Origin of the sequence: Lentisalinibacter salinarum (assembly GCF_040706555.1) — a bacterium.
In the GTDB taxonomy this organism is placed as follows: Bacteria; Pseudomonadota; Gammaproteobacteria; order Steroidobacterales; family Woeseiaceae; genus Lentisalinibacter; species Lentisalinibacter salinarum.
The window spans coordinates 56,991-114,661 of the sequence record NZ_JAPDRH010000001.1; the positions used below are offsets into that span (position 1 = coordinate 56,991).

The 57,671-nt window shown below is 66.6% G+C and carries 43 protein-coding genes (1 of these 43 only partly in view); 19 read left to right on the forward strand and 24 right to left on the reverse strand.

All coding sequences use genetic code 11. The annotated features are described in order from the left end of the window. Nucleotides 1-149 precede the first annotated feature (149 nt). Nucleotides 150-1,460, forward strand: a complete 1,311-nt coding sequence (locus ACJMKZ_RS00250) for an alkaline phosphatase family protein (RefSeq protein WP_405231081.1) — start codon at nt 150-152, stop codon at nt 1,458-1,460. Here the strand turns inward: ACJMKZ_RS00250 and ACJMKZ_RS00255 are convergent, their stop codons facing one another. Continuing rightward, nucleotides 1,461-2,768, reverse strand: a complete 1,308-nt coding sequence (locus ACJMKZ_RS00255; RefSeq protein WP_405231083.1) for a hypothetical protein — start codon at nt 2,766-2,768, stop codon at nt 1,461-1,463. Between the two features lie 165 nt (nt 2,769-2,933). Here ACJMKZ_RS00255 and ACJMKZ_RS00260 point away from each other — a divergent pair, with 165 nt between their 5' ends. Both ACJMKZ_RS00260 and ACJMKZ_RS00265 read left to right on the forward strand, forming a co-directional pair. Further along, the gene (locus ACJMKZ_RS00260; RefSeq protein WP_405231085.1) at nt 2,934-3,740 is read left to right on the forward strand and encodes a hypothetical protein; all 807 of its coding nucleotides are present in this window, start codon (nt 2,934-2,936) and stop codon (nt 3,738-3,740) included. 192 nt (nt 3,741-3,932) lie between these two features. Continuing rightward, nucleotides 3,933-6,206 carry a cyclic nucleotide-binding domain-containing protein gene (locus ACJMKZ_RS00265; protein ID WP_405231087.1) on the forward strand — a complete coding sequence of 758 codons (2,274 nt, stop codon included), beginning with the start codon at nt 3,933-3,935 and terminating at the stop codon, nt 6,204-6,206. Between the two features lie 89 nt (nt 6,207-6,295). Here the strand turns inward: ACJMKZ_RS00265 and ACJMKZ_RS00270 are convergent, their stop codons facing one another. The 4 genes from ACJMKZ_RS00270 to ACJMKZ_RS00285 are packed head-to-tail and all read right to left on the reverse strand — an operon-like array spanning nt 6,296 to nt 11,027. After that, entirely contained in the window at nt 6,296-7,537 is a 1,242-nt protein-coding gene (locus ACJMKZ_RS00270) for an NAD(P)/FAD-dependent oxidoreductase (protein WP_405231089.1), read from the reverse strand. Continuing rightward, nucleotides 7,525-8,487, reverse strand: coding sequence for an ATP-binding protein (locus ACJMKZ_RS00275; protein WP_405231091.1), 963 nt, complete (start codon nt 8,485-8,487; stop codon nt 7,525-7,527). The genes ACJMKZ_RS00270 and ACJMKZ_RS00275 overlap by 13 nt, the downstream gene beginning before the upstream one ends. A 10-nt stretch (nt 8,488-8,497) precedes the next feature. After that, nucleotides 8,498-10,411 (reverse strand): anaerobic carbon-monoxide dehydrogenase catalytic subunit, encoded by a 1,914-nt coding sequence (cooS, locus tag ACJMKZ_RS00280; protein WP_405231092.1) that lies wholly within the window; start codon nt 10,409-10,411, stop codon nt 8,498-8,500. Next, nucleotides 10,398-11,027, reverse strand: a complete 630-nt coding sequence (locus ACJMKZ_RS00285; RefSeq protein WP_405231093.1) for a 4Fe-4S dicluster domain-containing protein — start codon at nt 11,025-11,027, stop codon at nt 10,398-10,400. Before ACJMKZ_RS00285 ends, cooS begins: the two co-directional genes overlap by 14 nt. Before the next feature lie 198 nt (nt 11,028-11,225). Between ACJMKZ_RS00285 and nqrA the strand changes: the two genes are divergently transcribed. The 7 genes from nqrA to ACJMKZ_RS00320 are packed head-to-tail and all read left to right on the forward strand — an operon-like array spanning nt 11,226 to nt 17,414. Then, the gene (gene nqrA / locus ACJMKZ_RS00290; protein ID WP_405231095.1) at nt 11,226-12,572 is read left to right on the forward strand and encodes an NADH:ubiquinone reductase (Na(+)-transporting) subunit A; all 1,347 of its coding nucleotides are present in this window, start codon (nt 11,226-11,228) and stop codon (nt 12,570-12,572) included. Further along, entirely contained in the window at nt 12,572-13,717 is a 1,146-nt protein-coding gene (locus tag ACJMKZ_RS00295) for an RnfABCDGE type electron transport complex subunit D (RefSeq protein WP_405231097.1), read from the forward strand. Before nqrA ends, ACJMKZ_RS00295 begins: the two co-directional genes overlap by 1 nt. Then, nucleotides 13,714-14,505, forward strand: a complete 792-nt coding sequence (locus ACJMKZ_RS00300; RefSeq protein WP_405231099.1) for a Na(+)-translocating NADH-quinone reductase subunit C — start codon at nt 13,714-13,716, stop codon at nt 14,503-14,505. Before ACJMKZ_RS00295 ends, ACJMKZ_RS00300 begins: the two co-directional genes overlap by 4 nt. Continuing rightward, nucleotides 14,502-15,158 carry an NADH:ubiquinone reductase (Na(+)-transporting) subunit D gene (locus tag ACJMKZ_RS00305; protein ID WP_405231101.1) on the forward strand — a complete coding sequence of 219 codons (657 nt, stop codon included), beginning with the start codon at nt 14,502-14,504 and terminating at the stop codon, nt 15,156-15,158. Before ACJMKZ_RS00300 ends, ACJMKZ_RS00305 begins: the two co-directional genes overlap by 4 nt. Beyond that, nucleotides 15,158-15,766 (forward strand): NADH:ubiquinone reductase (Na(+)-transporting) subunit E, encoded by a 609-nt coding sequence (gene nqrE / locus ACJMKZ_RS00310; protein ID WP_405231102.1) that lies wholly within the window; start codon nt 15,158-15,160, stop codon nt 15,764-15,766. The genes ACJMKZ_RS00305 and nqrE overlap by 1 nt, the downstream gene beginning before the upstream one ends. After that, nucleotides 15,766-16,995, forward strand: a complete 1,230-nt coding sequence (nqrF, locus tag ACJMKZ_RS00315; protein WP_405231104.1) for an NADH:ubiquinone reductase (Na(+)-transporting) subunit F — start codon at nt 15,766-15,768, stop codon at nt 16,993-16,995. Before nqrE ends, nqrF begins: the two co-directional genes overlap by 1 nt. A 14-nt stretch (nt 16,996-17,009) precedes the next feature. Beyond that, nucleotides 17,010-17,414 (forward strand): CBS domain-containing protein, encoded by a 405-nt coding sequence (locus ACJMKZ_RS00320; RefSeq protein ID WP_405226340.1) that lies wholly within the window; start codon nt 17,010-17,012, stop codon nt 17,412-17,414. 19 nt (nt 17,415-17,433) lie between these two features. On the opposite strand, the gene ACJMKZ_RS00325 is transcribed toward ACJMKZ_RS00320, so the two are convergent. Continuing rightward, nucleotides 17,434-17,982 carry a glutathione peroxidase gene (locus ACJMKZ_RS00325; protein ID WP_405231106.1) on the reverse strand — a complete coding sequence of 183 codons (549 nt, stop codon included), beginning with the start codon at nt 17,980-17,982 and terminating at the stop codon, nt 17,434-17,436. Between the two features lie 181 nt (nt 17,983-18,163). Here ACJMKZ_RS00325 and ACJMKZ_RS00330 point away from each other — a divergent pair, with 181 nt between their 5' ends. The 4 genes from ACJMKZ_RS00330 (at nt 18,164) to ACJMKZ_RS00345 (ending at nt 23,408) form a co-directional block, all read left to right on the forward strand. Further along, entirely contained in the window at nt 18,164-20,188 is a 2,025-nt protein-coding gene (locus ACJMKZ_RS00330; RefSeq protein WP_405231107.1) for a phospholipase D-like domain-containing protein, read from the forward strand. A 19-nt stretch (nt 20,189-20,207) separates the two neighbouring features. Then, entirely contained in the window at nt 20,208-22,430 is a 2,223-nt protein-coding gene (locus tag ACJMKZ_RS00335) for a phospholipase D-like domain-containing protein (protein WP_405231109.1), read from the forward strand. Beyond that, nucleotides 22,430-23,134: an endonuclease/exonuclease/phosphatase family protein gene (locus ACJMKZ_RS00340; RefSeq protein WP_405231110.1), complete on the forward strand. Its 705-nt coding sequence runs from the start codon at nt 22,430-22,432 to the stop codon at nt 23,132-23,134. The genes ACJMKZ_RS00335 and ACJMKZ_RS00340 overlap by 1 nt, the downstream gene beginning before the upstream one ends. Nucleotides 23,135-23,213: 79 nt before the next feature. Next, the gene (locus tag ACJMKZ_RS00345) at nt 23,214-23,408 is read left to right on the forward strand and encodes a twin transmembrane helix small protein (RefSeq protein WP_405231112.1); all 195 of its coding nucleotides are present in this window, start codon (nt 23,214-23,216) and stop codon (nt 23,406-23,408) included. 15 nt (nt 23,409-23,423) lie between these two features. On the opposite strand, the gene ACJMKZ_RS00350 is transcribed toward ACJMKZ_RS00345, so the two are convergent. Further along, a complete protein-coding gene (locus tag ACJMKZ_RS00350) occupies nt 23,424-23,861 on the reverse strand; it encodes a CBS domain-containing protein (protein WP_405231113.1) in 438 nt (145 codons plus the stop codon). Between the two features lie 228 nt (nt 23,862-24,089). Here ACJMKZ_RS00350 and ACJMKZ_RS00355 point away from each other — a divergent pair, with 228 nt between their 5' ends. Continuing rightward, complete coding sequence (locus tag ACJMKZ_RS00355) at nt 24,090-26,765, forward strand: bifunctional acetate--CoA ligase family protein/GNAT family N-acetyltransferase (RefSeq protein WP_405231115.1); 2,676 nt, start codon at nt 24,090-24,092, stop codon at nt 26,763-26,765. Between the two features lie 91 nt (nt 26,766-26,856). Here the strand turns inward: ACJMKZ_RS00355 and ACJMKZ_RS00360 are convergent, their stop codons facing one another. The 13 genes from ACJMKZ_RS00360 to ACJMKZ_RS00420 form a co-directional block, all read right to left on the reverse strand. Next, a complete protein-coding gene (locus ACJMKZ_RS00360) occupies nt 26,857-29,022 on the reverse strand; it encodes a LamG-like jellyroll fold domain-containing protein (RefSeq protein ID WP_405231117.1) in 2,166 nt (721 codons plus the stop codon). Nucleotides 29,023-29,073: 51 nt separating this feature from the next. Next, a complete protein-coding gene (locus ACJMKZ_RS00365) occupies nt 29,074-32,241 on the reverse strand; it encodes a serine hydrolase (protein ID WP_405231118.1) in 3,168 nt (1,055 codons plus the stop codon). A gap of 42 nt (nt 32,242-32,283) precedes the next feature. Further along, nucleotides 32,284-33,921, reverse strand: a complete 1,638-nt coding sequence (locus ACJMKZ_RS00370; protein ID WP_405231120.1) for a zinc metalloprotease — start codon at nt 33,919-33,921, stop codon at nt 32,284-32,286. A 183-nt stretch (nt 33,922-34,104) separates the two neighbouring features. Beyond that, nucleotides 34,105-34,851, reverse strand: a complete 747-nt coding sequence (locus ACJMKZ_RS00375; protein ID WP_405231122.1) for a hypothetical protein — start codon at nt 34,849-34,851, stop codon at nt 34,105-34,107. A gap of 125 nt (nt 34,852-34,976) precedes the next feature. Then, on the reverse strand, nt 34,977-36,632 hold the full coding sequence (locus ACJMKZ_RS00380) for a hypothetical protein (protein ID WP_405231123.1): 1,656 nt from the start codon (nt 36,630-36,632) through the stop codon (nt 34,977-34,979). Nucleotides 36,633-36,681: 49 nt separating this feature from the next. Next, complete coding sequence (locus ACJMKZ_RS00385) at nt 36,682-38,811, reverse strand: LamG-like jellyroll fold domain-containing protein (RefSeq protein WP_405231125.1); 2,130 nt, start codon at nt 38,809-38,811, stop codon at nt 36,682-36,684. 132 nt (nt 38,812-38,943) lie between these two features. Continuing rightward, nucleotides 38,944-39,456, reverse strand: coding sequence for a hypothetical protein (locus ACJMKZ_RS00390; protein WP_405231127.1), 513 nt, complete (start codon nt 39,454-39,456; stop codon nt 38,944-38,946). Between the two features lie 213 nt (nt 39,457-39,669). Continuing rightward, complete coding sequence (locus ACJMKZ_RS00395) at nt 39,670-41,451, reverse strand: LamG-like jellyroll fold domain-containing protein (protein ID WP_405231738.1); 1,782 nt, start codon at nt 41,449-41,451, stop codon at nt 39,670-39,672. A gap of 435 nt (nt 41,452-41,886) precedes the next feature. Further along, complete coding sequence (gene bchE / locus ACJMKZ_RS00400) at nt 41,887-43,662, reverse strand: magnesium-protoporphyrin IX monomethyl ester anaerobic oxidative cyclase (RefSeq protein ID WP_405231129.1); 1,776 nt, start codon at nt 43,660-43,662, stop codon at nt 41,887-41,889. Further along, nucleotides 43,647-44,312: a bacteriochlorophyll 4-vinyl reductase gene (gene bchJ / locus ACJMKZ_RS00405; RefSeq protein WP_405231131.1), complete on the reverse strand. Its 666-nt coding sequence runs from the start codon at nt 44,310-44,312 to the stop codon at nt 43,647-43,649. Before bchJ ends, bchE begins: the two co-directional genes overlap by 16 nt. Before the next feature lie 173 nt (nt 44,313-44,485). Further along, nucleotides 44,486-45,352: a transposase gene (locus tag ACJMKZ_RS00410; protein WP_405231133.1), complete on the reverse strand. Its 867-nt coding sequence runs from the start codon at nt 45,350-45,352 to the stop codon at nt 44,486-44,488. 126 nt (nt 45,353-45,478) lie between these two features. Then, complete coding sequence (locus tag ACJMKZ_RS00415) at nt 45,479-46,984, reverse strand: BCCT family transporter (protein ID WP_405231135.1); 1,506 nt, start codon at nt 46,982-46,984, stop codon at nt 45,479-45,481. A 75-nt stretch (nt 46,985-47,059) separates the two neighbouring features. Further along, nucleotides 47,060-47,755, reverse strand: a complete 696-nt coding sequence (locus tag ACJMKZ_RS00420) for a hypothetical protein (RefSeq protein ID WP_405231137.1) — start codon at nt 47,753-47,755, stop codon at nt 47,060-47,062. A gap of 152 nt (nt 47,756-47,907) precedes the next feature. Here ACJMKZ_RS00420 and ACJMKZ_RS00425 point away from each other — a divergent pair, with 152 nt between their 5' ends. Next, nucleotides 47,908-49,485 carry a long-chain-fatty-acid--CoA ligase gene (locus tag ACJMKZ_RS00425; RefSeq protein ID WP_405231139.1) on the forward strand — a complete coding sequence of 526 codons (1,578 nt, stop codon included), beginning with the start codon at nt 47,908-47,910 and terminating at the stop codon, nt 49,483-49,485. Between the two features lie 122 nt (nt 49,486-49,607). Next, complete coding sequence (locus ACJMKZ_RS00430) at nt 49,608-50,258, forward strand: class I SAM-dependent methyltransferase (protein WP_405231140.1); 651 nt, start codon at nt 49,608-49,610, stop codon at nt 50,256-50,258. A gap of 96 nt (nt 50,259-50,354) precedes the next feature. Here the strand turns inward: ACJMKZ_RS00430 and ACJMKZ_RS00435 are convergent, their stop codons facing one another. The 3 genes from ACJMKZ_RS00435 to ACJMKZ_RS00445 all read right to left on the reverse strand — a co-directional run bounded on the left by ACJMKZ_RS00435 (nt 50,355) and on the right by ACJMKZ_RS00445 (nt 54,619). Then, nucleotides 50,355-51,098, reverse strand: a complete 744-nt coding sequence (locus ACJMKZ_RS00435) for a superoxide dismutase family protein (protein ID WP_405231142.1) — start codon at nt 51,096-51,098, stop codon at nt 50,355-50,357. 331 nt (nt 51,099-51,429) lie between these two features. Further along, on the reverse strand, nt 51,430-52,506 hold the full coding sequence (locus tag ACJMKZ_RS00440; RefSeq protein ID WP_405231144.1) for an SMP-30/gluconolactonase/LRE family protein: 1,077 nt from the start codon (nt 52,504-52,506) through the stop codon (nt 51,430-51,432). A 112-nt stretch (nt 52,507-52,618) separates the two neighbouring features. Continuing rightward, nucleotides 52,619-54,619 carry a tetratricopeptide repeat protein gene (locus ACJMKZ_RS00445; RefSeq protein ID WP_405231146.1) on the reverse strand — a complete coding sequence of 667 codons (2,001 nt, stop codon included), beginning with the start codon at nt 54,617-54,619 and terminating at the stop codon, nt 52,619-52,621. A 141-nt stretch (nt 54,620-54,760) separates the two neighbouring features. On the opposite strand from ACJMKZ_RS00445, the gene ACJMKZ_RS00450 reads away from it, so the two are divergent. Continuing rightward, the gene (locus ACJMKZ_RS00450; RefSeq protein ID WP_405231148.1) at nt 54,761-55,051 is read left to right on the forward strand and encodes a DUF5640 domain-containing protein; all 291 of its coding nucleotides are present in this window, start codon (nt 54,761-54,763) and stop codon (nt 55,049-55,051) included. A 22-nt stretch (nt 55,052-55,073) separates the two neighbouring features. Then, on the forward strand, nt 55,074-55,709 hold the full coding sequence (locus tag ACJMKZ_RS00455) for a hypothetical protein (protein ID WP_405231149.1): 636 nt from the start codon (nt 55,074-55,076) through the stop codon (nt 55,707-55,709). A 73-nt stretch (nt 55,710-55,782) separates the two neighbouring features. Here the strand turns inward: ACJMKZ_RS00455 and ACJMKZ_RS00460 are convergent, their stop codons facing one another. After that, a protein-coding gene (locus tag ACJMKZ_RS00460) for a hypothetical protein (protein WP_405231151.1) crosses the window boundary here: on the reverse strand, nt 55,783-57,671 show its 3' portion. The gene runs 1 nt beyond the window's last position; 1,889 of the gene's 1,890 nt are visible here — the last part of the coding sequence; only part of the start codon is in view: it crosses the right edge, with 2 bases visible at nt 57,670-57,671; the stop codon is at nt 55,783-55,785.

A 57,671-nucleotide genomic window follows, 5' to 3' on the forward strand; every position in this document is an offset into this window, starting at 1 on the left:
CGGCACCCGGCGCCCGCAGGCGAGTCCTGCGGGCGCCTTTTCTTATCCGCGCCGGTCTGGCATAACCTGATTCGCCGCCAGGGAATACATCTGCCGCCGGCACTCCCGGCCGTCCTGGCAGGCTTCCACCCGCGCCCGAGGTTACCGACTTGAGATTCGCCCGAACCTGCTACGGAGCCGCCCTCCTGGTGATCGTCGCACTCTCGCTGGCCGAGGCCGGGAGCTTCAACGCGCCGGAGCATGCCGACAAACCCTACGTGGTACTCGTCTCCATCGACGGCTTCGGCCACGACTTCCGGGACAGGACCGAAACCCCGGCGCTGGACGAGCTGGCCGCCACCGGCATCAGTGCCACGTCGCTGGTGCCCGTCTACCCGACGCTCACCTTCCCCAATCACTACTCGATCGCCACCGGGCTCTATCCCGCCGACCACGGCCTCGTTGCCAATCACTTCCCGCCGGCCGATGGCGGCAACTGGTTCCGCATGTACGACCGGGAGGCCGTGCAGGACGGCAGCTGGTACGGCGGCGACCCGCTCTGGGTGGTGGCGGAGCAGAACGACATGCTGACCGCCGCCTTCTTCTTCGTGGGCACGGAGGCCGACATCCAGGGCATCCGGCCCGCCTACTGGTACCCCTACGACGGCTCCGTCCCCGGCGAGACCCGGGTGGACCAGGTACTCGACTGGCTGGCCCTGCCGGCGCCCGGCCGGCCCCATCTCGTCACCCTCTATTTCGACGACGTGGACCTGGCGGCGCATCGCACCGGACCGGACTCGGCGGAGAGCCGCGCGGCAATACGGCGGGTGGACGGCCATCTTCGCCGATTGCTCGACGGCATCGAGAGGCTCCCCATCGCCGAGCGGGTCCATGTAATCGTGGTCTCCGATCACGGCCAGCAGGCTACCGATACCCAAGCGCCGCCTTACGTGTTCTCGGAGCACATCGACCTGGAAGGCCTGACCTTCCACGGCGGCGGCAGCTACCTGAACATCTGGCTGGACACTCCGGATCCGGCCCGGGCCGCTGCGATTCGAGACCGCGTGAACGCGAGCTGGAGCCACGGCCGGGCCTGGCTCAGGGCGGAATCCCCGGGCCACTGGCGCGTAGCAGACGACGACACCCGCTTCGCCGACATCGTGCTGATGGCCGAGCCCGGCCGGACAGTGGTGTCCCGCCCCGAGCGGATCGCGAAGATCAAGGCCGGCAACCATGGCTGGGACCCGTCCGTGCCGGCCATGCATGGCATCTTCATGGCTCGCGGACGAGGTCTGCCGGGGGGCATCGTGATCGGCGAGCGTCACGTGACCGACGTCTACCCGTTCGTGCTCTCCATCCTCCGCCTGCCCGACGTCCGCGGCGAGCTGCCCGTCGTCCGGGACCCGCGGCTTCTGGTCCAGCGCTGGCGGGAGGAAGCAGCCGGCGATACGCACCCGCCGCCGACTCGCCCCGGGGGCTGATCAGAAGCCGAGCTCGTCCTCGAGAGCGTCGGCCTCTTCCTTGAAGGCCTTTTTCTCTTCCTCGGTCTTCTCCATGTCCTGCAGCGATTGCTCCATCTCTGCGGCCATGCCCTTCATTTCCTCCTGGGCCTTATCCATCGCGGCTTCGCGCTTCGCCTGATAAGCCTCCAGCGCCGGCTGCAGGGCCGCGCGTCTCTGGTAGGCGAGGTCGGCGAGCCCCCGGTCGTCGGCGATCGCATAGTAGTCCTGCGCGTCGTCGTAGGCTTCGGCGCGTGCCGTCAGCGGGACGCCGGTGTCATCCCCGATCGCCATCATCTCGTCGGCCCGCGCCTTCGCACGTTCGAGAACCGGCACGGCTACAGCCCGCCGCATGCGCACTTCGCCGTCCACACGGACGCTGACGGCCAGGGTCTCGTGCCACTCCTTGGACTCCCGGAGGAGCTTCTGCGAATCCCGCGCCCGCCACAGCCGGATCTGTACCTCCGGAGCCGGCGTTTCCTCCGCCTCCACGCCGGTGACGGCGGCCGCCATCGCCTCCCAGTCGCCGGAAGCGCCCTGTTTCTCCATCTCCGTCATCGGCCGTTCGTAGAGTGCCTGCTCCTCGGCAAGCAGTCTTTCGGCCTCCTGCTGCATGCGGCCCACGATGATCGGTATGACCTCGTCCTCGAATCGCTGCTGCAGCGCGAGTTCCTCGGGCAGCGGTTCATAGCGGTCCCACAGCGGCTCGTGGCCGATGGCGACGCCGGAGCCCGCCCGGCCGACGCCGTATTCGATCTCGCCGTCGTCGTTCGCCGAAATACTGCCGAGCATTCGCAGGAGTATCGTACGGTCAGCGGGGGCCGACCGGGCGAGTCGGCCGACGGCGTCCGGATCGGGGGCTCCCATGTACCAGGTCAGGGCATCCCTGGACTCCCGCCGCCAGGGTTCACTCACCTCCCGGGTCCCCGGCTGGCTGTAGACGACGCCCGCCTCCTCGGCCTGGCGCCCGAGTTCGGTGCGGATGCTCTTACGCAGCTGGAAGATGCGGCCGTAGAGTGCATCGCCGAGCGCTCGTGCGGAGACGTTGGCAAGGCCCCGGCCATGGAAGCGGGTTGGCGCATCGGCCGCCGCTTCTGTCGCTTTCCAGGCGGTTTCGAGGTCGCCCGTGGCCAGGGCCGATTCTGCCGCGTCGAGCCGCTCGGCCGCCCACGCGCGGGTGTCGGCCGAGACGATATCCTCGGGTGCCTGTGCTGACACCGGCGCCGCGGTGACGGCGGCCAGGAGCAGCATGGCGATTGGTGCGATGCGGTGTCGCAGCGTATGGATCATGGCGCTTGTTCCCCCTGTCATCCGGTCAGGCACCGGATGCCGTTGTGCTCCGGGGAAATACTAAAGGGCCCGGCCGGCCGTTGAAAGGCGCAGGAGCGTATTTGACGGACCTTCCGGCGCAGGCGTAAGTTCTAAGGTCGGCAATCAGCCTCCACGGGGGAGAAAATGAAAAAGACATTACTGGTTCTCGCCGCCTCGCTCTCCACGCTGCTCGGGGCCGAAGCCGCTCTCGCTTTCGGTGGCATGATCGCCGTCGGCATGAACGAGGCCGCTCAAGTCGGTGCGGTGGAGACGCCGTTCCGCGCGGAGGCGCGTCTCGAGACCGAAGAGCAGAATATCGACACGACCATCTACTACAAACCGGGCCATATCCGCGACGAGATGAAGGTCGGGGGACAGGACATGGTCGTGCTGCAGGACCTGGAAGCACAGAAGACCTACATGCTCATGCCGCAGGGCATGTACATGGAAATGGACATGGGTCAGTCCAGCGATCAGATAAAGGAGTACCGCCTCATCGAGCGGGAAGTGGTGGGGCAGGAGAAGGTCAACGGTTTCGATACGACGAAATACAAGGTGATCTACGAGGGACCGGACGGGAAGTACGGGGGTTTTACCTGGTTCACCGCCGACAATATCGCGGTGAAAAGCTTCGCGGTATCCGAGACCAACGGCGAGCGCAGCCGTTTCCGCTATGAGGTGAAGAAGCTGGAGCGGGGGGATCAGCCGGACTCGCTGTTCGAGATCCCGGCCGGTTATCGCAAGTTCAACATGGGCGGCATGGGCTCCATGATGCAGGGCATGCCCGGCATGGGTGGGGAGCAGCAGCCCGGCAGCGAGCAGCCCGGCCTTCCCGAGGAACTGGCCGACTCCGCGAAAGAGGGCGCCGAGGAAGCCGCTAAGCAGGAGACCGAGCGCAGCGCCAAGGAAAAGGTGACGAAAGGACTGCGCAAGCTATTCGGCGGCGATTGATGATTGAGGTGCCGGACCGAACTTTTCCAACTTATTGAGTTTTGAAATCCCGGTGACGCCGCTCTGGCGCACCGGGATTTTTTGCTTCCGGACAATCCGCCCTGCTGCATGGCGGAACGGCAAGTCGAAAAACTTGCAAAAGTTCGGTCCGGCACCGGAGGCACCGGAGGGCTGAGGGTTTGGGGGGCACACATGCAGCATCGCTTGCTATTACTTCGTGAGAAGGGAGGACCACTCGCTGCCCTGAGCGAGCGGGAGATAGCCGATCTGGCGGATGGCGCGGAGGAGTTGCGGTGCTCGGCCGGAGAACTCCTCATGCGAGCCGGGGAGCAGGGCAACGAAGCCTGTCTGGTGCTGGAGGGTCGGCTTGCGGCCACCCAGTCTGCTGAGGACGGCGCTATCCGCGTCCTGAACGAGATCGGGCCGGGCGAATTCGCCGGCGAAACCGAGCTGGTCGTCGGTGGCACGCGGCTCGCCGACGTCCGCGCGCTGGACGACTCGTGGGTCGCGGTCCTGTCCCGCTCGCGTTTCGAGGCTCTGCTGGACAGCAGTCCCGACACCTGGGAGCGCGTGACGCGTATCGTCGAGGGACGGCTCCGCCGCCTGCAGCTCGCCCGTCACCTTAATCGGCTATTCGGACCCTTCGAGCCTTCGGAAGGCAGCATCCCGGAAGCACTTCAGGAATCGATCGAGTTCCTGACGCTCGGCAGCGGCGACGATCTCTTCTGCGAGGGAGAGTCCGCCGATTGCGCCTATATCGTGCTGAGTGGCCTGCTGCGCGTTACGGTCGCACAGCCGGACGGCGGCGAACAGGTGATCAACATGGTCCACACCGGCGAGACCGTCGGCGAGATGGCGCTGCTGTCGGGCGAGCCCCGTTCCGCCACCGTCTACGCGGTCCGAAGCAGCGTCCTGGCGCGAATACCGCGAGAGGACTTCGATCGGCTCATCGAAGTCTATCCGGGCGCGATGAAGAGTCTCACGCAGATCATCATCGAGCGATTGAAGCGACGCAGCGCCGTCGGAGTTCGCCGCGAGACCCTGGGCACGAGCCTCGCGCTCCTCCCCGCCGGGCCGTCCGTCACGGTGCAGGAGATGGCGAGAACGCTGGCGCACTGCATGTCTCGATACGGGGATGCCATCCCGATGGATGCGGCGACGGTGGACCGCGAGCTCGGCCAGTCGGGTATCAGTCGCGTTGCCGACTCGGCGCCTTCCTATCCGCGTCTGGCGGAATGGCTGCAGGAGCTCGGCGATCGCCACCGGTATGTGCTGTACATCGCAGACCCGGAGTGGTCGCCCTGGACCGAGCGTTGTGTCCACCAGGCCGATCACGTCGTGATCGTTGCCGATGGCACGGCCGATCCGCGTCCGGGCGAGATCGACGCCCGACTGACCGATCACTGGCGCGCAGGCCGTGAACCGCGCCGCAGCCTGTTACTTCTGCATCCGCCGGATCTCGACCGGCCCCGGGGCACCGCTGCGTGGCTCCAGGGTCGTCAGCTCGATGCGGTGTATCACCTGCGTCAAGGCCACGACGGTGATATCGGCCGGCTCGCGCGCACATTCGCTGGGCAGGCGATCGGACTCGTGCTGGGAGGCGGTGGTGCCCGCGGGTTCGCACACCTCGGCGTCATCCGGGCGCTGGAAGAGCTCGGTATCCCCATCGACATGATCGGCGGAACGAGCATCGGCGCCCCGGTTTCCGTTCCTGCCGCCTGGGGCTGCAGCGCGGCCGAGGGTGTGAAGCTGGTTCGTGAGAGCTTTTCGTCGTTGCTGGATTACACGCTGCCCGTTGCATCGCTGTTGGCGGGGCGCCGTATCACGCGCAGCATTGAGGAGTGGATGGGCGATTGGGATATCGAGGACCTGTGGTTGCCCTTCTACTGCGTCTCGACGAATCTGACGACCGCGCGCAGCGTCGTCCATCGTCGCGGCAATCTTGCGCGCGCTGTTCGTGCGAGCGTATCGATTCCCGGCGTGTTGCCGCCCGTGCGCGAAGCGGGAGACCTGCTGGTGGACGGCGGTGTGCTCAACAATGTGCCGGTCGACGTGATGCGGGACCTGAACCCGACGGGACCGGTGATCGCCATCGATGTCGCACCGCCGAGGGGGCCCACCGGGAAGAACGAATTCGGTCTCGCCGTGTCGGGCCTGCAGCAGGCCGTGGCACGGTTGCTGCCCTGGCAGCGCTCGCGCCGCGCGCCGGGAATCGCCGCCGTCATCATGAATGCGATGGTCGTGGGCTCCGGCCGGGCACGTCGGGCCATGCTGGAGGACGGGCTGGCCGACTTCTATCGGAACATCCACGTCCGGGGTGTGGGCATGCTCGACTTCGAGGAAGTCGAAAGAGTGGCGCGGATCGGCTATGAGGAGTCCATCGCCCCGCTTCGAAGCTGGCTCGAATCCGGTGCCGGACCGAACTTTTCCAACTTTTCCAACTTTTCTACGAGCAAGGGCAAGTAGGCCGAATCCGTGACGTGTCCTTCCTCAGGCTGGGCGACCGACGCCAATAACTCGAAAAAGTTGCAAAAGTTCGGTCCGGCACCTCTTCCTCAGGCGGCGGTTTGGAGGAAGGGGTCGGCCAGGTGGCGGTCGATGAACGCCGGGTCGGCCAGCCCCTCTCCGTAGGCGCCGACGTCGATGCGGCGCAGCATGAGGGAACGATAGACGCCGGCGCCCCGGATATCTCCTGCCAGCCTGAAGCCCACGATGCGGCCGTCGCGCAGCACGATCCGGCGCAGCGAGTCGGCCTTGGATCGCACGGCCTCCGCGTCGCCCGTCAGCTCGCCCACCGCCATCACGGGCACGCCCAGGTGCCGCAGGCTGTTCATGGTCTCGGCGCCCTCGTACAGGGTCTCGAAACCCATGAGCTGTTCGGCCACCACCCGGGCCTGATTGATCGCGTTCGGGAAGATCGCGTGCACGAAGCGCTCGCCGGTCATCCGGTCCCGCGTCTCCGCGCAGTCCCCGGCGGCCCAGACGTTGGCCACGCCGGTGTGGAGGCGATCGTCCACCCGCACGCCCCAGCCCACGTCGAAGCCGCCGCCGGCGACGAAATCGATGTTCGGCTTCACGCCCGTGGCCGCGATGCAGGCATCCGCCGTGATCACGTCGCCGCTTTCCAGCACCACCGCCCGCGCGCGGCTGTTGCCGGCGAAGGCGCTCGCCGTGGTATCGATGAGGACGCGGACGCCGCGCGCGACCAGCGCCCGGCGCACGATGTCCGCCGTCTCCTCGTCCAGCATCCGCGGCATCACCCCCTCGGCCTGCTCCACCAGCGTTACGTCCAGTCCGAGGTCGGCCAGTACCAGCGCCACTTCCACGCCGATGAATCCGGCGCCGACGATGACCGCCTTCTGCATCTCGCCACGGCGGGCGTGTTCGACCAGCTCCCGCGCCGCCGACAGCGACTTGAAGTTGTAGACGCCCGGCATCGTCGCTCCCTCGACGGGAGCATGCAGTCGGCTGCCGGTGGCGATCACGAGCCGGTCGTAAGCCAGCGGTTCGCCCTCGGCCAGGCTCACGCGATGAGCCTCCGCATCGATCCCGGTCACGATGCTGCCCGGATGGTATTCGACCTCCAGCCGCTCGCAGATATCGTTTCCCTTCCAGTACAGCCGCGACTCGTCGCCGGTCAGGAAGTGGTCCGCCATGGCGGGCGGTGAATAGGGCGGGAAGGGTTCCGCAGAGACCATCGCTATCTCCGGCGCGGAGCCGGCGACCTCCTGGACGTCACGGATGTTCTCCGCCACGGAAATGCCGGCCGGTCCGGCACCCAGTATCAGGATGCGCATGTTGCCAGTCCTCGTCTCGTACTCGTCTCGTCATCGACCAGCGCCTGCAGCAGGCCATCCACGGCCTCGGCGAGCGCGGGGTCGGTTGCCTCGTCCAGCGCCGGAGCCACCAGGGGTTCGGAGCGACGCAATGTCTCGTCCCACGGCAGCCGATGGCTGCTCGCGAAGTCGAATCCACCCGCCCCGTCGATCCTCTCCAGGGCGCGTCGGTACTCGTCGTCGTCACGTACACCATTGATCACCAGGTGGATCGCGCCGATGTCCAGTTCGCGGGCGAGCCGGGCCGCGTGCAGGGCGGCCTGCACGCCGTTGAAAGTAGGGTCGGCCACCACCACCGCGTGGCGGAAGCCCCGCGCCAGCGCGCGGCCGAAGTGCTCGAAGCCCGCCTGGGTGTCCATCAGTATGGCCTCGCCCTCGCGGAGTCCGATCGCGTTCACGACGGCGGCCAGCAGCGCATTCTCAGGACACAGGCAGCCAGCCGCGGGCTGCACGGTGTTACCCATCACCAGCAGCCGTATCCCCTCGGGCGTCACGGTGCCGTACCGGTCCACCACGTCGTCCACCTTCGGGTTCAGGCGGAAGAACAGGCCCCAGCCGTCGCCGGGACGCGCACCGGTGGTCTCCTCCACGTAGTCCGCGTTCTCCGACAGCGGCGTCAGCGCCTGCGCCTCCTCCGCGGGCAGGCCCAGCGCCCAGGGCAGGTTCACCTGGGGGTCGGCGTCGAGCGAGAGCACCCGCATGCCACGGCGCGCGATGCGCAGGGCGAGCAGGGCGGTGAGGCTGGTCTTGCCCACGCCGCCCTTGCCCGTCACCACGACACGGAAGTCCTCGGCCCTGGCGTTCGCCGGCAGGTGCAAGTGGCCGTGCTCCTGGCCGTGATGACCGTCGTGCCCGTGGCCATGGGATTGGCCGTCCGGGTGGCCGTACTGGTGTCCGCATGTTTCGCACACGGTCGTCTCCTCAAGCCGCGGCGCCGATCTCGACATCCTCGAGGTGCGGCAGGCCGAGGCCGGCCCGCTTGTGCTCGATATGCCGGCGGATCAGCAGCGCCGCCGCTTCGGGGTCGGCCTCGACGGCGAACTTCGCCCCGACCACGTCCTCCAGGCCGTCGGCCAGCAGGTTCACCACGTTGGGGCTGCCGAAGATCGCCGGCTGCACGCCGAGCACCGTGTATATGCCGCTGGCCACGACGTAGGCGCCGATGGACACGGCCTTCTCGGAGTACCACTCAGGCGCCGCGCCGGCGAGTGGCAGCTGCGCGATGTCAACGCCCAGGTAGTTGCCGAGTGCCGCGGCCAGCGCGAGCACCCGCGTGTTGTCCACGCAGGAGCCCATGTGCAGCACCGGTGGGATCCCGAGCGCCTGGCAGACGGCTTTGAGACCCGGACCGGCCATCTCGGCCGCCTCCGGCATCATCTGTCCCGCCTTGCCGTTGGCGACGGCGGAGCAGCCGGTGACGAGCACCAGGATGTCGTTCTCGATCAGCCGTTTCGCCAGCGTCACGTGACCGTGATCCTGTTTGATCTTCGGATTGTTGCAGCCCACCACCGCGGCGGCGCCGCGAATGCGGCCATCCTTGATGGCCTCGATCAGGGGCTCCGGCGTTCCGCCGAGCGCGCCCAGGATCGCTTCCACCGAGAAGCCGGCCATCATTTCCACGGTGCCCTCGGGGATGCGCACCCGCTCCGGATTGCGGTTGCCGTAGGCTTCGATGCCGCGTCCGATGATCTCCTTCGCGATCTCCAGACCGCGCTTCGGATCGAATGAGATGTGGGTGGCGCCCGTGAACTTGGCCTTGTCCGCCGTGGAGATGACCTCCGTGTGGAAGCACTTCGCCACGTCGGTGACCGACGGCATGATGCACTGGTAGTCCACCACCATCGCGTCCAGCGCGCCGGTGAGCAGCACCAGTTCCTGCATCAGGTGGTTGCCGGCCATCGGGATGCCCTTGCGCATCTGCAGTTCGTTACCGGTGCAGCACAGGCCGACCAGGTTGATGCCCTCGGCGCCTTTCTCCTTCGCCAGCGCGACCAGCTCCGGATCGTCGGCCGCCTGCAGGATCACATCGGAGAGCACCGGGTTGTGGCCGTGCAGGGCGATGTTCACGCACTCCTCCCTGAGCGTCCCGAGGTTGATGCGCGAGGGCGTCGGCTTCGGTGTGCCGAACATCACGTCGGAGAGTTCGGTCGCGATCATCGAGCCGCCCCAGCCGTCGGACAGGCTGGTGCGCAGGCCGTGCAGGAGCGTGTTCACGTAGTCGTTGTCCACGCCCATGTGGGTCCGGTGCAGCATCTCCACGTTCTCGCGGTCGATGCCGCGGGGAGCGATGCCCAGCTTCTTCCACAACTCGCTGCGGGCCTCGGGCACCCGGTCGGCGAAGCTGAGGTGTCCCTTCGCGGTGCCGTACTCCTCCATCATGGCAGCGGCCAGATCCCGAGCCACCTCTTCGAGCGGACGCCCGTCCGCCTCGATGCCCCATTCCCCGGCCAGGGCGCGGAGCTTGGTCTCGTCACGCAGCTCGTAGCCGGAACTCTCGCCTTTCGCCAGCTCGGCGAACACCTCGAGGATGTCGCGGCCATGATCCGAATGGGCCGATGCCCCGGCGGCGATGGTGCGGCCCAGGTTGCGGGCCACGATGATGTCGGCATCCGCGCCACAGACGCCTTTCTGCGGACCGTCGCCGAACGGATCCACCCGGCAGGGGCCCATGGAGCAGTTGCGGCAGCTCACGCCCATGGCGCAGTAGCCGCACTGAGGTTCCTGGGCGGCGAGCCGGTCCCATACTGTCTCGATGCCTTCTTGCCGCGCCCTGGCGATCATGGCGAGCGCGTCGTTGTTGATGCTGAATTGCTTCACATTGTCATGAGCGGCCATGACCCACCTCCCGGTTTACGTGTGCCGCCTCCCGTCCCCAGGCACGCCAGCCGGTTACGCCGGCGGGTGCGGGCAGGGTCCCGGCGGAAGCGGCGGCAGAGAGCATCGCGCTCGCCTGCGTGGCGCGGCCCGCCGCGATCAGATCGTTCAGTTCGCCGTAGACCAGTGCGCCGACCTTGCAGGCTTCGACGCAGGCCGGCTGCCTGCCCTCCCTCACCCGGTCTATGCAGCCGTCGCACTTGGTGGCGACCAGCCGCGCCGGTGCCCCGTTACCGTGCACGTGGAAGTCCACGGCATCGAAGGGGCAGACCATGGCGCACATGGCGCAGGTGATGCAGCGCTCCGGATCGACAAGCACCACTCCCTCGGCCTCGTCGCGGCCCATGGCGCCGGTGGGGCAGACGCCCACGCACGGCGCCGGATCGCAGTGCCGGCAGCGCGACGGGAAGGAAGTGTTGAATGCAGGTCCGGGCAGTACGTGAATGCGGGTATGCGGCCCGGGTCGTTCGCCGATCGCCGTGGCGGGGTCGTGGCTTCTGGAATGCGCCACGGCACATGCGAACTCACATTGCCGACAACCGATACACCGCTCGGGGTTGATGAAGACCGTCTTCATGCGACGCCTCCCCCGGGTATCCCGGATTGTCTGTATGGTCGGGCCTGAAGGCCCTCCTACACGTCATCTGGGATCGTCGCCGCATCAGGCGGCTGTGACAATTCTGGGATGTACCTAAGATTCGGCGTGGAGGCGCGATAGTGGAAGCTGCGTATCGACCGCCGGGGAGTCGGCCATAGAATTCGTTTAATGTCAGGCGTGCCAAGAGAAGTAAGAATCCGGCGGGGTTACGATCTGCCGATCGCCGGCGCCGCCGGCGATCGGCTCGAGCGCGGCCCTGCGGTGCGGCGTGTCGCGGTGCTCGGTACGGATTTCCCCGGTGTGCGGCCGTCGCTGGCGGTGTCGGAAGGAGACACGGTCGCGATCGGCGAACCGGTGTTCGCGGATCGCAAGCGCGAGGCCATCCGGTTCTGTTCCCCTGGCAACGGTCGGGTGACCGCGATCCGGCGGGGTCGCCGCCGTGTCCTGCTGGCGGTGGTGATCGAACTGGAAGACTCCGTGACCACCCGCTACGTGGATGTGCCCGGCGGCGCCATCGAGGCAATGCGCCCGCAGGCCATCCGCGAGACGCTCCTGCGCTACGGACTCTGGCCCGCCTTCCGGACGCGGCCCTACGGCCGTATTCCGGATCCGGACGCCGAGCCTCATGCGCTGTTCGTGACCGCCATCGATACCGAGCCGCTGTCTGCCGAGCCGGCCGTGCTGATCGAGCCGCGGGCGGAATCCTTCCGTGCCGGCCTGCGGGTCCTCGCACAGCTGCACGGCGGTCCGCTGTACGTGTGCACCTCGCCCGAGTTCTACATTGATCTGCCCGATGCCGCCGGCCTGCAGCACGTCCGCTTCCGCGGGCCGCACCCGGCCGGCCTTGCCGGCACGCACATCCACCATCTCTCGCCGGCTTCCGAAGCCCGGCCGGTCTGGCATATCGGTTGTCAGGACGTGGTCGCCATCGGCCGTCTGTTCGTCGACCGGCTGATCGACACCGGGACCACGATCGCCGTCGCCGGCTCGGCGCTGGGACGTCCGGGCCTGATCGAGACCCGCCTGGGAGCGAGCCTCGATGCACTGGTCCGTGACCGGGGGCTCGCCGCCGATGCCCGCGTGATCTCCGGCTCGCCGCTGTCGGGCCGGGAGTGGACGACCGACCAGCCGTTTCTCGGCCGCTATCACCGTCAGGTCAGCGCGCTGATGGAGGCGACCGCGCCGGCCGGGCGCAACGGCGAGGCGGGCGAGGGGTTCTCCGTGACCAGTCCGATCACGAAACTGCTCGCACGGCGCCTGCGCCGGCTCGACACCCGCCGCGTGGGACGTCCCGCCGGCATGATGCCGTTCGAGATCTACGAGCGCGTCTTCCCCTACGACCTGCCTGTGATCCCGCTGCTGCGCTCCCTGGTGGCGAGCGACGCCGAACGCGCCATAGAACTCGGCGCGCTCGAGCTCGAAGCCGAGGATCTCGCGCTGCTGAGCGCTGTCTGCCCGGCGCGATACGACTACGCCGACGCCTGGCGAGTCTTCGCGGCCGGCGAGCAGCGGGGCGGCGGATAATGGCCCGCTGGACGCCCTTGCTGCAGAGGTACGGCCCTCGTTTCGGACTGTTGCCGCCGCTTGCCGCTACCCGCGTCACGACCCGGGCGCCCTATGTGCGGGACGCGATGTCGGTGCAGGCGGCACTGCTCCTGATCGTGGTCGCCACATTGCCGGCCTGGGCCGTCGGCCTCTGGTTCACGGGCGCGCAGATAGTCTCTGCCGCCGGTCCGGACCTGGCCGCGGCCATCGGGCCGTGGCGGGCCGCATTCGTCGCCGCCGTACCGCAGGCCGCACTGCCCGCGGCAGTGGGTCTGGCGTATTTCCTGCCGTTGCTTTTCGTGGCGCTGGCCGCCGGTGTGGTCTGGGAGACCCTGTTCGCCCGGCTGCGCAGGCGGCCCGTCGACTGCGGCATATTCCACACGGCGTGGCTGCTGGTATTACTCCTGCCCGCCGGCGCATCGCCCGCAACGGTGGCGGTGGGTGCGAGCTTCGCCTTCGTGGTCGGCAAACTGCTGTTCGGCGGCACCGGCCGGTACCTGGTGAGTCCGGCGCTGCTGGGGCTGGTCTTCCTCCATTTCGCCTATCCCGGGACGCCCGAACCGACGCTCGCCTTCCCGGTGGCGGGCGCGCAAGCCGAGACCGCGCTCGACGTGGCACTCACCGGCGGTACCGAGGCCCTCGCCTCGGCCGGCCACGGTCTCATGGCGGTGGCAGCGGGCAACGACATCGGTGCCTTCGGCACGACGTCGGCGCTCGCCTGCGCACTCGGCGCCGTGCTTCTGATGCTCGGCGGTCTCGTCTCCTGGCGTATTGTCGTGGCCGCCCTCGTCGGCAGTCTCGCGATGACGCTCGCGCTGAACGCCTGGGGCGCGGACGACCCGGCCTTCGACCTGCCCTGGCGCTGGCACCTGGTCACGGGCAGCTTCGCCTTCCTGATCGCCTTCATCGCGACGGATCCGGTCGGCGCCTCGGTCACCCGTGCCGGACGCTGGATCTATGGCCTCGTGATCGGCGCGGCGGCCATCCTCTTCCGCGTGGCGAATTCGAGTCACCCGGAAGGCACGATCTACGCGGTGCTGCTGATCAGTCTCGCGGCGCCCGCGATCGATCACGCGGTGATCACCTGGCAGATGCGCCGCCACCGCAGGAGGCTCGTCTCGTGAGCCGCAGTACCATCACGCATACCACGGTATTCACGCTGAGTATCGCCATTGCCTGCTCGCTGATGGTGTCGGCGGCCGTGGCCTGGCTGCGGCCCGTCCAGGAACGCTACGCCTCCATCGACCGCGACCGCCGAGTGCTCGTGGCCGCGGGGCTGATCGAGGCGGGCGCGGACCCATCCGTGCGCGAGGTGGCCGAACGGTTCGAGGCGATTGAAGTGCGCCTTGTGGACCTCGACACCGGCCGCTACACCGACGCCGCCGAACCCCGGGAGTACGACTACCTGGCGGCCGCCGAGTCGGAGACGGAGAGCGTCGAGATACCCCGTGCAGAGAACACGGCACGGCTGGGCCGTCGCGCGCCCTACATGCCCGTGTACGTGTACCGGGACGAAGGGAGCCTCGCGCGCATCGTGCTGCCGGTCTACGGCCGCGGCATGTGGTCGACGCTGAAAGGCTACCTGGCGCTGGAGAGCGATCTGGAGACCGTCGCAGCGCTGACCTTCTACGAGCACGGCGAGACGCCGGGCATCGGCGACTTCGTGGAACAGAAGGACTGGCAGGCACGCTGGCCCGGCAAGCAGGCGTACGACGAACAGGGCCGCCCGGCGCTCGGCATCGCCCGGGAAGCTCTGCCCGAGGACGACCCGGCCCGCCGCTACCAGACCGACGCCATGAGCGGCGCCACCAAGACGGCACGGGGCGTCACCGGCCTGCTGCAGTACTGGCTGGGCGACGACGGCTACGGGCCGCTGCTCGAGCGCCTGCGGGAAGAGGGAGACGCATCATGAGTGACGGACGCACGCTCGTCGATCCCATCGTCGACAACAACCCGATCACCATGCAGATCCTGGGCATCTGCTCGGCACTGGCGGTGACGCGTACCCTGTTCCCTGCCCTGGTCATGAGTGCCGCGGTGATCGCCGTGCTCGCGTTCAGCAACGTCGCGGTCAGCCTGCTGCGCCGGCAGATGCCCCATGCGGTGCGCATCATCATCGAGGTCACCATCATCGCCAGCGGCGTCATCGTGGTGGACGAATTCCTGCGTGCCTATCTGCCCGACGTTTCGCGCATACTCTCGGTGTTCGTGGGTCTCATCATCACCAACTGCATCATCCTCGGCCGCACCGAGACCTTCGCCATGGGCCATGGGCCCTGGCAGAGCCTGCTGGACGGCGTCGGCAACGGCCTGGGCTACAGCGTGGTGCTGATCGCCGTCGCGTCGGTGCGCGAGCTGCTCGGTGCCGGCACGCTGCTCGGATATCCGCTCATTACCGTCTCCGGCGATGGCGGCTGGTACCTGCCGAACGAGCTCATGCTGCTGCCGCCGAGCGCGTTCTTCATCATCGCGGCCATCGTCTGGTGGATACGGGTCGTGCGGCCGATGCAGCGCGAGCACACGGTCATGTCGGCGCCCCCCTCCAAGTTCCAGGAGGGCGACTGATGGGTGAGCTGGCGGGCATCTTCCTGAGCGCGGTCTTCGTTGACAACCTGGCGCTGGCCTTCCTGCTCGGCATGTGCACGTTCCTCGCCGTGTCCAAGCGCGTCAGCACGGCGGTCGGGCTCGGCATCGCCGTCGTCGTGGTGCAGACCATCACCGTGCCGATCAATCACCTGATCTTCGACAACGTGCTGAAGCCCGGGGCTCTCGCCTGGCTGGGCATGCCGGAAACCGATCTCACCCACCTCAGGCTCATCAGCTTCATCGGCGTGATCGCGGCGCTCATCCAGATCCTGGAGATGACGCTGGACCGGTTCATGCCGGCACTGCATCAGGCGCTCGGCATCTTCCTCCCGCTGCTCACCGTCAACTGCGCGGTGCTGGGCGCTTCTCTGTTCATGGTGGAGCGTGAGTACGGCCTCGCGGAGAGCACGGCTTACGGTGCGGGCGCCGGCGTCGGCTGGGCCGTCGCGATCATCCTGTTCGCCGCCATCCGCGAGCGGCTGCACTACAGCGACATACCGGAGGGGCTGCAGGGGCTCGGACTCGCTTTCGTGGTCACCGGCCTGCTCTCGCTCGGATTCGCCGGACTCTCGGGGCTCGCGTTCTGATGGGTAGCGTGCTGCTCAGTGTCGTGACCTTCACCGTGCTGGTGATGACGATGATGTACATCGTCCTGCTGGCCCGGCGCTGGCTCGCGCCGGGGGGCAGCGCGGAGATCACCATCAACGGACAGCGGACCATCGAGGTGCCGGTCGGCACCCACCTGCTGACCGATCTGGGCAACAACGGGCTCTACCTGCCGGCGGCATGCGGCGGGCGCGGCACCTGCGGCCAGTGCAAGCTGAAGGTGCTCGAGGGCGGCGGCGACCTGCTGCCGACCGAGCAGAATCACATCGACCGGCACGAGGCGGAGGAGGGCTACCGGCTCGCCTGTCAGGTCAAGGTGCGCGGCGACATGAGCGTGCGCGTGCCGGATCAGCTGTTCGGCGTGAAGCGCTGGACCAGCACGGTGCGTTCCGCGCGTCACGTGGGCACGTTCCTGAAGGAGATGGTATTCGCCATGCCGGAAGGGGAGCGGCTCGACTTCGAGGCCGGCGGCTATATCGTCCTGGAGGCGCCGCCCCACGACGTCGAATTCGCCGATTTCGACATCCCCGGGCAATACCGCTCCGACTGGGAGCGCTATGGCCTGCTGCAGCTCGAATCACACGCGGATTCGACCACGACCCGTGCCTATTCACTGGCCAATCATCCGGGCGAGGACGACGTCGCCATGCTCGTGGTGCGCATCGCCGTGCCGCCTCCGAATGCGCCGGAGGGCACCCCGCCGGGCAAGGCATCGTCCTGGATCTTCAGTCTGGCGGCCGGCGACGAGGTGGTGCTGTCCGGGCCTTTCGGCGAATTCCGTGCCAACGAGTCCGACCGCGAGATGGTGCTGATCGGCGGCGGCGCGGGCATGGCGCCGATGCGCTCGATCATCTTCGATCAGCTCCTGAACCGGAAGAGCGGCCGCAGGATCCGCTTCTGGTACGGCGCGCGCAGCCTGCGGGAGCTCTGCTACCAGGAGGACTTCGATCGCCTCACGGCCGAACACGACAACTTCGACTGGCAGGTGGCGCTTTCCGATCCGCTGCCCGAGGACGACTGGGATGGTCCGGTCGGCTTCGTGCATCGGGTCGTCTACGAGCAATACCTGAACGATCACCCGGCTCCCGAGGAGCTGGAATATTATCTCTGCGGACCACCGGTTATGACCGCGGCCGTCATTCAGATGCTCGACGAGCTGGGCGTCGATCGCGAAAGCATCTTCCTGGACGACTTCGGCTCCGGCCGCTGAGGAGGGGGAATGCGATGGAGACGATGAAGGTGCAGGACTACATGACCCGGAATGTGCTCACGCTGCGCCCGGACATGGAGATTCTGCGCGCACTGGCGATTTTCGTGGACAACGACGTCGCCGGCGCCCCGGTCACCGACCGCAGCGGCCGGCTCGTCGGCATCCTCACCGAGGGTGATTTCATGAAGGTGGCGCTGCACGGCGCCTATCACGGCGAGCCCGGCGGTCGCGTCGAGGAATACATGCACAGGAACGTGGAAACCGTCCGCCCCCGCGACAGCATCATGTCACTGGCGGAGCATTTCCTGGAGTCTCCCTACCGCCGCTATCCGGTGGTGGACCGCAGCGGTCGGCTCATCGGCATCATCGCCTGGCGCGACGTTCTTCGGGCGCTGAAGAATCAGATGGGCCAGTACTGAGAGGCACCGCTAACGCGTTTCAGCCGGCCGGCTCGGCCAGCGCGGACTTCAGCGCGGCGATAACGCTCTCGTCGTAGGGCTTCGTGCGCGGGCTGAACTCGGCGATGAGCTTGCCGTCGCGGCCGATCAGGTACTTGTGGAAGTTCCACTGGGGATAGATGCCTGATTCCTCCGCCAGCGCCCGGTAGAAGGGATGGGCGTTCTCCTCGCGCACGGTGATCTTCTCGAACATCGGGAACTTGACCCCATAGGTGGAGCGGCAGAATTCCTGGATTTCCTCCTCGGTGCCCGGCTCCTGGCCCATGAAGTCGTTCGAAGGGAAGCCCAGCACCACAAGGCCCTCCTCGCCGTATTCCTCGTAGAGCCCTTCCAGGCCCTCGTACTGTGGCGTGTTGCCGCACTTCGACGCCGTGTTCACGACCAGGACGACCTTGCCCCGGTAGGCCTCGCAGAGATTCACCGATTCGTCGGCGGCGAGCCGGCGGAATTCCTGGTTCAGCAGGGAAGCGTCGCAGGCCAGCGCGGGCGCGGCGACGACGAGGAAAGCGGTGATCAGCAGTGTACGCATGGTGGGTCTCGGTCTGACTCTGCGTTCGATAAGCGTTATTCGGGCGGTGGCCTCAGATGGATGAGGGCAGGGCGAGCAGTATGGCGAGGAGCGGATTACACCGTGACGCGGCTGTGATCGGCAAGTGTGCAAGGGTCGACGGCGCTATACTGCTCCACCAGCCATCCTGGGTGGAGTCGCGGTGGGAAGGCGTCTTTTTCCGGCAGCAATGCTCCTGCTGATCGTCCCGGCGGCCGCCGTCGCGGCAACGGACGCGCCGGCTCTCATCGACTGCAGCGAACCGCTGGAAGCGCTCTCCGCCCATCTGGAGGACGGCCGTCTGTACGTGGAACTCCAGGGCAGCGACGGCCCTGTTCAGGCGGTCGCCGACCTGACCGGTCTGGACGATGCGCCGGGCGTCGGCCCCCGCCGGCGCCTGTTCGATCTGCATCCGGCATCGGCCGACACCGGCAACGGCACGCCGGCGCTCGCCGGACTGCCGATCCAGGGCATCGCCGCCTGGCGGGCGGTGCGGCACCGCTTCCTCGATGGCATCCTCCGGCCGGGCAGCCGGGATGCCGTCGCCGTGAGCTTCCCGGCCGACGACTACCTGCTGTATTTCGACGAGGAGGGTGCCTTCCAGGTCGACCCGCTGCGGGCGGCGCCGGAAGGCTATCGGCTCGCCGGCATCATGGATATGGAGGCCCTGCTCGGCCGCGGCATCGCGGCCGTGCGCGATAGCCTGGGCGCGGCGGAGCCCGTTCCGCCCCGCCTGCTGCTCAGCACGGGGGACACCGGGCCGGGCGCGCTGTCCTTCGTCTATGCGGAGCTCGATGCCGACCGCGTGGCCTTCCTGCGCTGCCCGACACCGGCGGGGGCGCGCGAGCCGCCGAACCGGTGGGTGCAAGGCGTCCGGACGGTCGCTCACCTCGTGCGCAGCCACTTCCTGGACCTCTTGCCGCGGCCGGTGTCCTCCGTGCACCGGGGTTTCTTCATGCTCACCGGCGCCGCAGTGGATACGCTGCGCCCGGACTGGCCGTTGCTGCTCAGCGGCCGGCCGGTGCCGCCGGTCGCCGACCGCGAGCCGATGGATCTCGACGCCTTCGAGACCCGGCTGGACCGCATCACCGGCCGGGAGGCCACCCGCGGCACCATCGAGTACCTGATCGACGGCGAGCCCTATTTCACGCGGCTGATCGCGTCCATCCTGGCCGCCGAGGAATCCATCAAGCTGCGCACCTACATCTTCGATAACGACGACTACGCCAAGCAGATCGCGGATCTCCTGAAACAGCGTTCGCGGGAGGGCATCGACGTGCAGGTGCTGCTCGACGGTCTCGGCACGCTGACCGCGGGCATGGAAGACCCGGACACGCTCCCCGTGGCGCACGAGCCACCGGCCTCGGTGCAGCGCTACCTGGAGGAGGATTCCGAGGTCGACGTGCGCACTATCCCGAACATCTTCCTCACCGGCGACCACGTGAAGACGGTGATCATCGACCACGAGATCGCCTTCACCGGCGGCATGAACATCGGTCGCGAATACCGCTACGAGTGGCACGACCTCATGGCCGAGCTGCGCGGTCCCGTGGTGGACACGCTGCGCTGGGAGTTCGACCGCACCTGGGTGCACGCCGGCTGGTCCGGCGACATCGGCTACGTGGTGCAGCGGGCGAAGCCGAACCGCCGCCTGGCGGGTGACCAGGGCCACCCGCTCAGGGTCATCCAGACGCGTGCCGCCCACTCCGAGATATTCGCTGCCCAGCTGGAGGCGATACGCCGGGCCCGGAGCTACATCTACATCGAGAACGCCTATTTCTCCGACGACACCATGCTGTTCGAGTTGCTGCAGGCCCGGCTGCGGGGCGTGGACGTGCGCGTGATCATCCCGCTGGAGACCGACCGCGGCCTCATCACCCGCGACAATGCGCTGGCTGCGAACGTGATGCTGGAGCACGGTATCCGGGTCTACATCTACCCGGGCATGTCGCACGTGAAGGCGGCGGTGTACGACGGCTGGGCCTGTTTCGGCTCCGCCAACTTCGACCGCCTGAGTCTGCGCATCAACAAGGAGATCAACGTCGCCACCTCGCAGCCGGAAGCCGTCGAACGGCTGCTGGCGGAACTGTTCGAGCCCGACTTCGCGCGTTCCCGCGAGCTGACGGAGCCATTCCCAGAACGCTGGCTGGACCACCTGGTGGAGCTGTTCGGCGATTATGTGTTCTGAGGCGGCGGGACCGTCGCGGGTGGCACTGCGCTATAGTGCCCGCATGACGAACGGTGATGACGACGCCGGCGAGACCGTCGGCGGGGGGCTTTTCTCTGCCGGGGAAAACGTCTGGCGTACGGCCCGTGCCGGGCGCTGCGCCTGGCTGATCGACGGCGAGGACTACTTCCGCGCGCTCCGCGAGAGCATGGAGGCGGCCGAGCGCGAGATCGTGATCGTCGGCTGGGACATCGACAGCCGGCTGGAACTGATCCGTGACGAGGACCACCCGCTGTATCCGAGTCCGCTGGCCGCGACGCTGCAGTCGCTGGCCCGGCGCAAGAACGAACTGCAGGTCTACGTCCTCTCCTGGGACTTCGCCATGGTCTACGTGCTCGAGCGCGAGCTGCTCCCCGCGGCCCAGTTCGGCTGGCAGGACTACGACCGGCTGCATTTCCGGCTGGACGGGGCGCATGCCACCGGAGCGAGCCAGCATCAGAAGTTCGTCGTGATCGACGGGCAGCTCGCCTACACCGGCGGCTTCGACCTCACCAAGAGCCGGTGGGATACGCGCGCGCATGCCGCCGACGATCCGCGCCGGGTGAACGAGGCGGGCGGCGACTATCGCCCGTTCCACGACGTGCAGGCGCTGGTGACCGGCGAGCCGGCCCGTCATCTGCGCGACCTCGCCTCCTTCCGCTGGGAGAACGCCACCGGCGAGCCGCTGCCGGCGGCGGCCGAAGCCGATACGCAGGACACCGACACCCTGTGGCCGCAGGACGTCCCCGTACGCGCACGCGACGTACCCGTGGGCCTCGCGCGCACCTGGGCGGCGAAGGACGGCAGCGACATCATCCGGGAGGTGGAACAGCTGTTCCTGGACATGATCGCCGCCGCGGAGTCCTCCATCTACATCGAGAACCAGTACTACACGTCCGACACCGTCACCCGTGCGCTGTGCGAGCGCCTGGCGGAGGACGATGGTCCCGAGGTGGTCATGGTGCTGCCGGGCGAGACCTCCGGCTGGCTGGAGCAGGCCACCATGGACGTGCTGCGCAACCAGGCGCTGCAGCGTCTGTGCGAGAACGATGCGCACAACCGTCTGCGCATCGTCTCGCCGGTCTCCGACGAGCTGGGCGACACCTGCATCAACGTGCACGGCAAGGTGATGGTGGTAGACGAGCGCTGGGCGCGCATCGGCTCCGCGAACCTCAGCCGCCGGTCGATGGGCCTCGACAGCGAATGCGACCTCGTGGTGGACGATGCCTCGGGCGAGGCGGCCGCAGCGCTGCGGGCCGACCTGCTGGCGGAGCATCTCGGTGCGGACGAGAAGGAGGTGGCCGCGAGCATCGCGGAAAACGGGCTGCTCGCCACCCTGGACCGGTTCGGCGGCGGGCCGCGACGGCTGGAGCCGCTGGAGATCGACGGCAGCGACATCGACGGCATGCTAAAGCCCATCGCGCAGATTGCCGACCTGGAGCGGCCGGTGGAGCAGGCCTGGGACGAACTGGTGGACGGCGTCACGGGCCCCGCGCCGAGGGAGCGTACCGAAGCGGGGGGTGCGGAGACCCGCACCGCGCGGCGTTACCTGGAGATGCTCACGCATCCCTCCGTCGGCTGGGGTTTCCTGGCGCTGCTCGTGCTGCTGGCCGGCGGGCTCGCCATCTGGCAGGCGCGCACGGCGGGCGACGGCTTCGACCCGCTGGCCCTGCTGGCCACCCTGCGCGAGAGCGCGGCCCATCCGCTGGCGCCGCTGGCGGTGGTGCCGGCCTTCATCGCCGGCAGTCTCGTGGTGGCGCCCGTCACCGGCATGATCGCGCTGTGTGCGCTGCTGTTCGGTCCCTGGGTGGCCTCGGCGTCCGCCATCGCGGGCACGCTTACCGCCACCGTCGTGAACCACGCCATCGGGCAGCATCTCGGCAAGGCCGTCGAAGGGCGGGTGCCGCGCGCCGTGACCGTGCGCATGAAGGCGCTGGGTCGCTCGTCCGATGCCTGGTCCCTCGCCGGCCTTCGGCTCATCCCTATCGCACCATTCACGGTCATCAACCTGCTGGCCGGCGCGTCCCGGGTGAAACTGAAAGACTTCCTGCTGGGTACGGTGATCGGCATGGGGCCGGGCACCGTGCTGATCTGCTTCAGCGTGGACCGTGCGCGTGCGGCGCTGGCCGGCGAGCCGGTGTTCGAACCCTGGGTGCTGGCGGTGATCGCGGCAGCCGGCATCGCCCTCATCGGCCTGCGCGTCCTGCAGCGGCGCAGGAAGTAATGAGCGGACGGCGGGTCCGCATCGTCAGCTACAACGTGCACGCCTGCATCGGCCGGGATCGACGGTTCATGCCGGATCGCATCGCCGCCGTGCTGGAAGAGCTGGATGCCGATTTCGTCGCTCTGCAGGAGGTCGAGGACCGGCCCTACCGTGGCATGACGGTGACCGAATACCTGGCGGACCGCCTGGGCATGCATGCCCATCGCGGCGCGACCCTGTACCGGGGCGATGCACACTACGGCAACCTGCTGCTCGCCCGGGAGGCGGCGGTGGCGCATCGGCTGCACGACATCTCGGTAGGCCCGCGGGAGCCCCGCGGCGCCATAGAGGCGGATTTCGAGGCGGGCGGGCGGACGCTGAAGATATTCGTTACCCATCTCGGTCTGCGGGCGGGGGAGCGCCGAAGGCAGATTCGGCGCCTGCTGCCCGCGCTCGATCGGGGCGAGGCAGACGTGCAGGTGCTCGCCGGCGACATCAATGAGTGGCGGCCCGGTGCCGCCGCGAGCCGGCTGCTTACCCGGAGCCTCGGGCCGGTGCCGCTACCCCGGACCTTTCCGGCCGGTGCACCGCTGTTCGCACTGGACCGTCTCTATGTGACGCCGCGCGATGTCGTGGTGCGTGTGGACGCCGTCAGGACACGCGACGCCCGGCAGGCCTCGGACCATCTGCCGCTGGTCGCCGATCTGAGGATGCCGACGGGCTGATCCGTAGTTGCCGCCATTGTGCGGCGGCTCCCCCGCTTCTAATCTGGAATGGACCATTCCGCACAGGCAGGAGGGGTCGATGACACTCGTGAACCTGATCGTGTTCGTCGCGCTACTGGCCGTAGTCGTGACGCTGGTGCTGGGGCTGCGCTCGATGGGCCGCGGCGGCGACTACGACGAGACGCACGCCGAAAAATTCATGTGGGAGCGTGTTGGGCTGCAGGCGGTCGCCGTCGTGCTGCTGGTGGCCGTGCTGCTGCTGATGAACGTCTGATCCCCGGCGGGGGAGTCAGCCCTTCTTTCCGGACTCCTTCATCCGTTCGTGGAGGCCGGTGAGGAGATCCGTGCGTGCGATCACGCCCACCACCCGGTCGCCCTCGACCACCGGTACGGTCTTCAGCCGCCGCGGCACCATCTTCTCCAGCACGTGGCTGAGCGCCTCGTCCGGCGCGACGCTCACGCAGTCCTTCGTCATGACGGCGCTGACCGGCATGGCCAGGATCTCGTCGAAGTGGGGGATGATGGAGGTCGGCCGGAGCAAGCAGGCCTCCAGCAGATCGAACTCGCTGACCAGACCCACCAGCGCGCCGTTGGCCACGACGGGGAATGCACCCAGATGAGTCTCCTCGAAACGCTCGCGCAGTTCGGCGAGCGTCAGGTCGGGGCCCACCGTAACCGGATCCGGCGTCATGACGTCGCGGGCATACAGGGAAAGGAAGGGGACCATAGGGGCTCCTCGGTTGCGGGGCAGAGTATAGCGGCCGGGTCCGCTATCCGCCCAGGCGGAAACGCCGTTATCTGACTGGGCCGGGGGTTCGTCGTCTCCCGTGCCGGATTCATGGTCCGTCCGAAATTCGGCGTCATCAATAAGCAGTTGCGCGTACGCCCGCAGGCCGGATTTCGCGGCGGGCAGCGGTTACCATTGGCGCCAATCCCATGGCTTCAGGAAGTAGCCGTGACCATCCGGAATCTCGATTATCTCTTCGCGCCGCGCTCCGTCGTGCTGATCGGCGCCAGCGGCGAGGAAGGCAAAGTCGGCCATGTCATCGCACGTAATCTTCTCGAGTCCGGTTTCGAGGGGCCGGTGCATTTCGTCAACCCGGGCCGGGATCGGGTACTGGAGCAGAAGGTCTGGCCCAGCGTTTCCGAACTGCCGGATCCACCCGATCTGGGGGTGATTGCGACGCCTCCGCAGACCGTGCCGGGGATCATCGACGAACTCGGCCGCACCGGGGCCAGGGCAGCCATCGTGGTGACTGCCGGATTCGGTGAGGGTGGCGAGGACGGGCGTGAACTCGAGCAACGCATGCTGGATGCGGCGCGGCCGCATCTCCTGCGGGTACTCGGCCCCAACTGCCTGGGCGCCATCGTGCCCGGCCACGGCTTGAACGCGAGCTTCGCCCATCTGCGGCCGGAGCCGGGAGAGATTGCGTTCGTGACCCAGTCCGGTGCCGTCGTGACCTCGGTGATCGACTGGGCCCAGGCCCGCGGCATCGGCTTCTCGCACCTGGTGTCGCTGGGCGGCGCAGCCGACATCGACTTCGGCGACATGCTGGATTACCTCGCCAACCAGAGAGACACCAGCGCCGTCCTGCTCTACGTCGAGGCCATCACCCATGCGCGCAAGTTCATGTCGGCGGCGCGGGCCGCGGCCCGCATGAAGCCGGTGATCGTCGTGAAGGCCGGGCGCTTCGAGGCGAGCGCTAAGGCCGCCGCGAGCCACACCGGCGCGCTGGCCGGCTCCGATGACGTCTACGACGCGGCGTTCCGGCGGGCCGGGCTGCTGCGGGTGGGCGAGCTGAGCGAGCTGTTCGGTGCCACGGAGATCCTGAGCCGTGTGCAGCGCGTGCCGGGCGACCGGCTGTGCATCGTGAGTAACGGGGGAGGCGTCGGCGTGATGGCGACCGACGAGCTGATCCGGCTGGGGGGTACGCTCGCGGAACTGAGCGACGAGTCGCGTGAGGCGCTGGACGAGGTACTGCCGGCGACCTGGTCCCGGGGCAATCCGGTGGACGTGATCGGCGATGCGGACGGGGAACGCTACAGCCGCGCCCTGGACGTCGTGCTGAAGGATCCGGGCGTGGACGCGACGCTGGTGCTGAACTGCCCGACCGCGGTCATCTCCGGCCGGGACGTCGCCGAGCGGGTGGCGGATACCTGGGAGCAGCACGAGCGGCCGCTGATCCTGACCAGCTTCGTCGGCGAGGTGTCGGCCGGCGAGCCGCGGGAGATCTGCTCCCAGGCGGGTATCCCGACGTTCTCCACGCCGGAGCGGGCGGTGAAGGGCTTCATGCACCTCGTCAACTACGACCGCAACCAGCGCGCGCTGATGGAGACGCCGCCGAGCGTGCCGCGGCGTTTCACCCAGGATACGGCGAAGGCCCGCGAGATCATCGACGCAGCACTCGCCGAGGGCCGCGAGTGGCTGCCGGAGGCCGAGGCGAAGGCGCTGCTCGGCGCCTACGACATACCGGTGGTGGATGCGCGGAGTGCACGTAGTCCTGAGGAAGCCGCCGCGATGGCGGCCGGGATCGACGGACCGGTGGTCCTCAAGATCCAGTCGCCGGACATCCAGCACAAGAGTGACGTGGACGGCGTGGCGCTCGATCTGGAAGGCGAGTCGGCGGTGCTGGAGGCCGCCCGCAACATGCTGCAGCGGGTGAAGTCACGCAAGCCCGACGCGCGCATCGAGGGCTTCGTCGTCGAGCCCATGATCTCGCGGCCCGATGCCTTCGAGCTGCTGGTGGGCACGACGGAGGATGAGCAGTTCGGCCCCGTCATCCTGTTCGGACACGGCGGCGTGGCGGCCGAAACCATCGATGACACCGCGATCGGGCTGCCGCCGATGAACATGCGCCTCGCCAAGGGCATGATGGAGCGTACCCGCGTGTGGCGCCTGCTGCGCGGCTACCGTAATCGCGAGTCAGCCGACCTGGAGGCCATCGGCACGGTCATCCTGCAGGTCGCACAGCTCGTCACCGATTTTGCGGAGATTGCGGAGCTGGACATCAATCCGCTGGTGGCCGACGCGGACGGGGTGATCGCGCTGGACGCGCGGGTGCGGCTGCAGCGCGAGGAGCGAAATGCGCAGGATCGCCTCGCGATACTGCCGTACCCGAAATCGCTGGAGGAGGAGCTGGAGAGCGACGGCCAGACGCTGCTGCTCCGCCCCATCATGCCGGAGGACGAGCCGTCGCTGCACCGGGTGTTCAGGACCATGAATGACGAGGAGCTGCGGCTGCGCTTCCATGCGCCCATCAAGGTGCTGACCCACATGATGGCGGCGCGCTTCACCCAGCTGGACTACGACCGCGAGATGGCGTTCGTGCTGACCGAGCCGGGCATCCCGGGCAAGACGCCCATCTACGGTGTCGCCAGGCTGTTCGCGGACCCGGACCGCGACCATGCCGACTTCGCCATCATCGTGCACCACGACATGACCGGCCGGGGACTGGGCTACCACATGATGGAGCGGCTGATCGACTACGCGCGCAGCGTCGGCATCCGTGAACTCGGCGGCGACGTGCTGAACGAGAACAGGCGCATGCTGAAGATCGCCGAGGAGCTCGGGTTCCGAATTACACCGAAGCTGGACGAGCGCGGCATGAAACGGGTGACGCTGGAGTTGTAGCGGGCCGCTGTGGCCGTCTGTAACGGGTCTGGCGATCACAACGGCGAGCAACGGTATGCCGTTTCCTGCCCTGGTGCCGCCAGACGGATTTTCAGTCCGCGATTCGCCGGCAGATAAGCTGTAAACCGGCGAGAGCGTAGTTCCCTTTGAAATCGGTATAGACATGCTGGCGTACGCCGGTCGCGACCCTGTCTCCCGGACAGGCGACGGATTCGTGCCACGCTTCGCAGTTGGCACGCTCCTCGCGGTCGTCGACTCCCAGACCGGCGAGTCGCCCGTCTGCAGTGAGAGTTTCGCCGCGTATCTCCAGGCCCTTCACGCGGTTGCGCCGACGTGTCGGGTCGGTGCGGCCGACCGGATCCGCCGTACACGCCTTCAATTCCCGTATCACGCCACTGTCGCCCCTGAGGGTCACACTCATCTCAGAACGGGAGTTGCCCCCGTCTCCGTTACAGAACTCCGTACGTTCCGTGGCCGTGTTCCGCACGCCGTAATCGTTCATCCCCGGCGCATAGCCGCTGATGATTACCTCGCAAGGTCGATCATTCTCTTCCCGCCAGGTGATGCTGTGCATCGCGTTGTCCACCAAGTCCGCCTTGATGAAGCGATCCCGTTCGAGGGCTTCACCTGACATATCTTTTCCCGAAACCTCCGTCAGCACGTATTCGCCCGCAGCAATCTCGACGTAGAGCGCTTCATCGCTGCCCGTATCGACGTCGAGCTCACCCTTCAGGCCGGCCGGCTTGCCGTGTGCCTCGATCCTCTGGGTCGGCTCCAGCGGCTGGTGTATGGTCACCATGCCGCCGGGGTTGGCCGCCTCGCCCAGGGCCAGTCGTTGACCGTTGATGTAGATCCGGGCCGCCGTTGGATCCTTCAGCGTGATCTTCTCGATATCGCCGAAGACCAGATAGCCGTCCCTCGCGCTGCCGACGTACCCGCGGGCCGCCACACGTTGTCCGCTGATTGTGTCGTCCGGATTGATGGTAACTGCGCGGCCATCGAGTTCCCCCTCGACGGGTATCAGTTCACCGGTCGTGTAGAGCGTGTATTCGGTCCGGCCTTCTTCGGCCGTCCCGTCGAATACCACGCGGTGACTCAGCCTGTTGCCGTCCAGATACACATTCATCGCGCCATAGTCGGCGACATCGATATGGACGATGTCGTCGTCGACGTTATAGGCGTCCACGCCCGAGCCGACGAGGCCGGTCGCGGTCTGCCCGGAGATCGTGTCGTTGTCGTTTATGGTTGCGTCGAAGCCGCCCACGTCGCCTTCCGCCTTCCGGATGTCGCCCCGGGCTACCAGCGTGTAGCGGCTGCGCTTGTTAGGAGCAGCCGAGCCGTCGAAGACGACGACCCGCCGGCCGTCCTCGCTTGCCGTGTCCGTCTGCAATTGATCGGCCACGCTGTCCTCCAGTTCGGAGCGTTCCCGCAGCTTGTCCGGCAGCGCTGCACCCACCGTCGGCGAGGCGTCTTCGGGGTCTATCCCTGTCAGGGGCTCCTTGACCCCGCTGTCGGCCAGACCACGGGACTCGCCTGGTCCGTCGCCCGTCGGTCCGAGTTGCAGACCTGCGAGTTCCTCCGGCGCCAGGCGGCGGGCATAGATGCGGACATCGTCCAGCCGCAGCCCCCGGGCAGAGCGCTGCAGCCCGTCGTTCAGGGCACCGATAAACGTGTCCTGTGCCGGCGGATCCGCCTCGGCCGGATCGAAGGACTGCGTCTGCGAGCGGGCACGCCAGTTGAGGCGGAGATTACCCCCGTCGAAATCCCACGTTCCCGCGAAGAAGAACCAGCGGCCGGGTCTCAAGGCGTTGTTGGCCTGGTTGCGTCCTCCGCCGGGCCGGACAATGAACGCGGTATCACCGTTCACGCGAATATTCGGTCCGTCACCGCTGCCGGTGCCGAGTAGTGCGCCGCGTGCTTCCTCGTTCTCCAGAAACACCCAGCCTGTGACGGTCACTTCGGGATACTGGTCGGGATTCAGGTCCAGCGGTGCGATTACGGCCCAGTCGCCGTTCAACTGGATGCCCTGACCGTATTTGCCGTCGACAAAGCTCGGTTGCGGGACCGTGTCCCCCTTCCCCAGGGCCTCACCGTTAAAGCCGTTGCCGCTTGCATCGGCCAGCGTGCCGTCGAAGGTGAAGTGAGCGAGGAGGTCGCCGGGTGGTTCGTGGGCTTGTGCGCTCTGGCACAGACACAACAGCGCACCCACAATTGCTGTGCCGGCTGATTTGCGGGACTGGCTTGTCGTCTTCATCATTACTCCTCCGCTGTGTTGGTCCTCGTATCCCTTCCTCACCTGGTTTGCCGTTCAAGGAAAGGCATCGCGGTAAGCCTGATTCAGTTCTTTGCGAAATTTTCCACCGCAGCGATCGCAGTCCTTCCCACCTGTACGGCCGTTAACGAACAGGACCATCGCAGCGTGTGTATGCCTGTCGGCACGAAAGAAACTCTTGAATCCGTGTTGGCTGCCGCCGTGCCAAAACCTCTGGGGAAGCCCGCCCCTGTCGATGTCTCTTGGCCTGCTAACATTCGTGCCGAGCCCGTAGGTAAATGATTCCTGGCATCGCCCCAGGACGCATTGCTCCTCTATCTCCTCGTCAGCCGGACGAGCTACGCCCTGCTCCCATTTGATCGTGGCGCGTACGGGGCACCCTCCGGCACAGGATGAGAAAGTGCTGTATTTCTTCGGAACCGGGCGAAGGACGTTTCGAATATCCCGGTAAGGAATGATTTGCGCAGAGGGGGCATTATTCGATATCGACCACTTCTTCCCGTCGTTCATTATCAGCCTGATCAAATGTGCGAACTCTCCCGGGTCGGCCAACAGACCACCGGCAGCCTTCACGCGCGTGGACTGCACTCCAGAGACACAAGGTTTTCGACTACAACCGCGAGCCAGGTTGGTCATAGAGCGAGATGCCTCTTCGAACGTGGATCTGGGCAATCCGAACGCATCGAGCACGTGTCTTTCCATGTAGTCGGCGAAAGACTCCCCGACTTCCGTTTCAAGCATCTGCTCTGCGACCGTGAAACCGCCACCCGAGTAGTCCCAGAGTATTCCCGGCGGGCGCACGGGCTTCACGCCATTGCAATCCCACGAGGCGATATGGCCGAGAATGATGGATCGGAGGCTGTCACAAGGAGCCAGTGCGGAATATAAAATGGTCCCAATCCCGTGCACATTGAGGCCGGCCGTGTGGGAGAGCAAACGTCGGTAGGTGATCTCCTTCGGATATTGCGCCGACTCTCCCTTGAAATAGCGTCGCTCCCACTTGGCAATGGTTCCGTCGGGGTGACGCCGAACGAAGTCAGCCACCGTATCGTCCAGCGATAGGTCACCGCGTCTCGCGGCACCCGCAAATCCCAGACCTGCGACCACCTTGGTCATCGACGCCGCCTGATAGAGGGTGCTGTCTGTGGTCGGCCAGTCCTTTACGACGTTCCGCTGGCCCCAATGCCTTCGGGCCACGGGCAGTCGGCCTTTAACGAATACGAGAGTCAGGCCAGCGACGTTATGGTGATCAACGGACTGGGCGACAGAGCGACCGTGATAGGAACGGAACTCACTCAGGAATCTCTCCACATATCGATCCATAATCTTTTCGGGCGTCGAATCCCTGCGTCGCAGGCCGAATGGATCGGCGCCCTTGTAGGTGACTGCCTGCCCGAATATGCGGCCATCGATGTCGGCCACATTGACCATCTCAGTCTTATCATGGGCGGTTTCGCTATCGGCCGATTGCTCCTCCTCCAGCATCAGCTCCGTGCTGATCGCAGGCGCCCACCTGTGGTCCAGATTCTCCCGACTCAACCAGTATCCGTACTGAGTGGCCCCCGAACCGGCCCTGCCTGCGTCGTGCGCTGAATAGATCGCGAGATAGCCGACTCTCTCCTTGACGTGGTCGCCGCTATTCAGAGCTTCCTCTTCGAACAGCGCTACCTCGAATTTGGATGCATCGAGTCCACGTGCTCGCGCAATTACTGCCTGCTCGCCCTTTTCTGTCTGAACCGTGAGGAACAAGTGGGGTCGACCCGGAAAGTCTTTCTTGAACTGCACTGTCTTGAAGTCACCGACTCCGGTCAGACCGAAGATTCCCGCTTCCCATATGCTGCCGTCTTCAAACTGATAGCGACCAGCCTCTATCGCCAGATAGGGAATATCCTCCTCGAGATGCTCCGTATCTGCATGGTCACGCTCCCGGTAGTTCCACTCCTGGAAGCGAATCTGAAACTCGCCGTCGCGGATACACTTCAGACGCACAATCCCGGGGTTTCGTCCTCTATGCGTAGGCACGCCCGCGATGATGACAGGGCGCGATCGCCGGTAACTCAGCGAAACGGATTGCCATGTATCGCCCGCCTCTGTGTTCCCGATCTCAAGCCTGGGGCTGTCGGAGCCGATTTCACCGGCCGGCCAGGGACAGGGCCCGGATTGCTCGAGGACATTTTCTGCGAAATCGGGATCGGCAATGGCGTTCTCGGATGAAGTGTCGAACGGTCCCGGATACGGAGAAGGGGCTGCGGTGGGTTGCTCGACACCGGGCAGATCGTCATCGATGGACCCCTGGTCGGCGATATGGTTTGCCGGATCATCCTTGTCGGCTCCGGGGTACGTCAGTTCGGGTTGCTCGGCCGAGTATGTCTCGCCAGGCTGCTGGTCACGAAGTGTGTCCAGCTCCCGCTCGTTCAAACGCCGGCCGAAGATGCGGATCTCGTCGAGCCTCACCCCCTCCGCGGGGGAAGCCAGGCGGTGATTCCTGGCACCCAGAATTACATCCTGTCCCGGCGGCTTCAGGTTGCCCGTCCCGAAAGTCTCCTCCTTCGAGCGGGCGCCCCAGGTGAGCCGCATCGTCCCGTCCGCGTAGTCCCACAGGGCTGCGAAGAAGATCCAGCGTCCGGGACGGAGCACCTTGTTGACCTGGTTTCGTCCTCCGGAATGCTCGGCGATAAGGCTGCGGCCGCTGACGCGCAGCGCCGGGCCGTCGCCGCCGTCGGTGCCGATCAGGAACCCGCGCGCGTCGTCGTTCTCGACGTAGAGCCACCCCGTAATCGTGACAACGGGATAGAGTTCGTAATGAACGTCCAGGGGCACGATCAGCGCTGCATGGCCCCCGAAGCCGACCGCGTCGCCGAAACGGCTCTCTTGCCTGAGGCTGTCGCGGTCGAGGTCGCCGTCTTCGGCCACGATCTCGGCATGGAAGCCGTTACCGCTGCGGTCTTCGAGCATCGCCGATGTGCCGGGCGGACGAGGTGCCTTGGAAGGCTCTCGCGTGTCCTCGAAAGTGAAATGGGCGAGGAGCCCCGTCGGGCGCTCGTGAGCCCGCGCGTTATCCGCGGGCGAGAGCAGGAACAAAAGCAGCATCCACGGGGCGGCAGCGAAGACGTGTCTCATTGCGGTGCTCCCGATGTCGGTGACGTCGCCGTCGTGGGACAGGCGGAGCGTGAGACGACCGTGGTCCTCGTCGCTGGCGTCCATCCTTCCCTCAGCCAGGGCTCGGACGTCAGCATAGTCGCCCTGTCACTCATCGGGCGTCACCCGCTGTCCGTCGACATATACGTCGGCGGCGCCCGGATCGTCGAGAGTGATCCCTTCGATCCGCCCGAAGACGTAGTAGCCGTCGATCGCCGAGCCGACCAGTCCCGCCGCCTCGTTCCGGCGTATGCGATCGTTGGAATTGATTGTCGCATCGAAGCCGTCGATCTTGCCGTCGACCTTGTGCAGCCCGCCGGTCGCCAGGATCCGGTAGCTCGTCCGACCGGGCTTCCGGCTGCCGTCGATGACGACGCGGTGCCTGATCGGCTGCCGGTCGATGTAGACGGTGGCGGCAGCGGGGTCTTCCAGTTCCACATAGAGGAGATCGCCGGAGACGCGGTAGGCATCGACTGCCGAACCGACAATGCCGGTCGCGCGCTTGCCGTCCACCACATAGTCGTTATCGTTGATCGTGGCAGTGAAACCGCCCACGTCCCCGGCCAGTTTCTCGAGACGATCCGAAGCGCCCAGCGCGTAGCGCGTACGTCCCGGCCCCCCGGATCCATCGATGACCACGGTGGTTCCGACGGCTCCCGCGTCGTTCCACGCAACCGCTACTGTCCTTTCACCGATGCCGTACCGGCGTGTTGCGATCCACGCGTAGATACCCTTCGCCTCAGTGCTTTCGTCGCCCCAGCTGTTGCACATGACATAGTCATCGCCACCCAGCGCCCGGCAGTCTCGGTAATCCGGAGGATTACTGCTGCCCGGATACTCGTCATCCAGGCCGATACTGTGCCCGAACTCGTGGACGATGACCTCTTCCTCGATACCCGCATACAGCGGATGCGGCCGGCCTACGGATGCCTTGTACATCGGCCGGGAATTCTTGTTGTGGTTGAGCCGCACCTCCCAGATCACATTGTTTCGTTCGTAGTCCGCGAGTTGATTCGCGGGGATGTCGTCCAGATTCGTAATCAGCATCCGTACCTGGAATCCGTCCCGCGACCAGTAAGCGGTGATGGCGTCGCGCCAGTAATCCATGTAGTGCTGAGTAATGGGCACGCCGCCAAAGCGCTCGTTCCGCTCCACCCGGCAGGCGAGCGGGGCGCCCTGAATCTCGATAAGGCCGCGGTCGATGCCGGCCACGCTCTTGTACTCAGTGGAATCGCAGATCGTGTCTCTTATGCCGAGTTCCTCGGCGAGACCAAGCGGGATATCCAGCCGGTTATGGAATTTCTTCTTCGGGAAGTGGAAGCGGGCGATCGATGTCAGGATCCACGTGCCGTTAAAGCGCTCGAGCCGGTAGCCGTAACGCATGGGCGCGAAATTGAAGTATCTGATATGCCCCTTGATGAGTCGCGGAGGCAGAGTGTCGGGGTAGGTCCGGTTCTCCGGGTTCGTTCGCTCGATGGCGGGGCTGCGCATGTCACGGTAACGATTGCAGCCGAGGACGCGGGCGTTGTAATCGTGCTCGCCCTCATAATCCCAGCGGCCGAACGCATACTCGTCCACGCGGTTTGCCTCCGCACGATGATCCTGGGTGATGTGTTTCGGCTTGCAGAGGGTTGCTTCTGCCGGGGTAGCCAGGAAGACTGCGGCCAACATGATACAGGCGGCAACCATCGTGTGAAGCCGCCATGCCGACGCGGTGCGGATCTCTCGGCGGATGAGTCCCCTCATGTCTATTCCCCCTGGAGCCCATTCATTGCGGGCCGCCTGTTCTTGTGTGTCTGTGTCCTGCGGTTCGTCGACGGCTTATGTTCAGTTTGCAGCAGGCCGGCTGAATACAATCTGAATGCGATAGCTGTGATGGCGGCGGCACTGCTGTTCGTTGGCTGGACGCTTCATCATTCGAAGCAACCTCTATCGGCAGCTGAATCCGAACGTAACCGGCGTCGAGCGAACGGATTTCCCGTCAGCGATCCTGCCCAGAACCCTCAGCGTGCGTCGACCCTCTTCCAGCCGATTGTCGATTCGATCCCGGTCGCTCGCGGCGCAGACATGGCGCAGGCTGATGCGGACCGTGCCGTCGCGAACGTCTTCCGGAGGCGCATAACCGCGGATCACGCGCTCGCCCTCCACCACGGCCGTACTGAGAGTGTCGAGCCAGGGAGACATCGCTTCGAAGAGCTCCACGTCGATGCGGAGGTACAACACTTCCTCCGTGGCCTCGATCTTGCGACAGGCGGCATCGGTCCCACGGGAGACGGTTTCCGTATCGGATCGCGCGCCTGCGAACTTGGCGCGGCCGAGCTCCTCGGGCCGGGGCGCCCGGTCGGTCATCGTGAACTCACCGATCCGGATGTCGCTGCCGATCGGTCCGGGCGTCTCTTTGCAGGTCTCCCCCGGCCAGGTCACGAGGTAGTGCCCAGGCACCGGGTCGCCCAGTGCCAATTGCCGCGCGGAGGAAACCAGTCGTTCCTTCTCCTCGATCCGGTAGTCGACTTCGTGCCATCCGACCTCAGCCCGCCGGTAGATCACGGGCGGTGCCGGGGGCTCTTCGCTCCAGGAGACCGGCGACCACAAATAGGGGCCCCGATCCATACGCGCGACCGCGATCCGGTCGGCGAGATTGACCGGAAACGTGTCCCCGGGCACGAGCAGCCGCATGCTCCGGCAGGGTTCCTCCGGGGGCGGTGGCTTCGGGCTGCAGGCGAGCGAAGAGACCGGCAAGGCCGCAAGGCAGGCGCCCAGGAGCAGCGCGGCGGGCGCTCCGGTGCTGCCCACGTGTACCTTCACAGCGGCACGTGCCTCAGCCACAGGGTCGGGGCGCCGAGCGAGTCGCTCATCACGTGCCCGGCGATCCACAGCCCGCTGCCATCGGCGACGATCTCGTCGAACTCCGCGCCGTCGGGGACGACTATGGAGACAGCACGGGCATCTTCCGTGCTGCCGTTCAGGACTACGATCATCGCATCGGCTTCCGCCCGACGGTTTCTCGTCCGGCCGAAGAGGTAGATACGGCCGTCGGCAGTCGCCGCGAAGTTCTCGAATTTCACCTCGTAGCGCTCGGCGAGGGGCTGAACGTGGAATTGCCGGCGCACGCCCTCCGTGGTCACCTCGAGAAAATGCAGTCCGTTGTCCGGACTGTCCCGGCCGCTCATCTTGCGTACCAGTGCGCCGTAACCGGCCGGGGTGGGCTTGATCACGCGCAGGTTCTGCCGCGCGCCCGCCTTTACCTCGGTGTTGCGCATGAAGGTCATTTGCTCCCGGCTCTGTCGCATCTGTTCGGCTCCGGGCAGGTCGCGGTCGGCGGACATCTCGCCGATCCACATGATGTCTCGCTCCAGTGCCGGCGAAAGGTCGATCGAGGAGGAGTCGTCACCGGTGACGGCCACCCGGAGTTCGCCGCTGACCACGCCTTCGATCTCGCGGCCGCCGATCTCACCGGGATAGGACTCGTCGAGCACCTCGCTAAGACCCCGGTCGCCCTTGCCGACGGTGTCCAAGGTCATCGCGACGCCTCCGGTGTGGGCAGGGAACCAGTGGCGGATCTGCTGTCGCGCGTTCTCCAGGTCCCGCCGACCCTTGCCGACGACACGCCCGTCCGGCGAGAACTCGAACCAGGCGGCGGTGGAGTGCGGCTTGCCGCCGCCCCGGTTGCGGTCGTACTGGGTGGTGGTAAAGAAGACGTTGCCATCGAGGGTGACGCCGCGGAACTCCGACCAGTTCCAGCGCGGCTCGTAGGGCGACGGGATCTCCACCGAGGAGAGCACGCGGCCCTCCGGTATCGACCAGCGTTGGAGCCGGTCCGGCTGCTCGGGGCTCTCCCGGCTCCTCTGGATCAGGATCTCGTCGCGTCCGGGCCGCAGGCCCATGGCCGTATGCTCGTAGGCCTGCTTGCTGTAAAGGCGGTGCTGACTAAAGGTGCCGTTCGACAGGGCCTCGACCGCGTAGACGTTCACCGTCCAGTCGCCGGAGCGTCCTTGCTCGAGCGAGGGCGAAGTGGCGTAAAGCACACGGATGCCGTCGCCGTATCGGTCGACGTCCTTGTACCAGTACTGGAACATGTCCTCGGGGCGGTCGAAGATGCGCTCGGCGCCTGCCGTGGTGATCGGCGGCTCGCCGATGGCCGCCTCCTTCTCACGCTGACGTTGCTTCTGCATCTTCGCTGCCTCGAGCTGTTCCGGCATGCCCTCGACGGACTTCAGCAGGGCGTCCGAATGCTCAAGCATCTGCCGGACCCGCTCCTCCTGACCGGATTCGCAGAGGTATGGCGCGGATTGCCTGATGCCCTCGAGAATGTTGACCTGCATCTCGTTGAGGTCCGGGTTCTCGAGCATGCGATCGATTTCCGCCAGTTCGGCTTCGCAGGCGGCGAGGGCGGCACTGGCCCCGGCACCCGCCGAGATCAACAGAATGGTTAGTAGACGGCTCAGAATTCCTGGCATCGTGTGTCCTCGAGAGGTGTCCGCCGCATGCCGGATGGCTGCTCTACGCTTATTGGTCAGTGATGCGGCGGCAGATGAGCTGCAGACCACCGACGAGATAGTTTCCGTTGCTCTGGAGTTTGACGTGAAGGATCAGTCCGGTTGCCACCCTCTCGTCCGGGCATGTGACGGTATCCCAGTCGCCGGAGCAATTCGGTCGGGTGGCTTTCGCTTGCCAGGTGTCCCTGCTCAGCGTCATGGTGTCCGTGTCGATCAAGCGTCCGGAAAGGCCTATGCCCTTGATCCGATCTTGGGGCAGACCGATTCCAATGCTGGGTGGTTCATTGCGACAAGCTGACAATGTCTGTGCGACCCCGTGACGAGCGGCGAGGCTGACAACCTTTTTCGAGCCCGGGTTGCCCGCGCTTCCGTTACACACCTCTTCCGAAGCAGTGGCGGTACGGGGAGCCCCGATGTCAGTGAGGCCCCGGCCGTAGCCGAGAATCCGGAAATCGCAGGGTCGGTCGCTCTCCTCGTACCAGGTGATCGTATGCATCGCCGAATACACGAGATCGAGGGTGAGTCGGGACGTGCCCCTGGCATTGGAAATTTCTGACAGCGTGGGCTCTTCATCGGCAATCGGCAGATAGAGGCCGTTGGCGGAGCCGGACCCCGTCTGCGGTTCGAGTGACTGTCCGATCGTCAGCAGGCCGTCATCGGTCTCGTCGGCGGCGAGCGGTTTGCCGTCGAGGTAGACTGTCACCGCGTCGGGGTTGTCGATGGCGATGTCGATGACGGAGCCGAAGACGTAATAGGCGTCGACGGCCGATCCCACGATTCCGGAAGCGTTTCTGCCCTCGATGACGTCGTTGTCGTTGATGGTCGCGTCGAAACCGTCGACGGAGCCCGATGCCTTTCGGATCATCCCGGAGGTGGCCAGCGTGTAATTCGTCCGGCCGTCCCCTGCGCTCCCGTCGAACACGACCCGGTGCTTCAGTTCGACGCCGTCGACATAGACGGTTGCCGCCTCGTAGTCCTCCAGGGAGATATTCGCTACATCGCCGTAGACGTAGTAGGCATCGGCCGCCTCGCCGACCACGCCGTTGGCCGTGTTGCCCTGAATGACGTCGTTGTCGTTGATTGTCGCATCGATGCCGAGGATTCTGCCCTCGGCCTTCTCGATCTCTCCTGCCACCGTGAGGGTGTAGCGGGTCCGGCCCGCCTTGCCTGCGCCGTCGATTACCACCACGTGATCCGGCTCCGAAGACGGCGTGTAGTCCTCGGCGCCGAATTCCTCGATCTCGCCCGCGCCTTCGTCGCCGATCGTGGCCAATGGCTGCTCGCCCGCGGTCTCGAGGTCCGTGACGAGTTCATCGCTGGCGCCGAAGTCGTCACGATCCAGGGTCGCGCCCGGAGGGGGCTCCTCCTGCGCGATTTGCGGCGTCGGCTCCGAAGATGGCCTGGACTGCTCGTCGCCGGCGCCGGCGAGACGCACGTCGCCGGATTCGTCGGTCCGGAGGCGGGCGAGTTCCGCTTCGTCCAGGCTGCGGCCGTAGATCCTGACGTCGTCGATGCGCGTGGCGTTGCCGGCGAGATTCATGCGATAGTTCTGCGCACCGATAACGACGTCCTGGCCCGGCGCATCAAGATCGTTGACGGCGAAGCTCGTGCTGGACGAGCGCGAGCCCCGGGTCACCCGCATCGTCCCGTCGCGGTAATTCCAGGTGCCTGCGAAAAAGGTCCACCGTCCGGGCCGTAGCGCACTGTGTGCCACCTCGCGTCCACCTCCCGGGCGGACCGCAATGAGACTGTCGCCGTTCAGGCGCATCTCGGGCCCGTCGCCGCCGCCGGTGCCGAACAGCGCGCCGCGGGCGTCGTCGTTCTCCACGAAGACCCACCCCGTGATCGTCACCTCCGGATAACGCTCGAAGTCCAGATCCAGCGGGATCAGGACCGCCGTATCACCGTCGAGCTGCACCGCGCGTCCGAATTTTCCCTCCACGTAGCGCGGCGGGCGGCGCTCGCCAACCCCGGCCAGACCCTCGCCCTCGAATCCGTTGCCACTCGCATCGGCGAGGGATCCGTCCATCGGCAGATGGGCAAGCAGATCGGACGGCGGTTCGTGACCATGGACGCCGATCGACAGAGTGAAAAGAGCAACGGCGGCCAGCCATTGCGGCTGTACGAGGCGATTTCGCATGGAGCCCCCTACTAAGCTCGTATATGTCCCCTACTCTGGAGGGTCCCGTCTCCGCCGGCGCCTCGCTTCCGGGTGATTACCTAAATTTCGGCAATCCTTACCTAATTTCCAGGGCGCAGGCGCCGAAATAGATCACTCGGTCAGTTTCTCCGCCTCCACCGGCTCGCCGTCTACATAGATCGTGGCGGCCGACGGGTCGCCGAGTGCGATGACGCGGATCTCGCCGTAGACGTAGTACGTGTCGATGCCGGAGCGTATCCGCCCGGTGGCGATCTCGCCGTCGATGCTCGCCTCATCGTTGATGGTGGCCGGATGGCCCTCGATGTCGCCCTCGGCCTTCTGGATCTCGCCGGTGACGACCAGGCGGTAGGGAACCGCATCGTCCGATGCCGACCCGTCGATGACGACGACCTTGCGTACCGCTCCGATATCGACGCCGAGTTCGTCGCGGTTGAGATCTTCCACGCCGAAACCGTCCGCCGTGTTCTCGGGGATCGCCTCGCTCAGCGGCGGCTTCTCGGTTGGCTCAGCGGTCTCGGTCTTGTCGGAGCCGCTGGTCTCGCCGTGCTCCGTCGCATGGACCGGAGCTGACAGCAGGGATATGCCAATCAGCAGGAAAACGGCCGTGGCTGGCATGTATCGCATGGATGATGTTCCTCTGCCGCCCGGCACCTTGCGCACCGGTCGGGCTGTTGCTTCAGGAACGCTTCACCTTAGCGCAGGGAGGGAGCGCGATGCCAGCAGCCGCCGGCGCGCCTGGTCTCTTCGCCTGCTGATAGCGGGTGCCTACCCGTTGACGGCTGCTCTCTGCGAGCGTCAGTTCTCCTTTCGTGAGCGCCCGGGATCGTCGAACCCGATCTAGTAGTTCAACTCCAGCGTATAGCCCATGCGTCTTCCGGTATTCGCCGGTCCACCCTTCGTCTGCATGAACACGGTGATGAAGTGTCCCTCTACGTCATCCACCGTGTTGAGGCTGATATCCGGACTGTCGCTATCGAAGGTTATCTCATCGACGAACTTGAACTCGTTCATCGAATTCACCTTGCAGATGCGTGCGACCACACGCGCCTGTCCGTCCTCTCTGCGGATGCCGACAGTCGCGCGGTTCGTCTGCAGCACCGTGGGCGTAAACCAGCGACGGTCCCCGGGTGCCAGCACGGTGCCGGAGTTCTGGCCGGGCCGGATGGCTCGCGGTCCGAGTGAGGCCGGACCGTCGTTTGTAAGCCAGTTGTTGTACCAGCTGATCACGTCCTCAACGAGGCTGACTGGTGCCTGCGATGCCGAGATGCAGGCGTTGGTAACCCGGCTGAACAGGAACCCTGCCGCGCATTCCAGCCCCCTGAGCTTGTCGCTATCGAGCAGTCCCTCACCGTCTGCCTCGAACGCCTGGCCGATCCGTTGCCTGAACTGCTCGGGCGTGTCGCACGGTGTGGCATTGAGGAAAGTCCGCGAGCCGATCTCGTTGGCGAGGCTCTCCGCGGCGTCGTCCAGCAGCGCGCAGCTTCTGCCGAGTATGAATATGTTCTCGCGGTTCTTCTTCAGCAATGGATTGAATATGGTGGCGAAGCCGCCGCAGGCCGTAACGTCCCCGGAGGGCGCTACGTCGAAAGCGAGTGGTTTGAGGAACTGCTCGACAGTCGGACCGGTAATAGCACTTCCGACAGCGCCTTCCGTCGCGGACGCAGAAGCGCTTGCCGCCTCGCGTCCGTCCTCCAGGCTGCGTTCGAGTTCCGTCCTTCCGCTGCGTATCGCGTCACCGGAGGTCATGTCGGGCTGTTCGCTCGCGCTCTGCTGGATCTCGCTGGCGCTCGGCAGGCTGCCGGTGAGCATATCACTGCCGGAGTCTGCCGATGCGTCCCCGTCCGTAGTCGTCCCGGCCCGTCTGGCCTCCAGCAGGTCGTCCCCTGGCTGCGCCGTCGGCGCGCCTTCGGTGGTACCGATAGCGGCGCTACCGGTCTGCCCGGCCGCAGATACGCTCGTTTCCTGCTCGCCCGGCGCGTCTGATGTCGTTCGCCCCGGTTTCTTACGGACGAGATCGGAACCGGTATCCGTCGAGCCCAGCCACAGGCCCTCCAGCTCCTCCGGCGTCAGGGCGTGATCGTAGACCCGCACATCGTCGATGCGGATGTCCTCGACCTGGGAGAGCAGGCTGTCGTCCCAGGCCCCGATCCAGATATCGAGAGCGCCTTCCTCTACCCGGTCCTTGAGTTCGCCTTCCTTGGAGCGACGGTCATAGTGCAGGCGCGCGATCCCGGCCTCGGTGTCCCACACGCCGGCAACGAACAGCCAGCGGCCGGGACGCAGTATCCCGCTCTGGGTCAACTGCAGACCGGGCCCGTTGGCGCCGACGCCGGACTTCCAGACATTCAGCGTCGGACCGCTGCGCGAGCGATTCGAGAACAGATAACCGTGTGGTTCCCCCTCGGAGTAGATCCAGGCGGTGATCGTGATCTGCGGGTAAAGCTCGTAGTTCACGTCCAACGGCACGCGCACCGCCTCCTCGCCGGAGAAATGGATCGACTGACCGAAACGGCCTTCCCGGTATTCCGGCGCACTCGTCGCCGGCTCGCCGCCCTGAGTGATCAGCTCGCCTTTCGTCGGCACGCTGCCGCGCGACTCCAGCGAGCCATCGAGAGGCATATGCAGCAACAGACCGCCCGGAGGCTCGTGAGCGTGTGATGTTGCGTAACCCAGGATAGTTGTAAGGAGAAGAAATCGGCGTAGGGCGGTGGACATGTTCCCTCTCTTCTTTCGACTTTTCCTTGCATCCTTTCACAGATGATACGGCTGGTACAAATCTGGTCAGTGGTCCGGTGACGGTCTCTGCCGGGATTGTGCGGCGGACATAGCAGGATCGGGTTTGCAGTGGCCTGCGTGACCGGAAAGGGCAGGAGGAGCGGATCATGAGTCCCATAGATCCGATTGCTTCCCCCCAATGGTGACGGCCACCGGTGCACCTGTCCCCGGTTGCCGCTCCATCGCACGCGGTCGTACCTGCGCCGAGGCGCACGCCCGGAATTCATGTGTAAGCGGGTAGGCCTCGAGGCATTGTCGGCCGAACTCTCGACGGGTGCGTTACCGTATCGCCGAGAGCCGCTTCGCCCTCGCTCGCTGCCTCGCGAAGCCGCGCGGATCGAAGAACTCGTCGATAGGTGCCTCGCCGAGCAGCGCGGCCGGGTCCACGATCTCGTCTTCTTTCGGCGAGTAGGTGAGCACCTCGGCCGTCAGCGGTTCCACGCCGTTGCCGTTGTGCCCGTTCCTGCCATTCGTTGCCGGGCCGCCGCCGCAGGCGAGGGCTGCGGCGCCGTCGGTCCTTTTCGTCTGCTGATAGCTGCTGCCCACCCGCTGGCGGCTGCTCTCGGCCAGCGCCAGTTCTTCTTTCGTGAGCACGCGCGACTGGTCGAACTTGAAGTCGATCTCCTTCTGGCCCCGGTAGTCGATGCGGCCGAGATCGTAAAAGCGACGCTCGAAACCGGACTTCATCGCCGCCTTGAGGCAGCCGAGCATGTACTTCCTCTTGTACTTGTCCTTGAGCCACGGATAGCTGAACAGGCTCTTGCGCATGTAGAAGCGGCGGTAGTTCTTCATCACGCCGTTGAATACCTCGCTGCGGGTCATGGCCTCGGGCTTCATGATGGGGGTGACGAAGTTGTAGCGCGCGTAGTCGCGCACCTCCACCTTGTCGCCGAGTTCCTCGAAGAGATCCGAGAACGGCCAGGGCGTGTACATGATCCAGTTGGCCATGTCGCAGTCCCAGTCCATCGCCCAGCGGAAGGTGTCCTCGATGCTCTCGGCGGTCTCGTTCTCCAGCCCGATGATGAACTGGGCCTCGGCCACCATGCCGTTCTCGCGCAGCAGCCGGATCGCCTTCTTGTTCTCGGCGACCGTCGTCTCCTTGCGGAAGCGTTCCAGGTTCAGCTGGGCGGAAGCCTCGGTGCCGAGGGAGACGTGCACCAGGCCCGCCTTGCGGTACATGGGCAGGATGTCCTCGTCGCGCAGGATATCGGTGACACGGGTGTTGATGCCCCACTCGATGCCGAGGTCCCGGTCGATCAGTTCCTGGCAGAGGTCAATGAACTTCTGCCGGTTGATGGTGGGTTCTTCGTCCGCGAGGATGAAGAAGCCGATTTCGTGGTCGCGCACGAGTTTCTCGATCTCGTCGACGAAGTTCTTCGGCGAGCGCATGCGGTAGGAGCGCCAGAACTTCCACTGGGAACAGAACGAGCAGGTGAACGGGCAGCCGCGGGCGAAGTTCGGGATGGCGACCCGTTTGCCCAGCGGCAGGTAGATGTAGTCGTCCCACTCGAGGAGGCTCCAGTCGGGCTTGAGGTCGTCCAGTCGCTTGATCGGCGGATGGGCCGGAGTGGCCACGATCTCGTCGCCCTCGGTGAAGGCGATGCCGCGGATCTGGCGGCGGTCGCGGTCGAGGGAGCCGTTCTCGACGGCCTGCACCAGGTTCACCAGCACCTCTTCGCCCTCGCCGCGGGCGATGACGTCGATGTGCGGCGCCTCCTTCAATACCTGCTCGTACATGAAGGTGGCGTGGATGCCGCCGAGCACGGTGACGGCGCCGGGGAAGACGGACCGGGCGATCTCGAGGGTTTTCTCGGCCTGATAGATACTCGGGGTTATGCAGGTACAACCGACGAGATCGGCCGATCCGATCCGTGCCAGGCGCGCGCGCAGGGCCTCGTCGTCGAGATGCCCGGTCATGGCGTCGATGAAGTGAATATCCGTGTAACCATGCTTCTTCAGCGCCCCGGCCAGGTAGGCGACCCAGGCGGGCGGCCAGTTGCCGGCGATCTCGGCGCCGCCGGAATGGTAGTTCGGGTGGATCAGCACGATACGCATGGTTTCTCTCCGCGGGCGCGGGCGCCCTCGATGTCGATGGAAAAGCGGCAGCAGTCGTCGCCGCAGGCCTCGCAGGCGGTCTCGTGGACGGTCGCGTGTTCCGCCGCGAGGCGCAGCAGGCCCTGGAAGGCCGCTTCGTAGTAGGCGCCGGCCGCCGTCGCTTCCGGTGCGTTACGGCAGGTCGGGCAGTTCTTGAGGACGATGTCGGCGGGGTAGCCGCCGGCGGTGTGGAAGCGGCCGCCGCCCGCGAAAGTCCAGGCGTGGCGGCGGAACGCGGCCAGCAGCAGTGGCAGGGCCAGCCGGGGCGGCAATGCGTGCAGCAGCCGCCGGAAGAACCGCGGGATGCGGTTGGCGGCGACGTAGTCGGCCGTGTAGTCGCCGGCCAGTCGCAGCACGGCTTCGGAGCGCGCCCAGGGCAGCGTGCGCCGCAGGCTCTCGATCAGCCGCATGAACAGGGCTTCCGGAATCATGTGGTCGGGGTCGGTGGCCGGGAGCGCGGCGCCGCGAGCGACAGCCTCGTAGCAGGCCGTGCCTTCCAGCTCGGCGATGGCACGCAGGGTCTGCAGCACCGCGTTCGGGCCGATCATGGCCCCGGGCGCGGTAGCGTCCGCTTTCGCCTCCGCCGGGCGGGAGAGTGGAATGCTCAGCATCCGCTTGCCTGTCTTACCCCGAATGTCAGTCAAACATGACAATCGTCATGCCAACAGAAGTTGACACATTAGAGGATAATGGAGGGCCTGGCGATTACGGCAAACCGAAACGCGTGAAGGTGCCGGACCGAACTTTTGCAACTTTTCCAACTTGTTGCCGTGCTCTCGGTGCCTCAGCCCCTGAGCAGCCGAGCGACGGCCGAGTCCGACCGATTGAGGCGCCGGGCGATCTCCGCGACGCTGGCGACGCCGCGGTCCCGTGCCTGGCGGGCGATCTCCCGCCGCACGCGCACCAGTCGCCGCTCCCGACTGGGCCCCGTGATCGCGGCCACCTCGCAGCCGTGGCGCTCGGCGGCGGCGGCGATCAAGCTGTCGAGATTGCGGTCGGCGAGCCTGGCGTCGACGGGATCGTTTGGCTCCGATAGCAGCCGATCCGCGCCGGTCAGCCGTTCGTCTTCGGGGTCGCCCGCCAGGAGTTCATCGGGTAGCTCCGCGTCGGGATCGTCGCCGACGAAGCGCCGATAGGCGGCGCGAGCCGGAATCCGGCGGCGGCCGAACATCGCGAGTATCCAGTCGGTCCGCAGCCAGGCTGGCGCGTCCTCGCCGAGGTAGTAACGATGGCTGCTCCAGGGATAGTCCGCCGGATCCGAGACGAGGCCGGCCTTGACCGGGTTCAGGTGGATATAGCGGACCAGCTGCAGCGCGTAGGCATCCACGTCCACCAGCAGCGCGCGGTAACGGCGCTCGAACAGGTGACCGGTCGCCTCGCGCTGCCGGTTCACGCGGAAGGCGTAGCGCGACGCGATCCACTGCATGAGCCGGCCGAGCGGCGCCTCGCCTACCCGGATTGCCATGTGGATGTGATTGGGCATCCAGCAATACGCGTGCACCTCCGCTTCGAGGCTTGCTGTGGCTCGTCCGACCAGCTGGTCGAGATAGATGCGATCGGCGGCCGAGAAGAAGACTTCCTGCCGGTTATTACCCCGCAGGATGACGTGGTACAGGCTGCCGGGCACGTGGAGTCGCCGTGGTCGGGTCATCGGGCATCCTCGGTCGCTGCCAGTGAAAGCTAGCGCGTCGGCGCCCGTCCTGCCGGCTCGAAAACTCCCCTTTCCCGACAAAAACCCGAAACAACTTCAGAAAGTTGCAAAAGTTCGGTCCGGCACCTATTCCTCCGACCGCAACGCCCGCTGCAACCCGTACGCCGCCACCAGCAGAAAGATGGCGATGGGAATGCCGGTAGTGAGTGACGCCGTACGCAACGCCGTCAGCCCGCCGGCGTAGAGCAGCACCGCCGCAACCGTCCCTTCCGAAACCGCCCAGAACACCCGCTGGGCCTTCGGCGGGTTCGGGTGGCCGCCCGAGGTCACCATGTCGTCCACGAAGGAACCGGAGTCCGACGAGGTGACGAAGAACACGATCACCAGCAGCGTCGCCGCGGCCCAGGTGAACTCGTGCCAGGGCAGTGCCTCCAGCACGGCGAATAGCGCGAAGGCCTCGTTCTCCTGCACCGCCTCGGTGACGCCGCCGCTGCCGAATATCTCCATGTGCAGCGCGGTGCCGCCCAGCGCCGAGAACCACAGAAAGCTGCCCAGGCTCGGCACCAGCAGCGCCGTGAGGATGAACTCGCGCAGGGTGCGGCCCTTCGAGATGCGGGCGACGAAGATGCCGACGAACGGCGACCAGGAAATCCACCAGCTCCAGTAGAACAGCGTCCACTGCTCGTGCCAGCCGTCCGTGGACCCCGGCTCGGTATGGAAACTCGTGGCCGGCAGCTTCTGCAGGTAATAGCCCAGCCCTTCCAGGAACAGCTCCAGGATGTACACCGTGGGTCCGGCCAGCAGCACGAAAGCGAAGATCGCCGCCGACAGCCCGATGTTGAACTGGCTCAGGAAGCGGATGCCCCGATTCAGGCCGGAAACGACGCTGATGGTAGCCACCAGCGTGATCCCGCCGATGAGCGCGAGCTGAGAGCCGATGCCCTGGGGCAGTCCGAACAACCGATCGAGGCCTGCGTTGACCTGGATGGCCCCCAGGCCGAGCGAGGTCGCCACGCCGAACAGCGTCCCCACCGTGCACAGCACGTCCACTGCATGGCCGATGCCGCCGTAGATGCGATCGCCGATCAGCGGGTAGAGCAGCGAGCGGGGTGCCAGCGGCAGGTTATGACGGAAGTGGAAATAGGCGAGCGGCAGGGCGAGCGTCGTGTAGATCGCCCAGGGATGCAGGCCCCAGTGGTAGAAGGTGAAGCGCATCGCCTCCCTGAGCGCCTCCGGCGTGCCCCCTTCCATGCCCGGCGGGTCCAGATAATGAAGTACCGGCTCGGCGGCACCGAAGAACACGATGCCGATGCCCATGCCCGCGGCGAGGAGCATGCTGAACCAGGCGAGATAACCGAATTCCGGCTTCGCTTCGTCGCCGCCGAGGCGGACTCTGCCGTAGGGGCTGATCAGGAGCCAGAGCACAAAGATGAGCAGCGTCGTGGCCGAGAGGATGTAGAACCAGCCGAGCTTCTCGACGATGGTGTTCTGCAGCGCGTCGAAGAGGCCGCGGGTGGTGTCGGTCCAGACCGCCCCCAGGACGACGAACAGCACCACCACGGCCGCGGCCGGGAGGAACACCCAGGGCTCCATGCCCTGGACGAATCGCTGCAGGAAGGTCTTCCTGCTCACCCGCTTCGCGCGCGGCTACCGCCCCGGTCGGGGGGCAGAACAAGTTCCAAAAGTTGCAAAAGTTCGGTCCGGCACCTAGTTCAGGGTGGTGTGGCAGGCGGCGCAGTTGGCCAGGAACTCGGCGTAGATGTCCGCTTTCTCGTTCCCGTCGCTCGCCATCATGCCGTTGCCGGCCAGCTGGTGGATGCGCCGTGCCATCTTCCTGACCCGTTCCGGCTGATCGCCGCCGCCCTTCAGTTCGTGCGGCGTCAGCGGCGCCTCCAGCAGCGCGTCGATGCCCCTGGACCAGGCCACCTCCGAGGGCCCGACGATGCCTTCCCACATGCGGTCGGCCGCCCACTGGTGGCGGATCATGTGCGAGACCGTGTCCGTCTCGAAGCCGGGCGGGTCGGAGATGTCGAAGCGCACCTCGATGCCGTTGTCCAGGTGGCAGCTGCCGCAGGCGTTGCCCATGAGGCTCGTCGCCGTGGCCGCGGCGGTGAAGTCCTGCGCCTCGACGGCGGCTCGTGCCGCCGCGCGCATGGAGCCCACGTACCCCTCCCACTGGCCGGGCAAGGCTGCCGGCGTCGGATGCGTGGCCAGGTATTCCGCGGGCTCGCGTACGGCGGCGAGATCGCCACGGATGAGCGCGGCCTGGATCTGCGTGATGCGCTCCCAGTGCTCATGCATGTGCCCGGAGAGGTTGCCGTCGCGCTGGTCCGCCCCTGCGCTGCCGGCGACGGCAATGACGAGGGAGGCGGCGAGGAGTCCGAAAAGTTTTCCCGATTTCATCGTAAGGAGTCTCCGTGGCTGGCCGTGATTCGAAAAACCCGATTTTGCGGTAAGGTCGCGTGACGCCCGATCGTAGATGCCGTCGATGCCGACGATCCGGTCGACGGCGGTATCGGTATACTCTGCGTCCGGATTCCAACGGGGGAGAAACTGTGAAGGAACTCGTCTACCACCAGCAATTCCTGCCGGCGCTGCGCCTGTACGGCGATCGGCACGTGATCGCCGACGGTGCCTACAGCGCGACGCTGGAGACCCATGCCGACCGCGTGTTCCGGCTCGGCCACGGATTGCGCAACCGCCTCGGCATCGGCAAGGGCGACCGCTACGCCGTCATGTCGATGAATTCCCATCAGTTCATAGAACTTTACCATGCCGCCTTCCTTGGCACCGGCGTGATCAACCCCCTGAATCTCCGCCTCGCCGGCAAGGAGTTGGACTACATCCTGCGCGACTCGGGCACCAAGGTGGTATTCGTCGATGCCACCTTCGCGCCGCTGCTGGCCCAGGCCCGCCAGATCGGCGGCGCCGACTGCCCCGTGGAGCAGGTGGTGCTGGTGGGCGAGCCCGGTGCGACCGAGGCGCCCTACGACCTCACCTACGACGAACTGCTGGAGGCCTCCGAGCCGGAGCTGCCGCCGGAGCCTGAGGAGACGGACCCCGTCGTGCTCATGTACACCGGCGGTACCACCGGCCTGCCGAAAGGCGTCGTCTGCTCCCAGCGGGCGGAGATGCTGAACACCTACCACGTGGCCATGGTGATGGGGCGGCGCCCCGACGAGGTGAATCTCATGCAGACGCCCGTCTTCCACGCCGCCTCCATCGTCGGCTGCCTGGCCACGATCACCGCGGGCAGCAAGCTGGTCACGATGCCCATGTTCGAGCCGGGCGCCGTGCTGAAGCTGATCGAGGCCCACCAGGTCACCCAGACCACCATGGTGCCGACGATGGTCGGCATGATGCTGCAGCACCCGGAATTCCGGCCGGAGGCGCTGAAGAGCCTGCGCCAGCTCACCTACGGCGCCTCGCCGATGCCGGCAGCCATCCTGGACACACTCCTTAAAATACTTCCGGACCTGGAGATCCAGCAGGGCTACGGCATGACCGAGTGCTCCTCGGTCCTGTGCATGCTGACCACCGACGACCACCTGAAAGGCGGGCCGCGACTGCGCTCCGTCGGCCGAGCCGTGCCCGGCGTGGATCTGAGTGTGCAGGACGCCGAGGGCAACCTGCTGCCGCCGAACGAGGTGGGCGAGGTGTGCGCCCGAGGCGGCAACTTCATGGAGGGCTACTGGAACAAGCCGGACGCCACGACCGAGGCCTTCCGCGACGGCTGGTATCACACCGGCGATGCCGGCTACCTGGACGACGAGGGCTATCTCTTCCTGGTGGACAGGGTGAAGGACATGATCGTGACCGGCGGCGAGAACGTCTATTCCGCGGAAGTGGAGAACGCCATCTCCACGCATGCCGCCGTGGCACAGGTGGCGGTCATCGGCATCCCCCACGACCTGTGGGGAGAGCAGGTGCACGCCATCGTCGTGCCGAAGCAAGGTGCCGAGGTCAGCGAGGACGACATCATCGCCCACGCCCGGGAGTCGATCGCCGGTTACAAGGCGCCGAAGTCCGTGGAGTTTCGTGCCGAGCCGTTGCCGCTGTCCGGCGCCATGAAGGTGCTGAAGCGCGAGCTTCGCGAGCCCTACTGGGAGGGGCGGGAGAAGCGGATTCAGTAGCGGTCGTCTTCCGGCGAGCCGGGGCAACGGCGCTCGCCGGTCGGCGGTAACGTCTGTAGACTCCGTCGTCTCGCCGCGAGAAGAGGGCAACGGCCTGCCGCGAGTCACCGACCGGAGGCGCCATGTCCCTGATCCGCTACCGCTACCAGACGCTGGAGTTCGGCGATCGGGACATCCACGTCCGTACCCTGCGGGACGTGCAGCAATTCCACGACGAGGGCGGCGAGGCCGAGAAGCTCGGCATCTCCTCGGCGCTGTGGCCATTGTTCGGCATCGTCTGGATTTCCAGCGAGGTGCTGGCATCGCTGATGCAGGACTACGATGTCGAGGGCAGGCGCATCCTCGAGGTGGGCTGCGGCATCGGGCTGGCCAGCCTGATGCTCGGTTACCGCCACGCCGACATCACTGCCACGGACTATCATCCCGCCGCCGCCCACTTCCTGAAGGAGAACGAGCGGCTGAACGGGCTGGATCCCATCCCGTTCCATCGTGCGAGCTGGTACGACGAGGAGACGGGGCTCGGCACCTTCGACCTCGTCATCGGCAGCGATCTGCTCTACGAGCGCCAGCACGTGGATGCGCTGGCCGGCTTCATCGACCGCCACGCCCGGGCGCAGTGCGAGGTGATCGTCGTGGATCCCGGCCGGGGTAACGCCACCCGCTTCACCCGGGCGATGCAGGAGCGGGGCTACACGCATCACCCTTCGCCGAAGAATGCGCAGGAGTGCCCGAGCGGGCCGTTCGTGGGCTACGTCCTGCGCTACACCCGCTGATTGACTGTAGGAGGGCCTTCAGGCCCGATTTGTTTCATGAATCGGGGCTAAAGCCCCTCCTACATGCCCGTCGCGGCATCGGGCCTGAAGGCCCTCCTACCCGGCATCGGGCGGGTCGGTGCGCGGGACTTCGGTGATTACGCCGCAGGCAAGGCGGGCGCCCGCAGCGCCGGTGGGCTGGGTCTCGAAGTCGTCGGCGCCGGCGTGCACGATGACGGCACGGCCGAGCACGCTTTTCGGCCCGTCGTCGAGGGTCATCTCGGCGTCCACCACGTTCACCAGGGCGTAGCCTTCGTCGTTGGCCTCGATGTTGCCGAGGTCGCCCACGTGGTGCTGTGCAGGCGGGCTGTCCGGTGAGCCGTGCGGGTCGCCGTCGGGCGCGAAGTGGCCTCCGGCGGAGGTGCCGTCCGGCGCGGAGCAGTCGCCCTTCTCGTGGATGTGCAGACCGTGGAGTCCCTCAGGCAGGCCCATCAGCTCGCCGTCCATGACCACGGCGCCGGCGGCTCTGGAGAAGGTCACCGTGCCGCGTGCCTCGTTGCCCTCGGTGGGCTCGAGTTCGGCGCGGGCGACCAGCAGCGGTTCGACGCTATCGTCGGCCTCGCTCATGGCGGCTCCCGTCGCCGGCATATCCGCCGACTTGTCGTAGCCGCGGCGCTCGTCCTCCGGTGTCGGCGCCTCGACGGCCTCGCGGCCGTCGCCAGGGTCCGGTACGTCGACGTCCACCGTCTCGTCGCCCTGGCCGCAGCCGGCGATCAGCAGCAGAGCAGCTGCCGCCAGCGCGGCTGCGGCGAGGCGTGAGTGTTCGCGTGTCCGGCTTGTCGTGATTGGGTTCGTCTGCATAACTGACTCCGGCGGTTTCTCCTCTGTCTCTGTGTCAGAAAGTATCCGGACAACGGCTGTGAATGCTGATGGGGGGCGGGGATGGGCGCAGGGTCACAGCCGCCGTCCGGGTACCCTTCTGCCTTGTCAGGCGCGCGTTCGGGCCGCGCGGGTACACCGGAGGTCATGCAACAGTGATGCCAGGATGGACGTGACGGCGCGGCGGGGCTGCGGGAGCGGCGGCGGGGGCCGGGCGTGCAACCCTTACACGGAGGATGGAAAATCCTGCATGCAGGAGGGGCTTCAGCCCCGATTCATTGTTGACCGATCGCAATCGGGGCTAAAGCCCCTCCTACCAGTCGCGTTCGATCCTGCCCAGCGCGGTGCCGAACAGCGACGTGAGGTACAGCGCGTCCGGGGTCTCCAGGGCGCCGGTGACGGCCTGCAGTTTCGTGCCTTCCCCCTGCAGGTTGGCCACCACGTTGCCCTTGGCGTCGATGGCGAAGACGTGGGTGGAGGCCTCGGCGGCCGGGCGCATCGCCTCGGGCAGCCGTTGCACCACCTTGCGCAGGAACGGCTTGCCGGAGAGGGAGTCCAGCCGGGCGCTGCGTGGCGAGACCAGCCCCACCCAGAAGCGGCCGTCGAGGCCGGGATTCACGTTGTCGGGGAAGCCGGGGAGGTTGTCGATGAGAATCTCCGTCTCGCCGGCGTTCGGGCCGGCCAGCCAGTGCTTCAGCACCCGATAGGTGCCGGTCTCGTTCACCAGCAGGAAGCGACCGGCCGGGTCCACCGCCACGCCGTTCGCGAAGTCCAGCCCCGCCATCACCGTGCCCGTCTCGCCGGTCCTCGGGTCATAGACCAGCACGCGGCCGTGGCTGCCGTGCTCCAGGATGTCCAGCAGACTCGCTGCGTAGGTGCTGCCGTAATCCGCCGCGCCGAATTTGGTGCTGGCATCCGAGAAGTAGATGCGCCCGTCCGGCGCCGCGTCCACGTCGTCGGCATAGAGGATCGGTGAGCCATCGACCTCGTCGGTGAGCAGCGTGACGGCGCCGCCGGCATCCACGCTCTGCAGGCCCAGGTAGGCGTTGGCCACGAGCAGGTTGCCGTCGGCGTCGAACTCCAGGCCGAGCGGGCGCCCGCCGGTCTCGGCGAAGACGGAGATCGAACCGTCTTCGGCGGCGATGCGCAGTATCCTGCCGTCCTCGGTGCCGGTGTAGAGATTGCCGACCCGGTCGATCACCGCGTCCTCGGGCCCGTGGTACGGCGCGATCTCCACCCGCTCGAGATCGGCCAGCGCATCGTTGGCCGCGAAGTCGCCGGTGTAGCCGGCGTCCTCTGGCGCGTCCCAGGCAACGGGGTCTACCGGCACGGGCCAGGTGAGCAGGTAGAGCGCGGCGGCTGCGAGCAGCACGAGCAGTAGTCGGAGCATGGGATCCCCCTTCCCGTAGAGCCGCGGCCAGTATAACGCCGATCCGATGATGGGCATGTAGGAGGGCCTTCAGGCCCGATTTGTGTGTAATGAATCGGGGCTAAAGCCCCTCCTACAGTTCTTTGAAATCCGGGAAGCGGGCGTAGCCTGGGCAGGTTGCCGTCGCCTTCGACAGCGCCTGCCGTGCCCGTTTCTTCTCGCCCCGGGCGAGCCAAACCTGTGCCAGACGGCGGTAGGCGGTGGCGTCGTTCAGGTCGTCCGTCATGGCCTTGAGGCCGGCGTCGATCTCGTCCATGACGGTATCCGGCACCGCGTCGGGGTCCAGCCGGCCGAGCATCGTGTAGTAGTACGCCCGCGCCGCCTGGTCGGCCGCCGGTGCCGTGCCCCGCAGATGGTCGCGCTCCAGAATCTCGGCGGCGCGCAGGTAGGCTTGCTGCGCCTTTTCGGTCGCGCCGGCGTGCCGATAGGAATCCGCGAGCGCGCCCCACATCTGGTGGATCTCGGGCTCGCCCGTGGCGATTGCGTCGATGGCCCGCTGCCTGAGTTCCGCGGAGTGTTCGTAGTCCCCGAGCACGTAGTAGACCAGGCCCAGGAATTCGTCGCCCACGTAGGACTGGGGCGCGAGTTCGCGGGCGCGGAGATAGGCGTCGCGACCGCGCTCGAAGTCGCCGCGGCAGACGTACCATGTGCCCAGGTTGCCCAGCACGTATTCGTTCTCGTCCCGCGCGATCGCCTCCTCGCTGGCCGCGATGGCTCCGTCCAGATCGCCGGCGAACCAGCGCATGGTGGCCAGCGAGAACAGGGGCTTCCACACGGCCGGATCGCTGTCCGCAGCCGCGCGCGCGGCGGCCATCGCGCTCTCCAGCATCGCCTCGTCGCCTTCCTGCCGGTAGGCCTGCAGCCGGCTGGCGGCCAGGCCGGCCAGCGCGTCCGTGTAGCTCGGTCGCTCGGTCAGGATCTCCTCGTACAGCGCCATCGCCCGGTCGTTGCGTCCGGTGCGGCTGAGGAAGTGGGCGTGCGCGGTCCGAACGGCCGGGTCTTCCGGGGCGAGCTGCAGCGCCTGGCCGCAGGTGCGGGCCGCATCCTCCAGCGCGCGTTCCTCATTGCCCATCCAGTGTTCGGTCAGCAGCGCCTGGCACAGTCCGGCGTGGGCGCGGGCGTAGTTCGCGTCCTGGCGCAGCGCGGCCTCGAAGTGGCTGCGGGCGCGCTTTACGTTGAGCTCGTTGGCGGGGCGGTCCAGGAAGTACGAGCCCTGCAGGTAGTCGTCCTGCACGGGTGCCAGGGGGAAATGAGGCCCGGCCCGATCTCCGTCGTCTGTCCCGCCGACCGCCCGGCGCACGGCCGCGGTCACTCGCTCCGCAATCGCCGGCAGCGAGGCCTCCACTTCCGCCGCCGGCAGGCTCTCCGCCCACAGCTGATGGCGCACGCCGTCGTCGGCCACGATGCCGAACCGCAGTCCGGCAAGGCGGCCGACGCGGACGATCTCGCCGTCGATGGCGGCGTCGGTGCGCAGCCGTTCGGCCGCCTCTGCCGGGTCGAGGGCGCGCACGAGCACGGTGGCACTGCCCTCGGCGACGGCGAAGTGATCGCTCAGGCGTTCCCGCAGCAGGCTCGCCAGCCGGGCATCCGTATCGCCCCCGATGGGCATCACCAGGAGGCTCGCGGCGCCCAGCGTCAGCGGCGGCGGCGCTGACGCGGACGGCGCATCGCCGGAGACGGACTCGCGCTGCATCAGCAGCCAGCCGACGCCGGCCAGCGCCGCCATGGAAAGCATCACTGAGAGCGCGAGCCAGGCCGGCCGCGGGGCGGTCCGGGCATCGCCGCCCGCCGACGGTTCCGGCAGCGCCTCCTCGTCGGCGCTGCGGTACAGCGTCCACGCTTCCACCTCCAGCGCCCGGGCGATGCGCTCCAGGGTCTGGAGCTCCACGGGGAGCTCCCGGAACGCGCGGCTGACCATGTCCTTCGGCGCGGAATCGAGCCCCTCCAGGTCCGCGATCCGCTCCGCCAGAGCCGCCTGGGTGCGCAGCCCGGCATCGGTCAGCGCCCGGGTCAGCCTGGCCCGGGAGGCGCGTATGCCCCGCCTGCGCTGGTTTTCCTGTCCGGATGAAGTCACCGCTCTCGTTCTTCGTTATGGCGCGGTTTCGGGCTTATCCCCCCTCAATCACCTCTATTTGACCCAAAAACCCGTTAGCTGTCGATGCGCCGGCGACCGGCGCCGGGCCACGATTCACGCTGGTTTCGTGGGGGGAGTGTCATGAAGCGAGCTCTGACGACGCTTTGCCTGCTGCTGGCGCTGGGGGCCGGCGGCTGCCGGGATGCCGCCATCAGCGGCACCTGGCAGGACCGTCAGGCGGCGACCACCTATCACTTCCGCGACGACGGCCGCGTCACCGTCTCGGTGCTCGATGCCAGCGTTCCCGCGGAATACACCGTGGACGGCGACCGGGTGCTGGTCACCAGTCCCCAGGGAACCGTCGTACTGAAGAAGCGAGAAGACCGGCTGTACGGCCCTATGGGCCAGGAGCTCGTGCGGCGGGCGGAGTAGACCGAGGAGAGGAGGAGACGACATGTCGAAACAGGTAGCACAAGGCCAGACCCTGGGGGCGTCCTGGGAGATACGCGTGCGCACCGGTACGGTGGACAGCACGGATACCCGTTCCGAGACGGAGGTCAGCGGATCGTTCGGCGGCGGCGGCGGCATGACCGTGGGCGGCACCGGCGGCAACATGCCGGTCTCGGGCCAGGTGCAGTCGAAGACCACCCGGTACCAGAACATCTATCTCACGGACGAGGACGGCAAGGAGCATGCCATCGAGCTCGTCGACTTTCTCGTGCCGTGCAAGCAGGGCCACAAGCTGAGCCTGTACCTGCTGTTCACCGGCGGCTCCGACTGGGGCTCCTACTTTCGTGCCTACAACCACAATACCGGGCAGCACTACGAATACACGAAAGCCGCCAGGGACGAATTGTTCCCCAAGCGGTTGTTCCTGATCGCCAGTGGCGCTCTCGCGCTGCTGTATTTCTTACTCGCTTACGGCGAGGACGGCACCGGCTTCGGCGAGGCGCTGTTCACCGCGGCGATAGCTGGCGGCCTCACCGCCGGCGTGTTCTGGGTCATCTGCAAGATCATTGCATATGCCCGCTCGTTACCCGTACGAAAGAACCCGACCTTCACGCGCCATCTCGCGGAAATGAGCCGGTAGGAGGGCCATGTAGGAGGGCCTTCAGGCCCGATTCACTAATCGATCGGGCCTGAAGGCCCTCCTACAGTTTCCTCTAGCGGGCGGGGCGGCGGCCGCGGAGATCGGCCAGATAGATGCCGGCCCAGCCGGCCTCTTCCGTGCCCATGCTCGCGGTCACGGCGAGCCAGCCGTTGCGGAAGGCCTCGCGTTCCAGCGCGAGACCCGAGATCGGCAGGGTTTCACCGGAGTCCGGATCCACGGCCTGCGGATCCAGCAGCGTGCCTGCCCATCCTGTCTCGAGCAGTGTGACGGTGCTCGCGCGCGATGCGCCGAGCGCCTCCGCGAGGTAGATGCCGTGCACCGGTTTCGACCCTGCGCGGCGGCCCTGGAACGCGACGCGGAACGTCGCGCCGGCCCGCTCGGACACGGATACGAACGCGGCGGAACGGAAGCGCGGCGGTTTGCCGCAGCCCTCGCTCTCGCCGGCACCCGGCGGGGCGCCCGAGTAATTCCAGTAGATGAAGTCCTCGTAGTCCTCGCCGGCACCGGCCCGGGCCATCAGCCGCAGCCGCCGGGTGCGGGTGTCGTAGACGAAGATGCCCTGGTTCACGGATACGGTCTTCTCCTGGTAGCAGCGCGGGTACAGCGGATCGTCGGTGTCGTCGCACACGCTGTGTACATCGCCGTTGATCTCCCCGTCCGGGCCGTCCGCGAAGTCGCCCGCGTGGTTGCAGTAGTCGCGTCGGATTCGGTTGCCTTCCTCGGGACAGTAGAGGCGCAGCCTCCGGGTCTCGTCGCCCCATGCGCCCCAGAAGCCGACGAAACGGCCGTCGAAGGACAGGCCTTCACCGATGCGGGTGAATCGGCCTGCGCCGCGTACCGGCACCTCGTCGTCGAGCCCGACCAGCGTCCGCAGCGGCGCCGCCGGCCGGCTCAGCCCGGACTGGTAGATGCCGCCGCAGCTCGGGTCTTCCTCGTTGTCGTAGCCCACGAAGACCACGCGGTCCCGGGCCGCGCTCGGCGGAGCGGTGGAGTCGAAGGTGATGTCGCCGCGGCAGTAGCGGTGATTCGGGATGACCGAATCGGAGTTCGCGATCAGTGCGATCGGCTCGAGCCCGCCGGCATAGTCGTCCGCCACCTTCCGGTAGAACACGCCGGTCTTGTCTTCACCGTCCGACGGATCGGTGTAGTTGCCCTTGAAGGCGATGTAGCCCTCGTCCGTGACGGCGGGCGAGCCCGGGAACACCTCGAATCGAGTGGTGGCGGCGACGTTCGGCACGGCGAACAGATACGTGAGGTCCACGTAGTCGGATGGGCCGACCTCGCCGAGCAGGCTGGCGCCGGTGCGCAGCTCGCTCGCAGGATTGCCGGCTGCCGGGTTGAAGTACACGCCGGTGGTGCCGGCGCGGGACTCGTCCTCTTCCTCACCGTACGTCCACACGGGCGGATGGTTGCCGCGGGTGGCCACGGCGTCGCGGTGCAGCGCGATGCGGGGGATCGACGGGAACTCGTTGAAGGTGGCCAGGAGCCAGTCCGGGCCGCCGCCTCCCTCGTCGCCGTGCCCGCCGCCGCTGCCGCCATGGGTGTCACCCGCGCCGTCGTGGCTGCCGCCGTCGTCGCCGTGGCTGCCGCCGCCCGCCGGATATTCGGTGTTGTTCGGGTCCGGCACCGCGGTGTCGCGGTCGGCGATCCGGCGTATCGTGGAGCCTGCCGCGCCCATGTCGCGGACGTAGATGCCGCTGATCGGCCCGCGCTGCCGTCCGGTGCTGCGGGCGCGGAACACCACCACGGCATTGCTGTTCACCGAAGGGGGGTTGTAGCTGTTGTAGGTACGGTCCGGATGGCCGGGGATGGCGTCGCCGTTGTTGACCACGACCTGCCAGGACGGGCCGGAGCGGTCGCCCGCCAGGCCGGTGCCCGCGAGGGCGGTCAGCACGGTGACGGCTCCGGCCAGCATCATTATGTAAAGCTTGTGTGTTCTCA

Coding starts and splice junctions, on each gene's coding strand:
- nqrE (WP_405231102.1), top strand. CDS start 15,158: ATGGGTGAGCTGGCGGGCATCTTCCTGAGCGCGGTCTTCGTTGACAAC.
- ACJMKZ_RS00255 (WP_405231083.1), bottom strand. CDS start 2,768: ATGATCCATACGCTGCGACACCGCATCGCACCAATCGCCATGCTGCTC.
- ACJMKZ_RS00260 (WP_405231085.1), top strand. CDS start 2,934: ATGAAAAAGACATTACTGGTTCTCGCCGCCTCGCTCTCCACGCTGCTC.
- ACJMKZ_RS00430 (WP_405231140.1), top strand. CDS start 49,608: ATGTCCCTGATCCGCTACCGCTACCAGACGCTGGAGTTCGGCGATCGG.
- ACJMKZ_RS00410 (WP_405231133.1), bottom strand. CDS start 45,352: ATGACCCGACCACGGCGACTCCACGTGCCCGGCAGCCTGTACCACGTC.
- ACJMKZ_RS00350 (WP_405231113.1), bottom strand. CDS start 23,861: ATGGTCCCCTTCCTTTCCCTGTATGCCCGCGACGTCATGACGCCGGAT.
- ACJMKZ_RS00370 (WP_405231120.1), bottom strand. CDS start 33,921: ATGAGGGGACTCATCCGCCGAGAGATCCGCACCGCGTCGGCATGGCGG.
- ACJMKZ_RS00295 (WP_405231097.1), top strand. CDS start 12,572: ATGGCCCGCTGGACGCCCTTGCTGCAGAGGTACGGCCCTCGTTTCGGA.
- ACJMKZ_RS00385 (WP_405231125.1), bottom strand. CDS start 38,811: ATGCGAAATCGCCTCGTACAGCCGCAATGGCTGGCCGCCGTTGCTCTT.
- ACJMKZ_RS00395 (WP_405231738.1), bottom strand. CDS start 41,451: ATGCCTCTCGATGGCTCGCTGGAGTCGCGCGGCAGCGTGCCGACGAAA.
- ACJMKZ_RS00305 (WP_405231101.1), top strand. CDS start 14,502: ATGAGTGACGGACGCACGCTCGTCGATCCCATCGTCGACAACAACCCG.
- bchE (WP_405231129.1), bottom strand. CDS start 43,662: ATGCGTATCGTGCTGATCCACCCGAACTACCATTCCGGCGGCGCCGAG.
- ACJMKZ_RS00420 (WP_405231137.1), bottom strand. CDS start 47,755: ATGAAATCGGGAAAACTTTTCGGACTCCTCGCCGCCTCCCTCGTCATT.
- ACJMKZ_RS00345 (WP_405231112.1), top strand. CDS start 23,214: ATGACACTCGTGAACCTGATCGTGTTCGTCGCGCTACTGGCCGTAGTC.
- ACJMKZ_RS00265 (WP_405231087.1), top strand. CDS start 3,933: ATGCAGCATCGCTTGCTATTACTTCGTGAGAAGGGAGGACCACTCGCT.
- ACJMKZ_RS00325 (WP_405231106.1), bottom strand. CDS start 17,982: ATGCGTACACTGCTGATCACCGCTTTCCTCGTCGTCGCCGCGCCCGCG.
- ACJMKZ_RS00435 (WP_405231142.1), bottom strand. CDS start 51,098: ATGCAGACGAACCCAATCACGACAAGCCGGACACGCGAACACTCACGC.
- nqrF (WP_405231104.1), top strand. CDS start 15,766: ATGGGTAGCGTGCTGCTCAGTGTCGTGACCTTCACCGTGCTGGTGATG.
- ACJMKZ_RS00320 (WP_405226340.1), top strand. CDS start 17,010: ATGGAGACGATGAAGGTGCAGGACTACATGACCCGGAATGTGCTCACG.
- ACJMKZ_RS00380 (WP_405231123.1), bottom strand. CDS start 36,632: ATGCCAGGAATTCTGAGCCGTCTACTAACCATTCTGTTGATCTCGGCG.
- cooS (WP_405231092.1), bottom strand. CDS start 10,411: ATGGCCGCTCATGACAATGTGAAGCAATTCAGCATCAACAACGACGCG.
- ACJMKZ_RS00440 (WP_405231144.1), bottom strand. CDS start 52,506: ATGCTCCGACTACTGCTCGTGCTGCTCGCAGCCGCCGCGCTCTACCTG.
- ACJMKZ_RS00390 (WP_405231127.1), bottom strand. CDS start 39,456: ATGCGATACATGCCAGCCACGGCCGTTTTCCTGCTGATTGGCATATCC.
- ACJMKZ_RS00365 (WP_405231118.1), bottom strand. CDS start 32,241: ATGGACGCCAGCGACGAGGACCACGGTCGTCTCACGCTCCGCCTGTCC.
- ACJMKZ_RS00270 (WP_405231089.1), bottom strand. CDS start 7,537: ATGCGCATCCTGATACTGGGTGCCGGACCGGCCGGCATTTCCGTGGCG.
- ACJMKZ_RS00340 (WP_405231110.1), top strand. CDS start 22,430: ATGAGCGGACGGCGGGTCCGCATCGTCAGCTACAACGTGCACGCCTGC.
- ACJMKZ_RS00285 (WP_405231093.1), bottom strand. CDS start 11,027: ATGAAGACGGTCTTCATCAACCCCGAGCGGTGTATCGGTTGTCGGCAA.
- ACJMKZ_RS00450 (WP_405231148.1), top strand. CDS start 54,761: ATGAAGCGAGCTCTGACGACGCTTTGCCTGCTGCTGGCGCTGGGGGCC.
- ACJMKZ_RS00360 (WP_405231117.1), bottom strand. CDS start 29,022: ATGATGAAGACGACAAGCCAGTCCCGCAAATCAGCCGGCACAGCAATT.
- ACJMKZ_RS00375 (WP_405231122.1), bottom strand. CDS start 34,851: ATGCGGCTGCTCGTGCCCGGGGACACGTTTCCGGTCAATCTCGCCGAC.
- bchJ (WP_405231131.1), bottom strand. CDS start 44,312: ATGCTGAGCATTCCACTCTCCCGCCCGGCGGAGGCGAAAGCGGACGCT.
- ACJMKZ_RS00455 (WP_405231149.1), top strand. CDS start 55,074: ATGTCGAAACAGGTAGCACAAGGCCAGACCCTGGGGGCGTCCTGGGAG.